Origin of the sequence: Butyricimonas faecihominis (assembly GCF_033096445.1) — a bacterium.
Classification (GTDB): Bacteria; Bacteroidota; Bacteroidia; order Bacteroidales; family Marinifilaceae; genus Butyricimonas; species Butyricimonas faecihominis.
This window is the reverse complement of record NZ_AP028155.1, coordinates 4,808,551-4,851,806: the sequence shown is the minus strand read 5'-3', so window position 1 is coordinate 4,851,806 and position 43,256 is coordinate 4,808,551. Positions and strand designations below refer to the sequence as shown.

Sequence of the window (43,256 nt, the reverse complement as noted above, 5' to 3'; positions counted from 1 at the left end):
GATTCTTGCTTACGTTTTAGATATCAATTCTTTAGACATACAATCATGAAAATCAACACCTTAATCCCAAATCAATCTATTTCCAAGCGTTCCTTTTTTGCAACAAATTCTTAACATAAACGTAACTTTCTAATTAACCTACCCTAGGGATAAAGCTTTAGCACCTAAGGGGAAAAAATGAACTACGCTATATTTTTTTGATTCTTAAGCCTTGTCTTTTATGTTAACAAAATTCAGACTTCAAAAGTCATTATTTAGAATAATTCTAATTTTCAAATAAAGTCAATTTTAACAATATAAGCATCATTATAACGCTTTATAACATCATCTAATTTCTTCTGGGCAGGTTTCAATTTCTTGTAGCTATCAATGATGTAAAGATATTTATCCTTATACTTAATCTCCTTCAATCCATGATTTTGCACATACAATTCAGAATTAACATCCAATCGTTCTGAAGACTCGAAAATCACCACGCCATATTCTTCAAGAGCATTTTTTCCTGAAGAAAAATCAATCAGAGAAAGATTTATAAAGCGTTTCGGATTATACCTGAACTCAACTAATAAACGATTCAAATTTTCACTCACTTGATTCAAATTATAATAGAGATCATTATCATTTAAAAGAGCCCCTATCGTTCCCTCTCCTCTATTTATTTTATTCATTATCGAATCGGTTGTAGCCAAAATATAATCCAAGCTCATTAATGTCTGGTGTAAACTTGCCTGCCGTAAAGAATCGCTTATCGCGGATACATTACCCAAAATAGTAGAAATCTCTTCGTTATTATTTCTCAAATTACCCGTGATGCTATTTACATCCTGCAAGATAGAACTGATTCTCGCAGACTCCCCTTGTATTAAGGTATCCAAATTTCCCGAGGCTCCCTCCAAATTACGTAATGTTCGATCAATACTTCCGAAACTATTACTTAGATTCTTTTTTGTTTCCTCATTAAACAACCCTTGAACAATTAACATCACGGAATCCAACGATCCCAGCAAACGCTCGGCCTTCTGTTTCAATGGCAACATTTGCTGGCTCACCTGTTCCATAAGTCCACGCTCCACTTGGGACCGCAGGGTGTCTCCACTTACCGCAGTCACGTGAGAATCTCCCGGCACTAGAGCAACAACTTTTGAACCCATTAAATCAGCACTCTGAATCATGGCCAACGTGTTTGATGGCAGCTCCAACCCTTTATCCACCGAGAACTTCACGAGTACCCGATCGAACCGTTCTCCCGTAAATTGAATCGAAATTACTTGTCCTACCTGATATCCTCGGTAAATAACGCCACTAGACACTTTCAACCCTTCTACACTATCATACACGCCGTAAAATGTACTTTTGGATTCAAACAAGGACGAACCTTTCAAGAAATTTATTCCCCAAATCAAGATAAAAACCGCAGCCAACGCAGTCAGGGCTAATTTCGCTTCTCTTCTTATTTTCATTTTCATGAGTATTATTTTATTTCTTCATTTATTTTTTCCGTTCTAACTTTCTTGCCTCTGCCACGGTAATTTGTTTTCCCTTATAGACAGCAATAACAAAGCAATCCTTTACAGTTTTCCGAACTTCTTGTTGAAACTCTAACGCTTTCTCGTAACTCGAAGTTTTCTTCACGTAATACCGGTAACGGTCTGTTCCCTTCAGCACCTCCACCTTATCTTTCAGTTTCAGATACCGAAGATCTTTTATTTGTGTCTTGGAAGAGGCAACTTGTATAGCATAAAACAAATCATTCTTACCAGAAGTCGTAATATTCTTCTCTACGTCTTTCTTTTCTACCGTGGAAGTTTTCTGGTTTTGCTTTTGCACCTGCGGAGTCTGTTTTGATATCACTTTTTGTTCATCCTGTCCACCGGTCAACACGACACTGTTACGTTCCACGTTATTCTTATAGGCCTGAAAAGCCGTAAATATAGCCCGGGCAATATTCGTTTGTCCCGATTCAGACGTTAAAATCTTTTGATCACTCGGATTCGAAATAAAACCGGTCTCAATCAGAACAGCCGGCATCCCCACGTCCATCAACACGATAAATCCCGCTTGCCTTACTTCCCGATCCGGCATACGAGTTCTCGCGATTAACTCCTTTTGTATAGGTGCGGCAAATTCCATACTATTCTTCAAATGACTATTTTTCAAAAAATTAAACATGATATATGACTCTGCCTTTTTCGGATCAAAACCATCATATTTCACAGAATAATCCTCTTCGTAATGAATAGCCTCGTTCTCTTTCATGGCAACCTGAAAACTGGCCTCCGACTTATGCAACCCCAGCACGTATGTTTCCACGCCTCTCACGCTTGATTTAGAAAACTTATTCACATGAATGGATATAAACAATTGCGCTTTGGCCTTATTCGCAATCCGTCCCCGTTCTCTCAAATCCACGGCAACATCTTTTGTTCTCGTGTACACGACTTTCAAATCAGGATAGGCACTCTTCACCATTTTCCCCAATTTCAGAGCGATGGCCAACGTTATATCTTTTTCTCTCAGCTTTCCACTGATAGCTCCCGGATCTTTTCCTCCATGTCCGGCATCAATACAAATACAATTAATTTTACCCAAAGCCTCTTGTGCCATCAAAGAATTTGAACCTTCTAATAAAAAGATTACCAACAAGAAACATATGAACCTACACTGATTTATCATGTATTTAAAACTTTTTAAAAAGAATCATGAGCATTAACAACCATTATTTCTTACATTTGCAAAGCAAAAATGCAATATGCGTGATGCAATAATTAGTCACAAAAATAATTATAAAATTGCAAGTTAGATTATATACAGGGCTTTTTATTAAGAAATGTATCATTTTAACAATGATCGCCCTGCCCATAATACTCTCATCGAATGGCTTGGCGTCCGAGATTATTTTCGGACAAAATCTCTTTATCACAGCCATTGACACAACGGGACAACCCGGTGATAGCATTCGTATCGTTTATGATTCTGCAGGAATCCCGATTGATACTATTCGCAATGACTCCGCTCAATCCAAACCTCTATTTGATGACCTTGTTAAATACGACGCGGACGATTCGGTCAGATTTTCAATACAAGAGAAAAAAGTATATCTATACGGAAATGGTTTCGTGAAATACCTTACGACAGAGTTAAGAGCCGATTACATCGAACTCGACATGGATAAAAAACTTGCCATGGCAACCGGAGTACCCGATTCTGTCGGGAAATTAAAAGGGACACCTAAATTTAAAGACGGTGGTCAGGAATTTGAAAGTACTGAATTACATTATAATTTTGACACGAAAAAGGGTTACGTAACCGAGATTATCACCCAGGAAGGAGAAGGTTATATTCAAGGAAAAACAACCAAAAAGATGAGTGACTCCGTCTATTGCGTGAAACACGGTATGTACACAACCTGCGACGAACACGACCATCCTCACTTTGGGCTAAACATGAGCAAGGCGAAGATGATCAAAGACAAAAAGATATTCGTCGGTTTCACCAATTTGGAACTGGAAGGAATTCCTTTACCGATCTTTATTCCTTTCGGCTTTTTCCCGATCACAAAAAAAGCCACGTCGGGAATTATCATGCCCACTTACGGAGAGGAACGAATGAGAGGATTTAACTTGAGGGGTGGTGGGTACTATATTTATATCAATGACTATATTGATATGAATATCACCGGGGATATTTACACCAACGGTTCTTGGGGGTTACAATACGCAACCCAATACCGTAAAAGATACAAATTTAACGGTAATCTGAACTTCACGATCAGTAAAAACTATGTCAGTGAAAAGGGGTTACCTGATTATCAGGAATCATCAGACTGGTCTGTACGCTGGACCCACACGCAAGATGGAAAAGCAAACCCGTACAGTTCATTCTCTGCTTCCGTGGATATGTCATCCGCCAATAACAACTACTATAATGCCAACACGGTGGACGGGATTGCCAACCAAAGAAAGCAATCCAGTATTTCGTGGAGTAAAAAATGGCCGGAAAGCCCGTTCAGTTTGAGTGGTTCGTTCAATCATAGCCAGAATAGCCGGGACACCTCTATTGCTATAACATTACCGAATTTGAGTCTCCGAATGACACAAATCTATCCTTTCCGTAAAAAAGGGAAAAGCGGTGAAATGAAATGGTATGATAATATTGGTGTATCTTATTCTGCCGAATTAAGAAATAGTATCCAAACCAAAGAAGACAAGTTGTTCAAATCTTCTTTTGAAAGAGACTGGAGTAATGGATTTAAACACAATATCCCGATCAGTTTACAATTTAAGATTGCCAAGGACGTGACCTTCACTCCCTCTTTAAATTACAACGGGTACTTGAACCTCAAAACCATTGAAAAAATATGGATTCCGGACACGAGTGCTAACGGTGGGCAATTTATCACACGGGATGTCCCCGGATTGAACTACTCTCACGATTATTCAGCCAGCGGATCAATCGGGTATACCCCAACCATATATGGTATGTTCATGTTCAAACCGGGATGTAAAGTCGTCGCCATCCGACACATGATACGTCCCTCCATATCGGCATCCTATACCCCCGCCATCAAACCCTTGGGTAACTACAAAAAGAGCTACTTCGATGGAGAGAAAGAGGTAGAATATGACATTCACGAAGGTTTAACCTATCGTCCGAACACTACAGGCGGCAAACAATCCGGGAGTATTAGTTTCAGTTTGGATAACAATGTCGAAATGAAAGTCCGAAATGACAAAGATACAACCGGAGACGAAGAGTTCAAAAAAGTAAAGCTTTTGGAGAGTTTCAGACTTTCAACATCTTATAATCCTTTCGCCGACAGTATGAACTTTTCAAATATCTCCATAAGCGCACGTACCAAAATATTGAATAACAAAGTAGATTTGAATTTCAGTGGTACTATTGACCCTTACGCGATAGATACAAATAATGTAAGATATAATAAATATCACGGAAAACTAGGGCGTTTAACCAATGCAACGATCTCTACCAATTTTAGTTTTTCCGCAGATAACGGACAAAATAAAGAAAAAAAGAATGACCTAGTAGGCGGATTCTATGATGACTACGTCGACTTTGACGTACCTTGGAATATCAGCATTAGTTACAACCTTACTTATTCCAAACCTAGCCCTTACAAAAGTCCGACAATCTCTCAGATCATCAACTTTTCGGGTGACCTCTCGTTAACCCCTAAATGGAAACTCACGTTCCAATCGGGATATGACATTAAAAACAAAGAAGTAACTTCAACCAGCTTTAGTGTCACGAGAGACTTGCATTGTTGGGAAATGACATTCAACTGTATGCCGTTTGGACAGCACCAGTCTTACAACTTTGAAATTCACGTCCGATCCTCTTTATTGAGGGATTTGAAGTTGACCAAACGAGATTCTTGGTATGATCGAAGACTTTAATCAAATAAATAAACGAAATAAAGCAGACACTTGTCTGCTTTATTTCGTTTATACCAAGTAAGATTTCTATTTTCGTTGTCTCACCGCCTCATACACAAGGATTGCGGCAGCAGCAGAAACATTCAGAGATTCTATTTTCCCATACTGGGGAATTTTAATTTGTTGATCAGCCAATACTAACAACTCTTCATCAATACCAGTATCCTCCGCTCCCATAATAATCATACATCCCTCTTTCATATCCACTTCGGTATAAAATTTATCCGCTTTCTCCGTGGCTGCAAATAAAGTTAACCCTCTTCGTTTCAATTCTTTTATCGTCTTTTTGAGATTCTTCTCCCGACAAACAGGCAAATGGTATAAAGCCCCGGCAGATGTTTTAATCGCATCAGAAGATATTTTTGCAGAATTCTTATTCGGAATTAAAATGGCACTCACCCCGGCACACTCTGCCGTACGGGCAATTCCACCCAGATTTCGGACATCAGTAATCCGATCCAAGATAAGTATTAATGGCATTTCCCCTTCCGCCACCACAGCATCCACGACCGTGTTTATATCTTGGTAAGGAATTGGAGAAACCTCTGCCAAAACTCCTTGATGATTTTTCCCGGCAAACGGTTTAAACACCTCTTCGGGTACGTACTGGAACTGAATCTGACGTTCACGCACCAGCGAAAATAATTGTTGGAACAACTCCCCCTTTATTCCCTGACGGAACATCACCTTGTCAATTTCCTTCTCATCCTGTATAGCCTCCATCACGGCCCGAATTCCGAAAATACACTCTTGCTTAAACTTTGCCATCTTATTCGTTATTATTAATTTCTAGCTTTCAATTCTTCCAAATGCCCGTTCTCCTCTTCCCATTCTTCCATACAGACTTCCAAGCGTTTTTTCATCTCGTCATAAGTTTTTAATAACTCATCATTAATCACGCCTTCTGCCATTTTTCCCTCTGCCTCCCCTATCTTTTGTTCCAAATCAGCAATTTCCACTTCTAACTTCTCGATCTTCACTTCTGACTTTTTGATCTCTTTATTCCATTGTTTCCGTTCCTCAAAAGCAATTTTATTTTCAGAAACAATCTCCTCTTCCGCGACATCTTCCTGTTGCAATTTTCGAGGGTGCATCTGTTCATATTCCCGGAAACATTCCAGTTTCTTAGCCTCTAGGAAATGCGCAACACCCCCTAGGTATTCCTTTATCCCCTTGTTGGCGAATTCATACACCTTATCTGCCAACCCAAGCAAAAAATCCCTGTCATGGGAAACGACAATCACGGTACCTTCGAACTTCTTCAACGCATCTTTCAATATATCTTTCGTACGCATATCCAGATGATTCGTCGGCTCATCCAAGATTAACACGTTATAAGGTTCTAATAACAAACGTACCATTGCCAAGCGGGTACGCTCTCCCCCGGAAAGTACCTTCACCTTCTTGTCGACATCCTCACCGGAAAACAGAAAAGCCCCTAATATATCCCGGATTTTCTTCCGGATTTCACCTACTGCCACTTGATCTACCGTATCCAGAACACTCAACGAAGGGTCAAGCAAATCAGCTTGATTCTGCGCAAAATACCCGATATTCACGTTATGCCCGATCTTCAGGTTTCCCTCATAGGGAATCTGATCCATAATCATCTTCACCAAAGTTGTTTTACCTTCTCCATTCCTTCCGACAAAAGCAACTTTCTCTCCTCTCAGCACATCAAGATTCACTTCATGCAGTACCACATGATCACCATACGCTTTACTCAAATCCCGCCCACTCACGACAATATCCCCCGAACGTACTGCCGGTTGAAATCGCACATTGATTCGTGCAGAATCTTCCTGTTCAATCTCGATTCGTTCTATTTTTTCCAGTTGTTTGATCCGGGATTGTACCTGTACCGCTTTCGTCGCCTTATAACGGAAACGCTCGATAAAATCCTCCGTATCCTTAATCTGCTTTTGCTGGTTCTCGTAAGCACGTTGCTGTTGTTCGATACGTTCCTTACGTAATTCAGTAAAACGTGTATACGATACCTTATAATCATATATCTTTCCCAGTGAGATCTCTACCGTCCGGGTCGTAATATTATCCAAAAATGCACGGTCATGTGAAACAAGAACCACAGCCCCGGGATAACCTTGCAAGAATGACTCCAACCAAGATATAGACTCTATATCCAAATGATTTGTCGGCTCGTCCAATAAAAAAACATCGGGACGTGCCAATAATATTTTAGCCAACTCGATCCGCATACGCCATCCCCCACTAAATTCCTCGCACCGCCGTTCCAAATCTTCTTGCCGAAATCCCAATCCTTTTAACACGACCTCAACTTCACCATCCATATTATCCGCCCCTCGCATATGCAACATCTCGGTCTTCACGTTCAATTTATCAATCAGCGCCATGTAACTATCCGACTCGTAGTCTGTACGCTCGCCCAATTCCCGATGCAAACGCTCCAATTCTGCCTGTAAATCCAGCACATCATTAAACGCTGTTTCCGCCTCTTTCCGTACGGTCTTACCTTCTGCATACACTTTCGTCTGTGGCAAATACCCGATTTTCAATCCGGAAGGAACAGATACACTTCCCTCGGAAGGCTCTTGTACCCCGGCCAATATCTTCAATAATGTAGACTTTCCGGCCCCGTTACGCCCAGTCAGACCAATCCGATCTCTTTTGTTCACCAGAAAAGAGATAGAGTCAAGCAACGCGTAATCTCCAAATAAAACACTTACATTATTAATTGAAATCATATATCATCATGCAAAATAAAACCTTCTATATTTTAACGAGTGCAAATATACGAAACTTATAGACACGGGCAAACGAGTTTACCCGTGTGTTACAAGTTACAAGTTCACCAATTACAGGTTGTAAATTCAAAATTTGCACATAAAAATAACCTGCAACCCGATGAAATCATATAAAAAATGACAAATATCTTGTTTTATCCATCAAATATTTTTTATATTTGGGAAATTTAGAAAGAATACTAACTACATAAAAGAATAAAATATGCCCAAAGGAGTATTTAAACTACCAAACATTACCAATGAACCCATCAAAAGTTATGCACCGGGTTCTCCGGAAAGAAAAGAATTGAAGTCACAAATCAATCAATTGCGTTCTATCGTTGCCGATGTTCCAATGATCATTGACGGGAAAGAAGTTCGCACGGGGAAACTGGTAGATATTCGTCCACCACATGATCATCATCATCTGCTCGGACATTATCACCAAGGGGATGCCAGCCACGTGCAAATGGCAATTGATGCTGCATTAAAAGCTAAACCGGCTTGGGAAAAAATGAGCTGGGAAAGTCGGGCTGCCATTTTCTTAAAAGCGGCTGATCTTTTAGCCGGACCTTATCGTCAACGGATGAATGCCGTGACCATGTTAGGACAATCCAAAAATGCTTTCCAGGCAGAAATCGATTGTGTGGCAGAATTAGCTGACTTCTTCCGTTTCAACGTAAAAAATATGTACGAAATATACCATATGCAACCGAATTCCGCTCCGGGGATCTGGAATCGTACTGTATGGCGTCCTTTGGAAGGATTTGTTTTCGCCCTTACTCCATTCAACTTTACCTCTATCGCGGGTAACTTACCGGGAGCCCCGGCATTAATGGGTAATGTTTGCGTTTGGAAACCATCCAAGACTGCCGTTTACTCGGCACATCTGATTATGGAAATTCTAAAAGAAGCCGGATTACCTGACGGTGTTATCAACTTGGTTTACTGTTCAGGCCCGACGGCTGCCGATGTTATTTTCTCTCATAAAGATTTTGCAGGTATACATTTCACGGGATCAACTCAAGTATTCAATGATATTTGGGCTACTATCGTGAAAAATATTGATAAATACAGAAGTTATCCGAGAATTGTTGGGGAAACCGGAGGCAAGGACTATATTTTCGCCGACCCGACAGCATGTCCTAAAGAAGTGGCAACAGCTATCGTACGCGGGGCGTTCGAGTATCAAGGACAAAAATGTTCTGCCGCCTCACGCGCTTACATTCCTGCCAATATCTGGCCCGAAGTAGAAAACTACGTGCAAAAGGACATGGCTAGCATAAAAGTTGGTGGAGTTGAAGATTTCACGAACTTTGTAAACGCCGTTATTGACGAGGCATCTTTCGTTAAATTGTCTAACGCAATTGATGCTGCAAACAAATCGGAAGATGCAGAAGTGATTATCGGCGGGCATTACGATATGAGTGCTGGATATTTTATCCAACCGACCATTATCCAAGCTTTCAAACCGGATTACATTACCATGCGGGAAGAATTATTCGGTCCGATCTTAACCGTTTACGTTTATGATCCGGAAAAAGTAGATGAAACATTAGATATTCTGGACAAATCATCGGCATACGCTCTTACCGGAGCTATTTTCTCTAAAAATCGTGCCAACATCGAGGAAATGACAGAGCGTTTAACTCACACGGCCGGTAATTTCTACATCAACGATAAACCAACAGGAGCTGTTGTTGATCAACAACCTTTCGGTGGTGGTCGTGCATCCGGTACTAATGATAAAGCAGGAACGATCTTTAATCTACTACGCTGGGTTTCTCCACAAGCCATTAAAGAAACGTTTGTTCCGGCAACGAACTATATGTATCCTAATTTCTTGGAAGAATAGAACTTTTAATTCTCCATACAAGCTGAACGTCATGTACGTTCAGCTTTTTCTTTTTAGAAAAGCTGATACTTCCGGTTTACGGCATAAAAAGTTTCTCGAGAAACATGATAAATTCGGCAAACTGCCGACACGGACATCCCCTCTTCAAGCAAATGGCTAATCTCTTCCCGGTTATCCAGCAACACGTTTTGCTTTCCTTTTCCCGGCGGACGTCCCAAACGTACTCCTTCCGACTTCCGGTGAGCCAAAGCCTCTTTAGTCCTCATCGAAATGAGATTATGCTCAATTTCTGCCACCAAGGCAAAAGCAAAAGCTAAAACTTTACTATTAATGCTATTGTCAAAAGCATAACCATCTTTCGTGCTATATACCGTTATATTCATTTCAAGACAACGATGAAGAATTGACATTATGTCTAGCAATGTTCGACTTAATCGGGATAATTCCGTAACGATTAATACATCTCCCCTTTTCAAACTTTTCAACAATCGCCCTAATTTCCGGTCATGCTCCTTCTTTTTGCCACTTACCACTTCCGTCACCCAACGATTTACGGTCAAGTTTTTCCGTGCAGCAAATTTTTCAATTTCTTCTTTTTGATTCTCAAGATGTTGTTTCCCTGTGCTTACCCTTAAATATGCTATTGTCATAACCCTTCCGTTTTACAAAATAAATTAAAACAAAGACATTAATAGTCATTTTATAAAAAATACTAGACCTACAAATATAAACAAACAAATCACACAGGTGTCAAGTAAAACGTTCATTAAAGTTGACACTGCTTTTTACATGAAAGATTAGATTTTTTTATATACCTTTTCTTTCGTGTAAGGGTCTTGTTAGTAATATTTTTGCAAGAATTCATCATGTTTCTCCTAAAATTTGGTATATTTGTCTAGTAAAATGAACGTTTAGTCTGACAAATAGTTTTAAACAAGGCGTTAAATCATATGAAAATCGAATTCACATTCAGGATGTAGGATTATATAACAAATTGATTATGAACAAAAGAGAACTCACTAAAAAAGTAGCAGAAAGAAGTGGACACACCCAAGCAACTTCTGCATTAATCATTAACACATTTATCAGTTGTATACTGGAATCTCTTGAAGCAGGTGAAAAAGTTACGATTCAAGACTTCGGAACTTTAGCTGTAAAGCAACAAAAAACAAGAGAAAGATTCAATTTGATCACCAAAAAAGTGGAAAAATATTCCTCTTACGATTACATCAAGTTTATAACCAGTAAATCGTTAAAGAACAAACAAAAAGCAAGAAGTTTAGCAACAAAAGAATAGAGATACATAAGTATCTCTATTCTTTTTATAATTAGCTTTGTATCATTAAATGATTACGATGTGTTCTTGATCAGTTAATTTCTCACAATAGTGACACTTCAACACGATAGGAGAACTCCCGACAACATCAAATTTTGTACGAACATTCTGGTTGTTGGTAATACATTTCGGGTTCACGCATTTAGCAATTCCCTCCACGTGCTCTGGCACCATAACCGCTTTTTTCTCCGCAACTTCGAAATCTTTTATAATATTGATTTTTGCCGTCGGAGCAACCAAAGCCAACTTGTTTATCTCATCATCTTTCAAGAATTTATCCCAAATCTTGATAATCCCTTTTTTACCCAGCTTGCTACTAATTAAATTGTAACCAAAAGTTACCGTATTCTCCAAATTCTGGATTCCCAACACGTTAATCACGTCAAATAATTTCTCTGCAGGAATATGATCTATTACCGTTCCGTTCTCCACGGCACTAACCTGTAATTCTTTCTTTGCTGCCATATCTCTTTATTCTTTAATTACCATTTTAAATCTAATGCTTTGAAAATAATTGCCTGACGAGTGTATACCCCGTTCAAAGCCTGCTGGAAGTAATATGCTTTCTTGTTATCGTCCACATCTTCACTGATCTCATTCACGCGAGGTAGTGGGTGAAGAATCTTCATGTTATCCTTTGTCCCTGCCAGCATGGAGTTTTTCAAGATATATACATTCTTCACTTTCTCGTACTCCAACGGATCTGCAAAACGCTCCCGTTGTACGCGTGTCATATAAAGGATGTCCGCATCATTGATCACATCATCCAACTCGGTATGCTCGTAATAAGGAATATGCAATTCGTCCAAGAACAACTTGTAAGCTTTCGGCATCTCCAATTCTTTCGGGGAAATAAAGTGGAACGTCGGGTTAAAATGGCTCATCGCCTGTAATAAAGAATGGACTGTTCTTCCGTATTTCAAGTCCCCGACCATGAAAATATTCAGATTTTCAAGGGTCCCCTGCGTTTTATAGATAGAATACAAATCCAACATGGTTTGAGTCGGGTGTTGATTGGCACCATCTCCCGCATTAATTACCGGCACATCAGCAACCTCACTGGCAAAACGGGCTGCCCCCTCCAAAGGATGACGCATCACAATCAAGTCGCAGTAGTTATCCACCATCTTGGTCGTATCTTTCAATGATTCCCCTTTTGTCGTACTAGAGGATGAAGCATCGGAAAATCCGACAATACGACCTCCCATTCTACTAATAGCTGTTTCGAAACTCAATCGCGTACGAGTAGATGGCTCGAAAAACAGGGAAGCAACCACCTTACCCTCTAATAAATTACGATTTGGGTTTTTCTCAAATTCAGAAGCTATTTTCAATACTTCCAAAATGTCCTCTTTCGAGTAGTCGGTAATGGATACTAAGCTACGTTTATTCATAATTCTATATATTAAAAATGTTTATGTTCGTTCATACTCTCCCATATAAAAAAAAACCAACAATGTCAACTAACGACAATGTTGGTTTTCTGTATCTTGTTAAAACAACGATTATGTCTCTGCCTAAACTGCAGGCATAAAAACAATCTTCGCCGAATATTTTGATGTTCTATCTTCATATCGGAATACAAAATTATGCATAATTTCCATCCGAACAAAACGATTTTCCAATTTATTTTCCAAAATAGTTCGCACGAAAACAAGAATTCCTGCAAACGAACCAGTTACAAGAAAAAAAATTCACCCCAAAAATTCCATATATAAACTACAACCGGGAAGCGATCTGGTCGACTATATCTTTAGCAACCTCCACCTTTGTTTTCAACTCATAGACAGTCTTATCTCCCGCTTTATCCAGAATTGTCACCTTATTCGTATCTACGCTAAAGCCCGCTCCCTTATCATTCAAACTATTCAAGACGATCATATCCAAATTCTTTCGCTGCATCTTAGAAAGAGCATTTATCTCTTCATCATTCGTTTCCAAGGCAAACCCGATTAATAATTGCGACGCAGTTTTTATTCTTCCTAATTCAGCAGCAATATCTTTTGTCGGCAGTAATTCCAGCAACAGATCATCCTTACCCCGTTTAATTTTGTGATCGGCTTTTTCCTTCGGGGTAAAATCAGCCACAGCAGCACTCAAAACCGCAACATCACTGTTGACAAACTCTTTTGACGTTACTTCGTACATCTGAGCTGCAGACTCCACATCTACCCGACGAATCGCCGGATGACACGTTTTCAAGTTTACAGGACCACACACAAGCACTACTTCTGCTCCCCGTCCAGCAAGTTCCTCCGCAATAGCCAAGCCCATTTTCCCGGATGAATAATTCCCGATGAAACGTACGGGATCTATTTTTTCATAAGTAGGTCCCGCTGTTACTACCACCTTCTTACCTTTAAAATCTGCTTGTCGGGCAAAATAATCCGTGATAAAGGAAACAATCTTTTCCGGTTCTTCCATCCGTCCTTTCCCAATCAAGCCACTAGCCAGCTCCCCACTTTCCGGTTCGATAATAATATTACCAAAAGATTGCAACACCTTCAAATTTCGTTGCGTTGCCGGATGTTTATACATATCCAAATCCATTGCCGGAGCCACCATCACCGGACACTTGGCAGACAAATAAGTTGTCAACAATAGATTATCTGCAATACCTCCCGCCATCTTTCCGATCGTGTTCGCTGAGGCCGGAGCAATCAAATACAAATCAGCCCACAATCCCAGATCGACATGTGAGTTCCAATCTCCATTTTCCGGATTATAAAAATCAACCATAATCGGACTCTTGGAAAGAGTTGCCATCGTCAAGGGGGTAATAAATTCCTTTGCCAAAGGGGTCATAACCACTTTCACGCTCGCCCCTTCTTTCACAAGCAGACGAGTTAATGTTGCGGCCTTGTATGCGGCAATACTGCCTGTCACTCCCAATATAATATGTTTTCCTTTTAACATCACTTATTTATAACGTTATAAATTCACGCTCCTCGAACTCAAATATCAAGGAAAGAGAACTTGCTTGGCAAATTTAAAACAAAAAACCTGAAAGTATAGCACTCTCAGGTATATTCTTTTCCTTAAAGACAGGGACTATTCCTCGTCTGCATTATTTGCATCACCTTTCTCTTTCGAGGAAACACGGAAATAAATATCCCCGTCCTCAAATTCCTGGGTAGCAATCAACACGGGTTTCGGCAAACGCTCGTAATACTTGGAAATCTCGATCTGTTCCCGATTTTCAAATATCTCTTCCAAATTATCCGCATAAGAGGCAAACTCTTGAAGTTTCCTACTTAACTCCTCTTTCATTTCAACCGAAATCTGATTAGCCCTTTTACCGATCACGGCTACTGCCTCGTAGATGTTATCCGCTTTACTGGCCAATGATGCCGGATTCCGGGTAATAGTATTATTCGGCGCTTTAACTTTCTTAAAATCTACCATGGTTAATTTGAATATTATTGTTTTATCTGGTTATTCTTCTTCATCAACATCATACGGTTTCAAGAACTCGTTGATGATTTCATATTTTCGAGCCATTTCCTTGGCATAACGACTTTCCGGGTATTCATCAAGGAAATAATAATACTCCTCTTTAGCCGCATTATAACGTTCGTATTGTTTATCTTCAACACTATTTACAGCCATCTCGTACTTGGAATTGAACAACATATACATGATTTCTTCCCGATATTTAGATCCCGGGTAATCCTTTAAACAATTCTCAAGACTCACCACGGCTGATTTATATTTTTCTCTCAAATAGTAATTTCTTGCGCTCAAGTAATCCTTGTAAGACAACTTGTCCCTCATCTCATCCATGTATTCATGAATTTGTTCTTTACGAGAACTGTTCGGGTAACGGCTCAAATAAAGTTGAAAACTTTCCATTGCTTTCTCTGTCACGGTCTGATCCAATCTCGCTTTCGGAGAAGCCAAGAAATTACAATACCCGATCATGTATAAACATTCTTCCACGTAGGAACTTTCTGGATATATTGAAACAAACTGCTTGAACAATTCTGCCGCAACTTCGTAATCTTTTTGGTTATAACTACAGAAAGCCCGGTAATAAGCCACACTCTGAGCCTTGGATGTTCCCTGGAAAACCATCCGAATCCCATCAAACAAATTGGAAGCTTTCGTGTAATCTCCATTATTATAATACTCCACCGCTTTCTTATACATGGCCTGAGAATCACCACTTTTCAAGAGTTTCTGATACTCACTACATGAACTCATCAAAATTATCACAAGCAGAAATCCTATAAAATTCTTCATCATAAAGTGCCTTTTTTGCATCACGCAAAGATAAATTATAAATATCAATCCACAAAATAATTTACAACTTATGATTGACTATTTATGATCAAAGCAAGATAAAAACTAAAAACAAAAAGAGGCAAGTATCTATAACCTGCCACTTGTAACTTGTACTACAGTCTGTTTTTCTACAACCACATAAAAACGGACTAAGTATTTAAACGTATTTCCACTCCCGAAACCGCAACTTTTCAAAAGAACTTATTTGGAATACATTTTTTTAGTTACCTTTGTTTCCACATTGTAAATAATAAGATTAAGAATTTCAAAATATTTATCGAAGTGGACATTTTTGAAAGAGTAAGACAACAGAAGGGAAACATTGGTCAATATGCCAAACAAGCTCATGGCTATTTCTCTTTCCCGAAATTAGAGGGCGAAATTGGTCCCCGCATGAAATTCCGCGGTAAGGAAGTTTTAAACTGGAGTTTAAATAATTATATCGGTCTTGCAAACGACCCGGAAGTACGTAAAGCTGACGCCGAGGCTGCTGCAAAATACGGTATGGCTTACCCGATGGGGGCGCGTATGATGAGTGGGCAAACTTCTCGTCACGAGTACTTGGAATCTCAATTGGCAGAATTTGTGGGAAAACCGGACGCTTTCTTATTAAACTTCGGTTACCAGGGAATGGTTTCTATCATTGATGCCATGACCAGCCGTCACGATTGTATCGTGTACGATGCTGAAGACCATGCTTGTATCATGGACGGTCTTCGTTTGTCTCCGGCAAAAAGATATGTGTACCAGCATAATGACATGGAAAGCTTGCGTAAACAACTGGAAAGAGCAACCAAATGGGTGGAAAACACCGGTGGTGGTATTTTGGTGATTACGGAAGGTTTATTCGGTATGGCAGGTGACCTTGGTAAATTGGACGAGATTGTAGCTTTAAAGAAAGACTTCAATTTCCGTTTACTCGTGGATGACGCTCACGGATTCGGAACCATGGGACCCCACGGAGCCGGAACAGGAGATCATTTCGGTGTAATGGACGGTATCGACCTTTACTTTGCAACTTTTGCTAAAGCAATGGCAGGTATCGGTGCATTCATCGCTTGTGATGAAGATATTTGTATGTATTTGAGATATAACATGCGTTCTCAGACCTTCGCAAAATCACTCCCGATGCCTATGGTTGAAGGTGCGATCAAACGCTTGGAGCTATTGAGAACCAAACCGGAATTGCGTGAGAAATTATGGACGATCGTAAGAGCTCTCCAAGCCGGATTGAAAGCTGACGGATTGAATATTGGAAGAACCAATTCTCCGGTTACTCCTGTCTATTTGTCCGGTAGTGTGGCTGAAGGAACACAGGTTGCCATGGATTTAAGAGAGAACTATAACTTGTTCTGTTCTATCGTGGTTTATCCGGTTATCCCGAAAGGCCAATTATTACTCCGCTTGATCCCGACGGCTATGCACACCTTGGAAGACGTGGAATACACGGTAAAAGCATTCAAGAATGTTGCCCAAAAGTTAGCTAACGGAGAATACAACAAAGACGTAGTTGTTGATGCAAACGCTCTTTAGTATTTACTAAGAAACTCATAAAAAACATACCTATCAGCCCCGAAAATCACATTTTGAACTTTCGGGGCTGGTTATTAAAGAAATGCTTCACCATTCCCTGTATCACACTCTTCTTGTTTCAGTACAACCCGAAGACCTAAAGCATTCTTTTTTTTAATTCTCATCTTCTGTACTTGATACCCCTCCTTGAAGAACCAAAGCCACCGACGTCTCTTCAAACAGAACTCGAATGTTCCTCCATCTATTGTAGTACACTCTGGAAAATTTTTCCCTTTTCGTTTACGATAAATCACAACTCCCGATAAAGGTTCTCCATTCTCATCCTCGACACAACCTTCAACTCGAAACCAACCTTGGGGTACCAAAATATTATCCCCTTTAGCGAAAGTTGTCATCATTCCTGCTATGAATGAATGTTTCGTACTATTAAAATAACCATTTACCCCCACCTCATCCAGTGCAAAAATCCCCTGACTCAACACAACCATTAGGTTGGACGCTCCCCCCCTTGGAACCCAGACTTCTTTGCTTTCATACCCGATAAACGAGACCCGTAACGGTAACACACCAGATACTCCCAAAGAGAAATACCCGTCTTGATTACTACACGTTCCCATTGTCATTCCCTTTTCCACGATATGTGCATTCGCCAATGGATTTCCCACACTATCCACCACTCTTCCTCGTACAAGAATCTCTCCCACACCTAAACAGACCGTATCCTGTTCAACAGCCACTTCCTCCCCCATAGTATATGCCGCAGTAGGAACTCCCATCAAGCCTATCGATATTCCCATCAACGAAACAACCTTTCCTGCCAAACGCCTGTGTTCCAAAGCCTGTGTCAGATAACGAACTTCTGCCTCACACTTGGGACAAGTTCCCAAACAATCGCCTTTATACTGGCACTCTGAAACAACATACTCGATATCATTCGCCCGGGCAACTTGCTTGCGAATCTCTTTCAGTATTTTACAAGTTTGTTTCCCTTGCATCATAACACTAATTCATCTTATACGTGAAAAGATCAAAATACTTTATCCCCATCATCTCCAATTGCCTGCAACTTTTCCCCCGGTCTTTATCGGTATTATAACCGGGAATAAGAGGTACACGCACAAGCATATCCTCCCCTCGGCCTCGTTCCACCAACAAACGAAGATTGCAAACAACGGCCTCGTTATCTCTACCCGTATATTGCTTATAAATATCCGGGTTCATATCCTTGATATCAATAATAAAACGATCGACAACCGGGAGTAATCGCTCAACATACTCCTGCCCCACGTTCAAAGATGTCTCCACTGTCAGCAACCATTCTTTCCCACAAAGTTCCCGGAATTTCCCAATAAATTCACTCTGCAAACACGGTTCCCCTCCCCCGAAAGTCACCCCACCTCCGGTAGCCAAAAAATAAAGCTCGTCCACCTTAACCTCCTCGTACAATGTCCTGCAATCATATCGTTTCCAGTACCTCCCATTGTTCAACGATTGTGGATTCAAGCAATACCTACAATGCAACGGACAACCATGAAACGCCACCAACGTAGAAACCCCTTGCCCGTCTGTTTGTAAGCGATGACGAGCTATTCCTATAACTTTTGGAGAAACTTCCACGCACCTCATCTTCAAGGTTATATTTTCACATCCACGTACCCGCTAAACATCAATTCCCGGTCTCCCCTTTCCTGCAAAGTTTTTGCCAAGCATCCCATCGTTCTCTCCACCTTCCCCTCAAACAACGTCCTTCCTTGATAAGTAACCTTTACCGGCTTATCCATATCCACCATCTTATCATTCAGATAAACTCTTAATTTCGGATAATCACTCTTCACGATTTTCACTTCATTCCCGGCAAGTTCTGCCACCACGGTCATTCCCGGACGAGCATCTGCCGGATTTACTCCCAACCAGTACATGGACGGACGAACCACCTCTTCCTGACGCCAGACAATCTCTTTCGGCAAAGCATTTCTTTTATATTTAGCCATCCACGCGATCGCTACCGTATCTGCCCGATCCATCCAATGACCCTTGCCTTTCACAATATGCGTTTCGTGTATATACCCTTCCGGCTCCACTTGCTGTAAAGAATCCAACACGTTCCCTTTCGCTACCGCCAACTTATTCCGGTCGTATGCCCCGTCATTTTCTCCCATCCAGATCATAAAAGGAACGTGACGCAAATTCACCTGCGAAGCTTCTCCCGGATGCCCGGCCATCATCGAGGCTGCCGCCCAGCGATCGGCCATACGGGGGGCCATTCTCCACACACCATCTCCACCGGCAGAATACCCCAACAGATATACCTTATCCGGATTCACACCCATCTCCACGATAGCCGTTTGAATCAACGCCTCGAAGAACTCGTCCAATCCCGGTTTAAACCACATGTTCCAATCATCCCAAGGCGCCCTCGGGGCTACATAAACTCCTTCCGCCGGCTCGTACAAACGAATCTGATTCTGCCATTGCTGGGTGTTTAATGCCTCCGGAGCATTACCCCCTCCATGCATGGATATGTACAGGCTACGCCCATCCGCCGGTTTTTCACCAAATACCCGGTAATCAAACTTCATCTGTAACCCCTCCCGGTTAAAAGTTTTCAATCCCCAAGAACGATGATATTTCTCTTTAATCTCTTTTTCCCATGCCTCAACCAGTACAATCCCGGCATCACGGGCCCCTGTTGCAGTCAATTTTTTCTCAACAAACCCCTGTCCCGCCACACTTTCCAACTTATTCTTTTCCAAATAGTTTTTCAACTTTCCCACGTTTTGAGCAAAGGCTCTACCAGCAATTAATGTCACTAAAAATAAAGCCAACCCGAATTTTATCATTTTCATACAATAACGCTTATATACATTTTTTCTATTGCAAGTTTACCATTAATTTCAAAAAAAACAAAAAACAGCAACATCCATGTAACACTATGCTAGCTAAGAACAAACACGACTATCGCAAAACCCGGTATTTCAACAAATGCGTCCCGTCACTCCCGGCGAACAAATAAAATCCTGCATTTCCCTTATCCCCGAAAGTGATCGAAAACGGGGAATTTCCACGTATAGGAAAACCTTTGGAAACATCTTTCATATCCAACAAGAAAAGACGTTCCCCTTTACCATCCATAACTCCAATTCTCGAATCCCGAGCCGAGAAACGATAAACATACGGGAAACTCAGCTCGGCATTTTCCCAGCATTTCTCCAACAGCAATTTACCTTGAACATCATACACGCAAAGCATATCTTTCCGGGAATAAACAAACTCATCCTGCCCGTCACCATTAATATCTTCCACGTTGAGTATTCCACCACCGACCATTTTCTCTCCCTTGACTCGCTCGACACGGCCCCGGAAATCAACCAATACGATCTCCCCGTTAACATCCGAGAAAGCGATCTTCATCTGACCGTTCTGCCTCGTCAGGTACAAAGGCGTATTACCGGATAAATTCAACAGGGTAGACACCTTCACCCGTTCTTTTCCCTTACGATCCAAAATATACAATCGATACTGGTCTGCATACACGAGATAATCCTTTCCATCCACCCGGAAATGATAGATTTTAGATACAATATCATTGTCACTCTTTGGCACATCCCAACCTTTCACGAAATTACCCGACAACTCGTACAAATACACGTGATGATCCACCCCGGGAGCAAACACCCGATAATTCTTGTTATTCTCGTAATCAGCCACCGAGATACCCTGTTTGCAAGGAGACTTGAACGCCAGTGGGAATCGAGGTAAATAATTACCATTCCGGTCAATCAAATAAAGATGGCTTGGTGTAGAAAATAAATATTGTAACTTCCCGTTTTTAAACATATCTACTTGATAAACCTCACTATTGATCCTCCCCTCGATCGGCAATTTCCACAAGATACGTCCCACGTCATTAATCAAGTAAATCGTGTTTCCCTCGTCCTGCACGAAAAGTTCACGTTCTCCCGTGTTATGATTCACCACGATTGCCGGTTTCATACTCATTCTGGCATCCAATCGTGTCTGCCACATGATCTGAGCCTGTTTCTGCTCCACCTCTTCTGTACTTAAAAACAACGTGTGATACAGCATATCACCCTCACACACCCATTGTAACCCGAGAGAAGAAAATACCTCCATTCCCTCTTTATTTCGCTCTAACAACTCACGCAAAGTCCCTTTAGTCACCTGTTCGTAATAAGGTAACATCGAAACCATCTCGGACAAATACATCCAGTTAAACTTCGAGGACAATTTCGTTCTCAACTTCTGGTACCATTCCTGATCTCTCACGCTCAAACGACGCATGTAATCACTCGCAAACGCTTGAAGACCTTTTTCAGAAGAAGCAAACACCACGTAATTATCCTCCACCAACACATAATTCGTTGCTATTCCTCCCAATACGTATCCCCACATCACTCCGGCAAAATCGGGAACAGGCATCTTGAAGTAACTCACTTTTTTATCTTTATCCAAGGCAAATGAACGATATAACGAAATTTCAGAAGTCCCGGACTTCGAGGCATACGTTTTCAACATCTTTTCCAGTAATCCTCTAGCTAGACTCCCGGCTTTCACGTGAACCACCACGATCCCTTCCTCCTGTTTCCGGCTCGCATCATAAGAAAGCGTCCCTTTTCCCCATTCACCTTTCAACAAAGCCTGCCACTCTTCATCCAATTTATCCCCGAAAAGACGGGCAAACTCCTGTTTTCTTTTCCGAACATTCTCGATCTGTCCCGCCCCATAACGATAAGTCTCAAGAGATGCCAGATAATTCTTCACGTCATTCAAAGCCAGAATGCTAACACTTTTCACGTCGGCAGGCATAACGGCATCCAGTTTGGAATCCTGAGGAAATTGTCCCTTAAACGCAACGGGGAAAGCGGCTTTCAACCCGTCATAATGCACAAAACCGTTAAAACTGATGCCACTCGGTTTTATTTCACCATCTAACGCTCCCCACTTGAACCACTTGGCAATATTCGTCTGTTTAGCAATAAAATCCTTCTGCAATAACAAAGGAAGTAGATCGGAAAAACAAGTCGTGTTCAAGAACACGTTTAGACCGGCCCCCGCGGAGAAATAACGATTCACGTTTTTAAAACGGGGCGCCCCGTCTTTCTCATCTTCACCGGGATTACTCAACTGGTTCACGGCATCCTCCACGTATAGCTCGGAATTAGAAACCAGCACCATACCACCGACAACAGCGTAACACACCTCATCCTTTCCCCGACTTGCCAAGTATATCTTCTGGTTATTATATTTTCGCTCTTTCACCTGCACCCCGGCAAACATTTTCTGCAAAAAAGCATGTACATCCCCTCTGGAAAACAAACCACTCCGGTTTAACACGTACAAAAACCGAATCGATTGTTTTCCCTCCACCCGAATCGCCATCACGTAGGAAGAAGTATCTACCTGAGACGCCTGTTTCAACGTATCCACCACCCGACACAACATACTTTCCCGGAACGTCTTGATCTCCCGGTCAAAAGCAATAGCAATTTTCGATGACAAATTTACGTTCGCATTCACATTAACCACAACAGCTGAATTATAGGGAATAAACGATTCCTTCGGAACATCAACCTCCCGTTCCCGCTCGTTCACCCACCATAGCGCAAATCCTATTCCTCCGAGAAGGACAACTCCAAAAACGATTAATGCAATTTTCTTCACCACGTTCTAATTTTAGATTTTAAATTTTAGATTGAAGATTAGAGATCATTCGATTAAAAGAAACGCTCGCCTCGTGCGGCTGGAATCTAAAATCTAGAATCATCAATTCTAAAATTGATAAGCTTTTTTTCATTGGAACAAATTTAGTAAAATCGAGCCTTTTTCCTACTTTTGTAAAAAGGAAAATCGCATGAAAAAAATATATACGCTGCCGGAATTGGAAAACATGCTGACTTGTCAGGGAGAAGAAGAAAACCGGCTTTACTCGGAATCGAAAAGAATAAAGAACGAAACCATCGGTAACAACGTCTACCTCCGGGGATTAATTGAAATCTCCAATATCTGTACCAAAGATTGTTTTTATTGCGGCATCCGGAAATCCAACACGGAAACAGCCCGATATGCACTTTCGGACAAGGAGATTCTTGATGCCGCCGACTTCGCCTACACGCATCATTTCGGCTCCATCGTATTACAGGGTGGCGAACGTTCCGATAAAGCATTTGTAGATCGAATTACCCGTTTATTGCAAGAAATCAAAAAGAACAGTAACAACGAGCTAGGCGTCACCCTTTCGCTGGGAGAACAAACGGAAGACTCTTACAAGCGCTGGAAAGATGCCGGAGCACATCGTTATTTGTTGCGCATCGAAACATCCAATCCCGAATTATACGCCAAGATTCACCCGAACAACCCGCTCCATTCTCACGCTACCCGGTTGAGGTGCTTGGAAAGCCTGCAACGCTGCGGGTATCAGACAGGAACCGGCGTGATGATCGGGTTGCCCTTTCAAACAATCACCGACCTAGCAAATGACTTACTGTTCCTACAATCCATGGACATCGACATGGTAGGTATGGGGCCTTACCTAGAACACCATGCCACCCCCTTGTACGAGTACCGTCACCTACTCCTTTCCCTTCAAGAAAGACTGCGTCTGTCCATTCACATGGTCGCCGCCCTCCGGATTCTCATGCCGGACATTAACATCGCTGCCACCACGGCCCTCCAGGCCATTGAACCTGCCGGGAGAGAAAAAGCACTGGAAATCGGGGCAAACGTGGTGATGCCAAACATCACTCCCACAACGAACCGCACCCTTTATAAACTTTACGAGAATAAACCGGGGACCCACGAGGGTGCCGCAGAATCCATGCGCAAACTGGAAGAAAGTATCCTGAAAAGCGGCTGTAAAGTAGCCTACGGGGTCTGGGGGGACTCCCGGCATTTCCAATCAAGAACGGAAAATTAAAATCAAAAATCCGAACCGGGTAATCAATGAATCACCAGATTTTTAAAAGGAGCGAAAGCGGCTAAAATAACCAGCGCCCCCAAAATCGTGATGACTAACCCGGAAACCCGGTTAATCGTGATTAACACGCGTAACCGGAACTTCTTACGAAAGATATTTACCAAAGTCGAGAGCGTGTACCACCACACGCCACCGCCTAACAACACCCCGATCACCACCAACAACTCACCCAGCATAGAAGAAGATTCCCCGAAAACGGACATTCCGGCAAAAACAGCCATAAAAACGACCACCGTGATCGGATTGGAAACTGTCAAGAAAAACAATGAAAGATAATCTCCCAACAACCCGGTCTTACTCACCCGGCCTTGACGTCGTTGACGGATCTGGCGAATCGGGTTATCAAAATAGATTTTTAACCCTATACACAGAAGAAAAATCCCACCGATAATTTGTAATAATAGCTCATGAGTCTGCACGGTATTTATCACGTACCCCAACCCGAATGCCGCCACCGAAGCGTAAAAAAAATCCGCAGAGGCAGCTCCCATTCCGGCAATAAAACCTGATAGCGCACCCTTATGCAAGGTTTTCTGGATAATTAATACACCCATCGGACCTAATGGTATTGACACCATTAAACCAACCAACATTCCCTTGAAAAGATACAAAATATCGTACATGCTATTCTATCGGAAATTTACAGTTCCACACTATCCGAGGAAAATCGACTCAATATCGTGTCATCATTTATCTCTTTTGACAACGACTCGATCGTCTTCATCGGCACGTCAAAAATATCTAAAATAAGTAAACCATCCAAGCACATATTAAACTTAGGATCGATATTAAAACCGATAATCTTGGCATTCAACGAAATATATTTCTTCAGTAAGACCGGTAACTTATCGCTCGATGGCTCGATATCCCCGATCATCTTGTCCAGCACGGATATATCCTTTTGGGCAGCATCCAACATTACCTGTACCCCGGGTTCTTCCGAATGTACTTGATACTTGGAACGAGGGATCACGTATTTCGCCAGTTCATGACTATAATGATTTTCCTGAATAAAACGCATAATCAGCTCTTTCGATACTTCCGTATACTTTCCGCTGATGGTCACCGGGCCGATCAGATAACGATACTCCGGATTCTTCAATAAGAAATAAAGAATACCTTTCCACAACATGAACAAGGGAAGCGGTTTACGCTGGTACTCCTCCGTAATAAAAGAACGTCCCAGCTCGATCGACTCGTACAACACGGGTAACATCTCTTTCCGCATCTTAAACAACGAATTGATATAAAATCCCTTCATCCCGTAACGGTCAATAATCTCCTTTCCTTTCCCCACGCGATAAGCCCCGACAATTTTTTCCTCTTCCCGGTCCCAAATAAACAGGTGATAGTAATAAAGATCATATTCATCCAGGTCAATACTACGATTCGTACCTTCACCCACCGCACGGAAAGTAACTTCCCGCAAACGCCCGATCTCGTTCAACACGTTCGGAATCTTCACGGAAGGAGAACAATATATATCGTAATTTTTCATGTTAAACAACAAGTAATCTTCAGCGATACCCTCGATTTCTTTCTTCAATACCGCACTCTCTGTCTCTGCTGCAACCGGTTCTGCTTTAGGCATTGCTTTTTGTGATTTAATAAAAAACTTCTTTACTTCTAACGCAGATCCCAACAAATAGGTTTTCGCCCGCAAAAATTTGCCATACTGGGCTATATCGTGGAAAGTATTCTGAGTTTCCACGCTGATCGGATTCCCAATTCTTAACTTCACCACCCGGTTTTTCTTATTCAATAACTCGGAAGGCAATTTAATCGTTTTCAATACCGGGTGAATCATTCCCAGCAAATAAAACAACAAACTGTTAGACCCTTTAAAATAAATCGGGATGACCGGCACTTTCGCCATCTTCACCAGCTTCAACACCGAAGAATCCCACTCCTTATCTTCCACGTGATTCGAATCAGCCTGATAAGAAGAAACCTCCCCGGCAGGGAATATCCCCAAAGGTTTTCCGTCAATGACATGACGTATTGCCTCTTTAATCACTCGCATATTCGAATCCTTCTTGCTCTCCTCCGGGTCCAACCCCAAGATATAATCCTGTAACGGAACTATTTTTTTCAAAAGGAAATTAGACATGATCTTGTAATCCGGACGCAACTTACACAGCAAACGCACCAGCACGATACCATCCAATCCCCCGAACGGGTGATTGGAAACCGTGATAAAAGTACCCTCTTTGGGAATCTTCTCCAAATCTTCCTTGCTCACGTCGATCGTCACCCCCAGAGCCTCGATCAAACTATCCAAAAGAACTTCCGGATCGTCATCATTCACCTTCACGTTCAACTTATCCAGTTTATGCAACCGCAAAATATACATCACCAACTTGGATACCAGACTTTCCCGAAACCGGTTCAACCCATGAGAGCCAAGCAAAAAATCATTCGTATCAATTAATTTCATCTATATCCTTATTAAATGTTCCATCCCTAGAACACCACAATATCTTTCACAACATGATCCCCGACCCGGTCATTCAAGGCTTTTATTAGTCCCTCTTTCACCATCAGAATCTCGTTCTTTACCACAGAAGAAGTGAAACTCACGAACACTTTCCCCTCTGAAATCCGTAAACTTTTCGTCCGGGAAGCAATCATTCCCCCCACGACATCCGGCCAAACCTGACACACCTCCCTCTCTTTGAACTGACGGGATAACCCCATCTGCTCCAAGTAAAGATTTACCAGTTCATCCATTGTCAATGTCTTACCCTGCTTCAAAATATTCCTATTTATTATGATTTTACAATTAAATTCGTTCTACAAAAATACGATTTTCTGAACAACCCCAACTATTTTAGATTTTAAATTTTAGATCCCACTAAATTTAGTGATTTATGATTTACGATTAAGTGATTCTTTCTCACCTACTAGCACGCTTTAATCATGGAATCATAATAAATTACAAATTCATCACTTCTCCTCCTTCGACATGAAATATCTTGTATTCCATGACATGTTGTTGCAAAATTTCGTCAATATGTTCACGATTGGTATCTGTAACAAAAACCTGACCAAAGTCCGTGCTTGAAACAATTTGAATGATTTGGCTTACCCGGTCAGCATCCAGCTTATCAAAAATATCATCCAACAGTAACAATGGCTTCACCCCCTTCTGTTTCACCAAGTAAGCAAACTGTGCCAACTTCAACGCTGTCAGGAAACTCTTCTTCTGCCCTTGGGAACCCAACTTTTTCACGGGATACCCTTCTAGGCTCAAGTTTAAATCATCCCGATGCACACCCACTGTCGTATAAGTCAATATCCGGTCCCGCTCGAAACTACCACGCAATGAAGTCGGGAAATCATCATTCTTTATAGTCGTCGAATATTCCAACATAACCTTTTCCCTTCCCAACGAAACCCGGTCGTAATACACCTGAAACATCCCCTCCAACTCGGACACAAAAGCCCTACGCCGTTCAAGAATGACACGCCCGCTGTCCGCAAGTTGTTCGTCCCACACGGACAACATATCCGCATCAATGGATCGACCTGCGTATTCCTTCAAAAAACTGTTTCGCTGCATCAACACCCGGTTATAGCGGATCAACAATTGCAGGTACTCCTTATCACACTGGCTGATCACCCCGTCAATAAAACGCCTTCTCTCCTCACTGGCACCATCAATCAACACCACGTCCGCGGGTGAAATAATAACTAATGGTAACAACCCGATATGATCAGAAAGCCGGGTATAAGCCTTTTTATTCTTTTTAAAAATCTTCTTCTGCCCCCGTTTCACCCCGCAGTACACGTCAATCTCCTCCTCCCCGTAATCATATTGCCCTTCAATCACGAAAAAAGCCTCCCCGTGACGTATATTCTGCGCATCGGGCAAGTTAAAATAGCTTTTACACATCGACAACTGGTACACGGCATCCAGAATATTGGTCTTCCCCACACCGTTATTCCCGATAAAACAATTAAACCGGGGACTACACGTGACACTCGCCTCGGCGATATTCTTATAGTTGACAATATTCAAGTTCTTTAAAATCATTCACTTCAACTGTTAGTGGTTACAAGCAACAAGTTCCAACGCAGACGTGAAACAGATGACCAAAAGTAAGGAAAAGAAGGATATAATCCGCCAGACAGATAATTTTTTGCATAAAATTTCGTGGAGCCCCTTTTGGTATCAAAAAAAAAATTAATTTTGCACGTTGACAAGCGATACGTCTAGGAATAAGAAAAGTAAATAACAAAAAACATATAAACATGTCAAAAGAGAAACAGAAACGTGCGGATGGCTTTGAACAAATTGAAGAAGCCACGATTTCGACCGAACAATTTATCGAGAAAAATCAAAAATTATTGGTAAGAGGTGTACTCGTTATTATCATCGTGGTAGGTGCAATCTTGGGATATTACAGATTCTACAAAGCCCCGATGGAACAAGAAGCGCTGAAACAAATGTTTGTTGCCGAGAATCTTTTTGAAAAAGATTCCTTCAATATGGCTCTTAACGGTGATGGAAACGCTCCCGGTTTTTTGGAGATCATTGACAAATACAGCTCTACTCCCAGCGGAAACTTAGCTAACTATTACGCGGGAATCTGCTATTTACACTTGGGAGACAACCAAAATGCCATCAAACACTTGGAAAAATTTTCTTCTGATGATGTAATTTTCTCCAGTATGGTAACGGCAAATTTGGGTGACGCTTATATGCAGTTAGGCGATTTCAAAAAAGCTTCCAGCTATTATCAAAAAGCAACTACCGGAACGACCAATATGGCTACAACCCCGGTGATCATGATGAAAGCCGGACTTGCTTTCGAAAAAGCAAACGACTACAAAAGTGCGTTGAACATGTACGAAAGATTGGAAAAAGAATTCCCCGCTTCATACGAAGCCCGTGACATCGAAAAGTACATCACTCGTGCCAAATTGAACATGAAATAAGAATTCTGAATTACTGATATAAAGCTATCCTATGAAGGATAGCTTTTTTTATGTCCATTTCTTATTTCCCAACCGATTTTCCGCTTTCCCATATTTCAAGTAACTCGCATATATATTACTGGTAAGTTGCACCGGTGTCTCGTTAATATATCAATCAAACATCAGTAAAAACACGACAAAGAATCAACTGTAAACATCGATAACCTTTCGTTAACCTTTCGTTGACCTATCGTTAACCTCTTACCGAAACTATAGTGAGACTATAGCGAAAGTACGGAGCATCACAGGAACATTTCCGACAAACTTTCAGGTAAAAAAATAACCCCGCCTCAACGAGACGGGGTCACCATTATATGGTCTTAATTACTTTTCGAACAATTTGCCGAAATCGTCCATGGATATTTCTTGTTCTTCCAGTTTCACGCCCTCCTTAATAACACTGAAAATCTTATTTTCCAATGCACGGTCGTAAAGACTGGCACGTTGTTTCTCATTCTCAAGCAAACGAACGGCAAAACCATCCAATTGCTCGTCAGATAAACCGTACAATCCGTATTGTTGTAATTGAGCAGCGGCAACTTCACGCCCAACAGCCTTCATGTCTTCGTCTTCAACTTTTATGCTATTTTCCTTGATCATATCCCCCTTGATCAACTGCCATTTGAATTCATCCCGGTAAGAATCGAAATCTTTATCGACAGCCTCTTGGGTCAATTCTTTATTGGTAGCCAACATCCAGCGTTTCAAGAATGTCTCCGGAAGAACCACATCCTCGTTTTTCTTCAACATCTTGTCACGAGCGTCTACCGTCAAACGGTACTCGCTATGAGCTTTGAACTGTTTAGCCAAGTCTTCTTTCACGCGGGCACGGAACCCCTCAACGCTCTTCACATTACCTTCCCCGTAAACTTTATCAAATAAAGCCTGATTTACTTCTGCCTCAACGTAACGTTTGATCTCGCTGATGATAAAACAGAAATCAGAAGTAATATGCTCGGCTTCTTCCTTGCTTACTTGTAACAAAGCGGCATAATCCGTTTTATTCGGATAAGCTTTTGACGGATTGAAAATCACCTCGTTTCCAGCCTGCTTACCGGTAAAGATTTTCACCTGCTCTTCATCCTTCATGTGTTCAACAGATAAAGAGGCATCCTCAACATGAATTCCACCTTCTTTCGGTTTTCCATCTTCTCCCAACTCGATCAACTCACCCTTCACGTATTCTGATCCCTCAATCGTGTCAACCGGGGTCAATTCGCCATTACTCTTGCAGATGCTTTCAATCTGTTTGTCTATCATTTCATCATCCACCTTGATGATGTAATAAGGAACTTTCTCTCTTTTGCTTAACTTCACGTTCATCGCGGGAGACAAAGCAATATCATAAACGAACTCGAAACTTTCCTCGTCCAGATTCAACTCTTTCTGTTCCGTCTCACTCGGAAGTGGTTCACCCAAGATATTCAAATCGTTCTCTTGGATATAATTAGACAAACTCTCTCCGATCAACTTGTTGATCTCCTCAATCAAAACGGCTTTACCGTACATTTTCTTGATAATCCCGAAAGGGGTCTTTCCTTTCCGGAAACCATCAATCACCGCTCTCTTCTGGTAATCTTTCAACGCGTCGCTCACGCGAGTTGCGTAATCATCCTTATCCAATTGAATCTTAATGGTTGCATTAAGATCGTCGATTTGGTTCTTTGTTACATTCATACTTCTCTATGATAATACAATAATTGATAAAACAAACAAAAAGGCCACCTCATTGTAAGGCGGCCATCTCTTCAAGTGCGGGCGAAGGGACTCGAACCCCCACGCCTTGCGGCACTAGATCCTAAGTCTAGTGCGTCTACCAGTTTCGCCACGCCCGCTTGCTATTTTGACGGTGCAAATATATTGCTTTTTCGTGAAAAGCAAAACGATTTGACCGTTTTTTTATTTTTTCCTGCGTAATTCAAAGTTTTTTCCCAGATAAACCCTTCTAACTTCCGGATCATTAGCCAAATCCTCCGCAGAGCCGGATTGTAAAATCCGCCCGTCATACAACAAATAAGCCCGATCGGTGATACATAATGTCTCCTGCACGTTGTGATCCGTGATCAAAATCCCGATATTTTTCTCCTTCAACTTGATCACGATACTCTGGATATCCTCCACGGCAATCGGGTCCACACCGGCAAAAGGTTCGTCCAACAGGATAAACTTCGGGGCAATCGACAAAGCCCGCGCAATCTCCGTACGCCGACGCTCACCTCCCGATAATTGAATTCCCTTGCTCTTGCGAATATGCTGTAAACCGAACTCATCCAACATCTCCTCCAAGCGGTGACGCTGGTAATCCTTCGGTAAATTACTCATCTCCAAAACGGCCTTAATATTATCCTCCACACTCAACTGCCGGAACACGGAAGCTTCCTGGGCAAGATACCCCACTCCAAGCTGGGCTCGACGATACACGGGTTCCGTCGTGATCTCCGTGTCATCCAAGAAAATACGTCCCCCATTCGGTTTAATCAATCCCACTATCATATAAAATGACGTGGTCTTTCCTGCCCCGTTCGGTCCCAATAACCCGACGATCTCCCCTTGTTCCACGTTCACGGAAACTCCTTTTACCACCGTACGGCTCTTGTATTTTTTTACTAAGTCCTCAGCTCTTAATTTCATATCTTACTATTTTACCGCGCTAAGATAGTCTTTTACAATTGAAAATTGAAAATTGAAAATTGAAAAATATCAGAAATTTAGATGTAACGAGAAATTGATAGCGAAATTATCCACATCCTGCCCCGAACGATCCCCGCGATGCGTTAACCGCCAGATAGCATCCACCCGGATAAAACGAAAAATATTCTCAATACCGACTCCAGCTTCTATATAAGGTTTCGACACGGAAGACATCCCCTCCGGGAACCGGAAAATAGCATCCGTGTTAGGCAGACTACCGTTATTCTTATCCGACAACGTACCCCACAAAGCCTTCACGGTTGCCACCTCTCGCCATTTCAGCCGTTTCATCAACGGAATCTTGCTCAAGAAAAATCCTTTAAAATGATGCTCCCAGAACACGGCTCCCCATAGATCGGATGCGAACTCGTAGAAATTCATACAAGAGAAAGCGTAAGGATCATAAAAATAGGTGGCATTCCCCTCGTGTAACTTCAACAACGGATAAGGAACCTTGTTAAATATCTTTCCCCCGGATAACATAATATCACTGTACCCTAACGGGGCAATATTAAAATCATGTTTCACGGACAATTCCAGACGGTAATACTCGTAATCCCCGTTCAATATATCTTTCAACCCTGCTACCAAATCAATTCCTACGATCGGGAAATCCGACCCCATGGAAACTTTATCAAAGGTCTGCCGCACGACAATCTCATTTCTGGACAAACGCGTTCCTAAACGGAACTGAGTGGTATGAATCTGATCCACGACCTCCCCGTTCGGGCGGACAAAATCAACGTATTTAGTGGGGAACATCTGGCGGTATTCCAAGGCAAAAGAATTCGAAAATCCCTGCCACCACTCTTTCTCGTAATGCACGTCAAATGAATTAATCAACGTCAACTTTTCATTATTTCCCCTAGAAAAGATGGAACTTAATATATTACCCGTGGTAAAGGCATTTTCGCTCGCCCCTAACTGCAACACGTCATGTTTCCCGCTAAAAGTCAACTTAGAAGTCGGTTGATTATTAAAGATATACTCGACAGTCCCGCCTCCTTTAAACTCCCCGTCTTTCGTACTGTACGCCCCATACCCGGAAAGTCGCACGTGTTTACTGAAATCACTCGTGGTCTTCACCCCCAGTTGAAAACGACACCCCTCCAGCTTGTTAAAACTGACCAACTTATAATAAGGTCCGAAACCAATATATTTCGTGTTATAATATCCCAACAGAGCTGTTTGGATAATATCGTATATATTTTTATATAGCGGGACATTCTTAATCGAGTCCACCATATTATATATATTCTGCTCTTTTTCACTTAACTCGTAAGGACGCACCGATTGCCAGTAATTTTCATCACTTTGAAGTACATCCTTATTAATAATCACATCATTATCCAACTTCTGTATCTCGGTAGGAATATCCTCATTTATCCGCACATTAGAGTAGTCTATCTGACGATGTCCCATAAACGAGATTAACTTGGACGAATCCTTCATCTGCACGGTAAAATCGGCCAATATCTTGTCCTGTTTTAAAAACCAGGTGGAATCGTTTATCAACTCGTTCGTGTTCTCGATAGCCAAATCCCGAATCCAATTCACATTCAACCCTTTCGCCATTCTCAACCGGGCAGATTCCAACGCCCATGTCGTCGAGTCAATATTTACCTCCCCGTCAAATACCGGGGTTGACTTTCCTTTAGGGTGAAAACGGATCTTGTATATCTTTCGCCCCTCCTTCTGAACACTATCCACCAGAAAATACTTGTAATACATCAACCCGTGTTCGCTCAACGGGCTGGCGAAATTCACCTCGAATATATTAATGTAATTATCATACAAGTTGACATTCACATGTAGATGCCCCGTGAACTGGGCCAGACTGTAATCCTCCTCGATACCCGAAATCCGGCTCGCTTTCACGATCTCTCTTGATAATTTAGGAGAACGACGATAGTAATAATCCGCCGAAGCCTCGGAAATCATCACGGGTAAATAGGCCTTTCCCGTGATGGCCGAAGTGTCCATATACTGGAAAATAAATCCGAAATTTTTCTGTAACTTCTTATTTTTAAACTCCGGTTTCATGTTCGCAATATCCAGTTCCATCTTCGTATAAGTGGTATAACTGTACGATTCCTTCTCGGCCGGGTTATTTTTTTTCTTATTCTTTGAAATATTCCGCAAGATCGCGTGAGCCGGATTCTCTCCGGGTTTTACCTTCACCTCGTCCAAATGAGTCACGATCGGTACCAGTTTAAAATCAATCGTGTTGAAAGCTCCTTTCTTGACAGCCACGGTCTGGCGTTCATAAGAGACAAAAGATGCCATAATTTCGCTGACCTCCTCCCGTGTCTCAATATCATAATTCCCATCGAAATCAGTCGTGACCCCAATCGTGGTACCCACAAACACGATACTCACCAATGGCATCGGCTCCCCCGTTTCTGCATCCACTACTTTTCCTCGAACCTTCGTTGTCTGCGCCTCTGCAACAGACACCCACGCCAATAACAACAAGACAAAACACAACTTCAAATATTTCATTACAAAAAAATTTACGATTTCAGATTCACGATTTCAGATCAGGAACAACCATTCAAGATGAAGATAATACCTCATTATAAATCATCAATCACAAATCATACATTAAACCACTCCTTCACGCAATATGTCGTGTATGTGAACCATTCCTTTGTAATGACGATCTTTATCAACAACAACCAGTTGAGTGATACTATTCTGTTCCATCATCCGGTAGGCATTATACGCCAGTTCGTCCTCCGATATTGTCTTGGGAGATTTTGACATGACATCCTTTGCCGTCAACCCGTCCACATCATCGTATTTCTCCATCATCCGCCGCAAGTCACCATCCGTGATAATTCCTTCCAAACGTTCTTCCCCATCCACGATAGCCACCGCTCCCAAACGTCCTTTCGACATGGCCAAGATCACGGGGCGGATTCCCGCTTCTCTCGTAATGCAAGGCCGATTCGTTCCATCGTAAACATCCGACACCCGCGTGTACAAACGCTTTCCTAAACTTCCGCCCGGATGGAATCTCGCAAAATCCCTACTTGAGAAACTGCGACACTCTACCAAACACATTGCTAATGCATCTCCCAGCACTAACTGTGCCGTAGTTGAATTTGTCGGAGCTAAATTTAAAGGACAAGCCTCTTTTTCCACTTTCGCTTTCAGCACATAAAGCGAGTTCTTAGCCAGAAAAGAGTCCGTATTTGACACCATTGCCACGATATTATTATTTCCGTTATTCCGTATCAACGGGATCAAAACTTTTATTTCCGGAGTGTTTCCACTCTTAGAAACACAAATTACCACATCCTCTTCCCGAATCATTCCCAAATCACCATGAATAGCATCCGCAGCGTGCATAAACACAGCCGGAGTTCCGGTGGAATTCATCGTTGCCACGATTTTTGTCGCGATAATTGCACTTTTTCCAATACCAGTGATAATCACCCGCCCCTTATTTTCATAAATTAATCTAACGACCGCCTCAAAATCATCATCGATGTAGTTTATCAAATTTTGAATAGCTACTGTCTCATCTTGAATCACTTTGCGCGCAACCGATTTTATATCTACCATGATTATCTAATTATAAATATTCATTCAAAAGTCGTCCTTAAAGCAAAAAAAGAAAAAAACTATTGCACTTATCATTTTTTGCTATAACTTTACTAGGGACAAAAGTATCATTTTTTATGATAGCTCAAAAACGAGTGATGATAGATTTATTATAGAAGATTTTGTTTGTAGAAACAAATTAAGTTATAAATTTGCGCACCCGTGTAAAAATGGGGTGTGTGAAAATAAAAAAAACAATGGGATTGCAAATAGATTTACATGCTAAATTAAAAGAGTATTTCGGCTTTGATAACTTCAAAGGGAACCAGGAGCAGATAATAAAGAACGTCCTCGCCGGAAACAACACGTTTGTACTGATGCCAACGGGGGGAGGAAAATCTTTGTGTTACCAGTTACCAGCCTTGATACTTGACGGAACAGCAATAGTGATATCACCACTAATTGCTTTAATGAAAAACCAGGTTGATGCTATGCGCTCATTCAGCGCATCGGAGGGAGTTGCCCACTTCATGAATTCGTCTCTTAGCAAAAATGATATTCTAAAGGTGAAAGAAGACGTGTTGAGTGGTAAAACAAAACTATTATATGTAGCCCCAGAGTCACTGACCAAAGAGAGTAATATTGAATTCTTACGGAAAGTACATATTTCCTTCTTTGCGGTGGACGAAGCACACTGTATATCCGAATGGGGACACGATTTCCGTACCGAATATCGCAAGATCAGACCGATCGTGGAGCAAATCGGAAAAGCGCCGATTATCGCTTTAACAGCAACCGCTACCCCGAAAGTCCAACACGATATTCAGAAAAACCTGGATATGCTGGATGCCCAAGTGTTCAAGTCTTCCTTTAACCGTTCCAACCTCTATTACGAGGTTCGTCCGAAGGTAGACCCGACAAAAGATATTATCAAATTCATTAAAAACAATGAAGGCAAATCAGGTATTATCTACTGTCTGAGCCGTAAAAAAGTGGAAGAACTCACGGAAGTCCTTTGCGTGAACGGAATCAAGGCTGCTTCCTACCACGCCGGGATGGATGCCTCGGCCCGTAGTGCCAATCAAGACAAATTCCTAATGGAAGAAGTCAATGTCATCGTGGCAACAATCGCTTTTGGTATGGGTATTGACAAACCGGACGTACGATTCGTCATCCATTATGATATTCCGAAAAGTCTTGAGGGATATTACCAGGAGACCGGAAGAGCCGGACGGGACGGAGGTGAAGGATATTGCTTGACATTTTACAGCTACAAAGACATCCAAAAACTGGAAAAGTTCATGCAGGGTAAACCGATTGCCGAACAGGAAATTGGGAAACAACTTCTCATGGAAACCGTTTCCTACGCAGAAACTTCTCTTTGCCGCAGAAAAGTACTGTTACACTACTTCGGTGAAAACTATGATGAAGAAAATTGCGGGGCCTGTGACAACTGCCTGTTCCCGAAGAAAGAATTCGAAGGAAAAGAATACTTGATCGATGCCTTAAATGCCATCCTTGAAGTAAAAGAGAAATTCAAGGTGGACCATATGGTAAATATTCTTCTCGGGGAAACCGATTCCATGATAAAATCGTATCATCATGATGAACTGGAATCTTTTGGTGTCGGTTCTGAAAAGAACGCACAGTTCTGGAACATGGTATTCAGACGCGCTTTAATTGCTAATTATATAGAAAAAGATATTGAACAATACGGGGTCATAAAATTAACTGAAAAGGGCCACGAATTTTTAAAAGAACCTAAAGACTTTATGCTGATGGAAGATCATAATTTTGAAGAATCAGAAGAGAAACTTCAGGAAAAAGGGGGAGTATCAGCACTCGACAACACTTTATTTGCCATCCTGAAAGATTTACGGAAAAAGATTGCCAAGAAGAACAATCTACCACCGTACGTGATTTTCCAAGATCCGTCCCTAGAGGATATGTGTACCAACTACCCGATCACGTTGGAAGAACTGGCCAACATTCAAGGTGTAGGCACAGGGAAAGCTCAAAAATACGGACAGGAATTCGTAGAGGTAATCAAACAATACGTTGAAGACAACGAGATCGAAAGAGCGCAAGACTTGGTGGTTAAAACTGTTGCCAACAAATCGAAATTCAAAGTATATATCATTCAAAATATTGACCGCCAAATTGATTTGGAAGACATTGCCTCTGCAGAAGGCCTTACCTTCGAAGAACTGATCAAAGAAATGGAAGCCATCGTTTTCTCCGGGACCAAACTTAACATTGATTACTACATCAACCAAATTCTGGATGAAGAACAACAACAAGAAATCATGGACTACTTCATGGAAGCCAAAAGCGACAATATTGGAGATGCCTATGATGAATTCGAAGGCGACTACTCTGAAGAAGATCTTCGTCTGATGCGACTGAAACTACACTCCAAACATGGAAATTAAATAAAAAGCGACCTAAGGTCGCTTTTTTTATTCCATCCGATCAATCATCACATCCGGCAAATGCTGTATAAACTGGAATAGCAAAGTTTCATCTCCAGTCTTATGGGTTCGAATAACCATCGTCACCCGGTAAGTAGTCATATCTCCCAACTTGGACGACTCGGTAGAGTAAGAACTGATCGTATGCTTTTTACGCTTTATCTCATCGGTAACCTCCTTGATCACCTCTTGACTTGTTGTCGTAAATATTAACAATACATTTCTCTGGCTAATCTTTTGGAAAATATATCCTAAACCTTCCAACCCCAACAAAGTCAACAACATCGCACTGATTCCCAGCCAATATTGTCCGGCTCCAACTGCAAGTCCAATGGCAGAAGTAGCCCATATCCCGGCAGCCGTGGTCAATCCTCTCACGAATAACTTCTGGATAATAATAGTCCCCGCCCCCAAAAAACCGATACCACTCACCACTTGAGCCGCAATACGACTCGGGTCAAGACCGATCCCCGTATTCCCAAGAATATCCCAAAAACCGTATTTTGACACGATCATAAAAAGCGCACTACCTAAGGCCACCAGAAAATGAGTCCTAAATCCCGCCTCCTTCGCCCGGTATTCACGATCCAAACCTATGATGGCCCCTAAAACTCCGGCCACTAACAACCTAAAGAAAAAATCCCATGTCATCATATCCGTATCTACTTTACTCTATTCTTATCTTCACACAAAGATAAACCAATCTACGCAAAATTGCGTATGAAAGATACAATACGATTGAAAAACTTCATTAACCCAACAACAAGACATGACATTGTTACTCGTAATTCTGTTTATTAGCGGCTACATTCTGATCGCCCTCGAACATCAGACCGGAATCAGTAAAAGTGCCATAGCACTCCTTCTAGGAATACTATTATGGACTTTCATCCCACATACTGACAATGAAATTATTAACCACCTCGGAGATACCGCCGAGATTTTATTTTACCTGCTCGGGGCCATGACAATCGTGGAATGGATTGACACCCACAACGGGTTCACCTTGATCACGAACCATATCACCACACGCAATAAACGAAAATCATTGTGGATCATTGCCTTGATTACTTTTATCATGTCTTCTGTACTCGACAACTTAACCACAGCCATTGTCATGATCATGTTACTTCGCCGCCTAGTTAACGAGCAACAAGAACGATGGATATTCGGAAGTATCGTTATTATTGCCGCAAACGCAGGTGGAGCATGGACCCCGATAGGAGACGTTACCACGATTATGCTTTGGATTAATGACAACATAACCTCTCTGAATGTTATCCACCACCTGTTCCTTCCAAGCCTGATTTCATTAATTATTCCATTGGTCATCATGACTTTCCGGTTACAAGGAGAAACACAGCCTCAACAAGCAACAAACACGAACACAACCTTAGCCATCAGTCGCAGAGAACAAATGACAATCCTAAGCGTCGGTATTGCCAGCCTCCTATTCGTTCCTGTTTTTAAAGAATTCACGAATCTCCCCCCATTCATGGGAATCATGCTAGCTTTAGGAGCCGTGTGGACATACACGGAAATTCTCTATAATCGAAAAAGAAACCTTTCCCCGGAAAAGATACACCGGATTCCATCCATACTTACAAAAGTTGATTACAGCACCCTCCTATTCTTCTTGGGAATCCTTATGGCTGTCGCTGCCTTACAAATAGCAGGCATACTTGACCAAATGTCCACGTTCTTAAATGACAAAATACACAACGTTTACCTAATAAACATGATCATAGGTTTTCTTTCCTCTGTGATCGATAATGTTCCACTTGTCGCTGCCGCCATGGGGATGTATCCCTTGACTCACACAAGCGGTGCCTTATCACCATACCTCATGAATTTCACGACGGATGGAACATTCTGGGAACTCCTTGCATATTGTTCGGGAATCGGTGGCAGCATCCTAATCATTGGTTCTGCAGCCGGAGTTGTCGTTATGGGCATGGAACGCATCAATTTCATGTGGTACATGAAACACATCACCTGGATTGCAATCCTCGGTTATCTGGCCGGAATCGGTGTATATTACCTACAATCTCTTGTATAAAGAAAAAAGACCGTCCTGCCCAAACAGCAAGACGGTCTTTCTATTTTATCGAAATATTCTTTACTCCATATAGCGAATAATCGTTTGTTCTCGATCCGGTCCCACAGATACAATCTTGATCGGAACCCCGGTCTCCTCTTCCAAGAATGCCAAATAATTATTGAACTCTTCCGGAAATTCATCCTCTGAAGTCATTTTTGTCATATCACATTTCCACCCCGGTAACTCGGTATAGATCGGTTTTACTCCTTCCGTAATGTCATACGGGAAATAATCAACCTCTTCTCCATTCACCTCGTAAGCAACACAAGCAGAAATCGTGTCAAAAGTATCCAGCACGTCACTCTTCATCATGATTAACTGGGTTACCCCATTAATCATGATAGCATATTTCAACGCCACCAAATCTACCCATCCACAACGACGTTTACGACCAGTTACGGCTCCAAACTCATGGCCCAACTCACAAAGTTTTTCTCCCGTTTCGTTTTCCAGTTCCGTTGGGAATGGTCCGCTACCTACGCGGGTACAATATGCTTTGAAGATGCCATAAACCTCCCCGATACGATGAGGAGCAACACCCAATCCCGTACAAGCCCCGGCACAAACCGTGTTGGACGAGGTTACAAAAGGATAAGAACCAAAATCTATATCCAGCATGGTTCCCTGAGCCCCTTCGGCCAAAATGGATTTTTCATCATCCAGCAATCGGTTAATCTCATGTTCACTATCCACCAACTCGAATTGTTTCAGATATTCGATTCCTTCCAACCACTCTTTCTCCGCTACCGCTAAATCGTAAGCAAAGTTTAAACTTTTCAATATCTGTTCGTGACGAGCCTTCGCCTTCGCATATTTTATATCGAAATCATGTAGAATATCACCTACACGAACACCGTTTCTACTAATTTTATCCGTGTATGTCGGTCCGATCCCTTTTCCGGTAGTCCCCACTTTAGCATCACCCTTGGCAGCCTCGTAAGCAGCATCAAGAAATCGATGGGTCGGCAGAATCAGATGTGCCTTTTTGGATATATGAAGTCTTTTTTTCAAATCATGACCAGACGCCGCCAATGCTTCTGCTTCCGCTTTAAACAAAGCAGGATCGATCACGACACCATTACCGATGATATTGACTTTATCTCCTTGAAAAATTCCGGATGGAATGGAACGAAGTACATATTTCTGACCTTCGAATTCAAGCGTGTGCCCTGCATTAGGCCCTCCTTGAAAACGAGCCACGACATCATAGTTCGGGGTTAACACGTCAACTACTTTTCCCTTACCTTCATCTCCCCACTGTAATCCCAACAATACATCTACTTTCATCTGATACTATATTTTTATGAAACAAACGTGCAAAATTAATATTTATTTCTTACCTGCCAACTTACAATTGCTGCAAATACCATAAATATAAAGCATATGATGATGAACGGTAAAATCATACTTTTCTTCCACGTGTTCGACGATTTCTTCCAACCGTGAATCAGCGAATTCCTCCACTTTCCCGCACACCTTGCATACAATATGTTCATGTTTCCGGTTATTGTATGCTCGTTCGAATTGAGCTATATTATTCCCGAACTGATGTTTGATCACCAGCTTACATTCCAACAACAAATCTATCGTATTGTACAATGTTGCACGACTAACCCTGTAATTTTTATTCTTCATAAATACGTACAAGGATTCTATATCAAAGTGCCCGGAATGAGAATAAATCTCATCTAAAATAGCGTATCTCTCTGGCGTCTTGCGATGCCCTTTCTGCTGCAGGTAAGTGGTAAAAATCTCTTTTACCGTCTCCTTTATTTTTTCCATTGAGTCCAAAGCTAATTCTATTTACAACATCGCTAAGTTACAATAATTATCCGAAGTTCTATCTTTATTTAGACAAAATTTAATTTAGACATCTAAATTCTCTACCCGAGAAACGTTCTCCACACCCTTCAGAGATGCGATCTTCATCATTAAATTATTCAAGTCGGCCGTGTTATGCACGTACAAATGGATCATCCCCTCGAAAATCCCATCCTTGGTTTCAAAATGCACCGTCCTCATGTTCACGTTACTCTCTTTTGATATAATCATCGTAATATCACTCACGATTCCGATGCTATCAATACCGTTTAATTTGATCACGGCAAGGAAAGACATGATCTTGTGACTGACCCATTTCACGGGAACAATTTTGTCCCCGTAACTGGACATCAATCGGATTGCCTCCGGGCATTTCCGTTTATGCACAGTAATCTTATCCCCATCAATCTTCATGCCAACAACATCGTCACCCGGGATAGGGTTACAGCACGGAGCAATGATAAAATCAGAAGCATCATCGATAATATCATTAATTACTTTCCCCTTTTCTTCTTCTTTCTCTTTATCCGGCACGGGCTTATCCTTGTCGCTCTTGAAGAACTGGAGTTTCCAATACTTGACAAATTTATTTTCTGACTTCTTCTTTAAGGCTTTACGCACCTCCTCTATGTCCAAATGTCCTTTAGCAAGACTCACGTATAGATCATCTTTATGCTGCAACTTCAAATGTAATAAAGCCTTATTCAGATTTTCCGCCCCGAAAGGCAATTTCATATCTTCCAGCAATTTTTCAAACATGGTAGTTCCGATACGAATTTGCTCTTTTTTCTCTCTCCGGAAAACCATAAGTATATTATTCCGAGCCTTAGCAGTAACGATAAAATCAAGCCAATCACTCTGTGGCTTCTGTTTATCGCTGGTCAGCACCTCAACCTGGTCGCCACTCTGTAACCGATGACTCATCGGGACCAGTTTGTGATTCACCTTACCGCCTATACATGAATTCCCGATCTCCGTGTGAATATCATAAGCAAAGTCCAAAACAGAAGCTCCTTTCGGAAGTGTTCTCATCTCCCCCTTCGGGGTAAACACCCGGATCTCCTTGGCAAAAAGATTAAGTTTAAATTCATCTAAAAATTCCAACGCATCAGTTCCCGGCTGCTCCAACATCTCCTTGATACCCGCCAACCACTTGTCCACCTCGTTACTCGCTTCGGCATTATCCCCCTTGTATTTCCAGTGTGCAGCCAATCCCTTCTCGGCGATCTCATCCATTCGACGAGAACGAATCTGTACCTCTATCCACTTTCCTCCAGGCCCCATGACGGTAAGATGTAACGCCTCGTAACCATTAGCCTTCGGAACACTTACCCAATCCCGAATTCTCTCCGGCTTCGGACTATACATATCAGTAATCAACGAGTAAATATTCCAACATTGCCATTTCTCCGGTTGATTATCCTTC

General features: G+C 41.7%; 34 protein-coding genes and 1 tRNA gene (1 of these 35 running past the window's edge). 8 read left to right on the top strand and 27 right to left on the bottom strand.

Annotated elements, in window-relative coordinates:
- Window positions 1-272: 272 nt before the first annotated feature.
- Both R8806_RS20055 and R8806_RS20050 read right to left on the bottom strand, forming a co-directional pair.
- Complete coding sequence (locus R8806_RS20055) at window positions 273-1,460, bottom strand: MlaD family protein (protein ID WP_124317950.1); 1,188 nt, start codon at window positions 1,458-1,460, stop codon at window positions 273-275.
- A gap of 28 nt (window positions 1,461-1,488) precedes the next feature.
- Complete coding sequence (locus tag R8806_RS20050; protein WP_229783025.1) at window positions 1,489-2,604, bottom strand: N-acetylmuramoyl-L-alanine amidase family protein; 1,116 nt, start codon at window positions 2,602-2,604, stop codon at window positions 1,489-1,491.
- A 239-nt stretch (window positions 2,605-2,843) separates the two neighbouring features.
- On the opposite strand from R8806_RS20050, the gene R8806_RS20045 reads away from it, so the two are divergent.
- Complete coding sequence (locus tag R8806_RS20045; RefSeq protein WP_124317219.1) at window positions 2,844-5,414, top strand: putative LPS assembly protein LptD; 2,571 nt, start codon at window positions 2,844-2,846, stop codon at window positions 5,412-5,414.
- A 66-nt stretch (window positions 5,415-5,480) separates the two neighbouring features.
- Here R8806_RS20045 and rlmB read toward each other — a convergent pair whose 3' ends face one another.
- Both rlmB and R8806_RS20035 read right to left on the bottom strand, forming a co-directional pair.
- Window positions 5,481-6,221, bottom strand: coding sequence for a 23S rRNA (guanosine(2251)-2'-O)-methyltransferase RlmB (gene rlmB / locus R8806_RS20040; RefSeq protein ID WP_124317220.1), 741 nt, complete (start codon window positions 6,219-6,221; stop codon window positions 5,481-5,483).
- Window positions 6,222-6,235: 14 nt separating this feature from the next.
- Window positions 6,236-8,176: an ABC-F family ATP-binding cassette domain-containing protein gene (locus R8806_RS20035; RefSeq protein WP_124317221.1), complete on the bottom strand. Its 1,941-nt coding sequence runs from the start codon at window positions 8,174-8,176 to the stop codon at window positions 6,236-6,238.
- A 262-nt stretch (window positions 8,177-8,438) separates the two neighbouring features.
- Here R8806_RS20035 and pruA point away from each other — a divergent pair, with 262 nt between their 5' ends.
- Window positions 8,439-10,070 carry an L-glutamate gamma-semialdehyde dehydrogenase gene (gene pruA / locus R8806_RS20030; RefSeq protein ID WP_124317222.1) on the top strand — a complete coding sequence of 544 codons (1,632 nt, stop codon included), beginning with the start codon at window positions 8,439-8,441 and terminating at the stop codon, window positions 10,068-10,070.
- Between the two features lie 53 nt (window positions 10,071-10,123).
- Here pruA and R8806_RS20025 read toward each other — a convergent pair whose 3' ends face one another.
- Window positions 10,124-10,720, bottom strand: a complete 597-nt coding sequence (locus R8806_RS20025; RefSeq protein ID WP_124317223.1) for a recombinase family protein — start codon at window positions 10,718-10,720, stop codon at window positions 10,124-10,126.
- 350 nt (window positions 10,721-11,070) lie between these two features.
- Here R8806_RS20025 and R8806_RS20020 point away from each other — a divergent pair, with 350 nt between their 5' ends.
- A complete protein-coding gene (locus R8806_RS20020; protein WP_124317224.1) occupies window positions 11,071-11,367 on the top strand; it encodes an HU family DNA-binding protein in 297 nt (98 codons plus the stop codon).
- A gap of 45 nt (window positions 11,368-11,412) precedes the next feature.
- On the opposite strand, the gene pyrI is transcribed toward R8806_RS20020, so the two are convergent.
- The 5 genes from pyrI to R8806_RS19995 all read right to left on the bottom strand — a co-directional run bounded on the left by pyrI (window position 11,413) and on the right by R8806_RS19995 (window position 15,651).
- Window positions 11,413-11,871: an aspartate carbamoyltransferase regulatory subunit gene (gene pyrI, locus R8806_RS20015; RefSeq protein WP_124317225.1), complete on the bottom strand. Its 459-nt coding sequence runs from the start codon at window positions 11,869-11,871 to the stop codon at window positions 11,413-11,415.
- Between the two features lie 17 nt (window positions 11,872-11,888).
- The gene (pyrB, locus tag R8806_RS20010) at window positions 11,889-12,800 is read right to left on the bottom strand and encodes an aspartate carbamoyltransferase (protein ID WP_124317226.1); all 912 of its coding nucleotides are present in this window, start codon (window positions 12,798-12,800) and stop codon (window positions 11,889-11,891) included.
- A gap of 325 nt (window positions 12,801-13,125) precedes the next feature.
- Window positions 13,126-14,325, bottom strand: coding sequence for a bifunctional phosphopantothenoylcysteine decarboxylase/phosphopantothenate--cysteine ligase CoaBC (gene coaBC / locus R8806_RS20005; protein WP_124318253.1), 1,200 nt, complete (start codon window positions 14,323-14,325; stop codon window positions 13,126-13,128).
- A 132-nt stretch (window positions 14,326-14,457) separates the two neighbouring features.
- Window positions 14,458-14,811 carry a DNA-directed RNA polymerase subunit omega gene (locus tag R8806_RS20000; RefSeq protein ID WP_027203087.1) on the bottom strand — a complete coding sequence of 118 codons (354 nt, stop codon included), beginning with the start codon at window positions 14,809-14,811 and terminating at the stop codon, window positions 14,458-14,460.
- Between the two features lie 30 nt (window positions 14,812-14,841).
- Complete coding sequence (locus R8806_RS19995) at window positions 14,842-15,651, bottom strand: outer membrane protein assembly factor BamD (RefSeq protein ID WP_087421734.1); 810 nt, start codon at window positions 15,649-15,651, stop codon at window positions 14,842-14,844.
- 321 nt (window positions 15,652-15,972) lie between these two features.
- On the opposite strand from R8806_RS19995, the gene R8806_RS19990 reads away from it, so the two are divergent.
- Window positions 15,973-17,223, top strand: a complete 1,251-nt coding sequence (locus tag R8806_RS19990; protein WP_118304889.1) for an aminotransferase class I/II-fold pyridoxal phosphate-dependent enzyme — start codon at window positions 15,973-15,975, stop codon at window positions 17,221-17,223.
- Window positions 17,224-17,297: 74 nt separating this feature from the next.
- Here the strand turns inward: R8806_RS19990 and R8806_RS19985 are convergent, their stop codons facing one another.
- The 4 genes from R8806_RS19985 to R8806_RS19970 all read right to left on the bottom strand — a co-directional run bounded on the left by R8806_RS19985 (window position 17,298) and on the right by R8806_RS19970 (window position 22,905).
- Entirely contained in the window at window positions 17,298-18,221 is a 924-nt protein-coding gene (locus tag R8806_RS19985) for a carboxypeptidase-like regulatory domain-containing protein (RefSeq protein ID WP_124316817.1), read from the bottom strand.
- A gap of 4 nt (window positions 18,222-18,225) precedes the next feature.
- Window positions 18,226-18,849 carry a radical SAM protein gene (locus tag R8806_RS19980; protein ID WP_124316816.1) on the bottom strand — a complete coding sequence of 208 codons (624 nt, stop codon included), beginning with the start codon at window positions 18,847-18,849 and terminating at the stop codon, window positions 18,226-18,228.
- A gap of 8 nt (window positions 18,850-18,857) precedes the next feature.
- Window positions 18,858-20,069, bottom strand: coding sequence for an alpha/beta hydrolase family protein (locus R8806_RS19975; RefSeq protein WP_183312883.1), 1,212 nt, complete (start codon window positions 20,067-20,069; stop codon window positions 18,858-18,860).
- A gap of 109 nt (window positions 20,070-20,178) precedes the next feature.
- Window positions 20,179-22,905, bottom strand: a complete 2,727-nt coding sequence (locus R8806_RS19970) for a WD40 repeat domain-containing protein (RefSeq protein ID WP_124316815.1) — start codon at window positions 22,903-22,905, stop codon at window positions 20,179-20,181.
- A gap of 190 nt (window positions 22,906-23,095) precedes the next feature.
- Here R8806_RS19970 and hydE point away from each other — a divergent pair, with 190 nt between their 5' ends.
- Window positions 23,096-24,157 carry a [FeFe] hydrogenase H-cluster radical SAM maturase HydE gene (gene hydE / locus R8806_RS19965; RefSeq protein WP_124316814.1) on the top strand — a complete coding sequence of 354 codons (1,062 nt, stop codon included), beginning with the start codon at window positions 23,096-23,098 and terminating at the stop codon, window positions 24,155-24,157.
- A gap of 23 nt (window positions 24,158-24,180) precedes the next feature.
- Here hydE and R8806_RS19960 read toward each other — a convergent pair whose 3' ends face one another.
- The 4 genes from R8806_RS19960 to recF form a co-directional block, all read right to left on the bottom strand.
- Window positions 24,181-24,840 (bottom strand): LysE family translocator, encoded by a 660-nt coding sequence (locus R8806_RS19960; RefSeq protein WP_087421729.1) that lies wholly within the window; start codon window positions 24,838-24,840, stop codon window positions 24,181-24,183.
- A 17-nt stretch (window positions 24,841-24,857) separates the two neighbouring features.
- Entirely contained in the window at window positions 24,858-26,654 is a 1,797-nt protein-coding gene (locus tag R8806_RS19955) for a lysophospholipid acyltransferase family protein (protein WP_124316813.1), read from the bottom strand.
- 26 nt (window positions 26,655-26,680) lie between these two features.
- Window positions 26,681-26,971 carry a DUF721 domain-containing protein gene (locus tag R8806_RS19950; protein ID WP_229128248.1) on the bottom strand — a complete coding sequence of 97 codons (291 nt, stop codon included), beginning with the start codon at window positions 26,969-26,971 and terminating at the stop codon, window positions 26,681-26,683.
- 181 nt (window positions 26,972-27,152) lie between these two features.
- Window positions 27,153-28,253: a DNA replication/repair protein RecF gene (gene recF / locus R8806_RS19945; protein WP_124316812.1), complete on the bottom strand. Its 1,101-nt coding sequence runs from the start codon at window positions 28,251-28,253 to the stop codon at window positions 27,153-27,155.
- Between the two features lie 218 nt (window positions 28,254-28,471).
- On the opposite strand from recF, the gene R8806_RS19940 reads away from it, so the two are divergent.
- Complete coding sequence (locus tag R8806_RS19940; RefSeq protein ID WP_087421725.1) at window positions 28,472-29,158, top strand: tetratricopeptide repeat protein; 687 nt, start codon at window positions 28,472-28,474, stop codon at window positions 29,156-29,158.
- 363 nt (window positions 29,159-29,521) lie between these two features.
- Here the strand turns inward: R8806_RS19940 and tig are convergent, their stop codons facing one another.
- From tig to R8806_RS19915, 5 genes are all read right to left on the bottom strand, one after another.
- Window positions 29,522-30,874: a trigger factor gene (gene tig, locus R8806_RS19935; RefSeq protein WP_124316590.1), complete on the bottom strand. Its 1,353-nt coding sequence runs from the start codon at window positions 30,872-30,874 to the stop codon at window positions 29,522-29,524.
- Window positions 30,875-30,950: 76 nt separating this feature from the next.
- Window positions 30,951-31,032 (bottom strand) — tRNA-Leu (locus tag R8806_RS19930).
- Window positions 31,033-31,096: 64 nt separating this feature from the next.
- Window positions 31,097-31,828, bottom strand: coding sequence for an LPS export ABC transporter ATP-binding protein (gene lptB, locus R8806_RS19925; RefSeq protein ID WP_087421723.1), 732 nt, complete (start codon window positions 31,826-31,828; stop codon window positions 31,097-31,099).
- Window positions 31,829-31,897: 69 nt separating this feature from the next.
- Window positions 31,898-34,390 carry a DUF5686 and carboxypeptidase-like regulatory domain-containing protein gene (locus R8806_RS19920; RefSeq protein ID WP_124316589.1) on the bottom strand — a complete coding sequence of 831 codons (2,493 nt, stop codon included), beginning with the start codon at window positions 34,388-34,390 and terminating at the stop codon, window positions 31,898-31,900.
- A 102-nt stretch (window positions 34,391-34,492) separates the two neighbouring features.
- Window positions 34,493-35,458, bottom strand: a complete 966-nt coding sequence (locus R8806_RS19915; RefSeq protein WP_087421721.1) for a KpsF/GutQ family sugar-phosphate isomerase — start codon at window positions 35,456-35,458, stop codon at window positions 34,493-34,495.
- A 236-nt stretch (window positions 35,459-35,694) separates the two neighbouring features.
- Here R8806_RS19915 and recQ point away from each other — a divergent pair, with 236 nt between their 5' ends.
- Complete coding sequence (gene recQ / locus R8806_RS19910) at window positions 35,695-37,869, top strand: DNA helicase RecQ (protein WP_124316591.1); 2,175 nt, start codon at window positions 35,695-35,697, stop codon at window positions 37,867-37,869.
- A gap of 27 nt (window positions 37,870-37,896) precedes the next feature.
- Here recQ and R8806_RS19905 read toward each other — a convergent pair whose 3' ends face one another.
- Window positions 37,897-38,559 (bottom strand): MgtC/SapB family protein, encoded by a 663-nt coding sequence (locus R8806_RS19905; protein ID WP_164719616.1) that lies wholly within the window; start codon window positions 38,557-38,559, stop codon window positions 37,897-37,899.
- 118 nt (window positions 38,560-38,677) lie between these two features.
- Between R8806_RS19905 and nhaD the strand changes: the two genes are divergently transcribed.
- The gene (gene nhaD, locus R8806_RS19900) at window positions 38,678-39,967 is read left to right on the top strand and encodes a sodium:proton antiporter NhaD (protein ID WP_124316587.1); all 1,290 of its coding nucleotides are present in this window, start codon (window positions 38,678-38,680) and stop codon (window positions 39,965-39,967) included.
- Between the two features lie 60 nt (window positions 39,968-40,027).
- Here the strand turns inward: nhaD and R8806_RS19895 are convergent, their stop codons facing one another.
- From R8806_RS19895 to R8806_RS19885, 3 genes are all read right to left on the bottom strand, one after another.
- On the bottom strand, window positions 40,028-41,296 hold the full coding sequence (locus R8806_RS19895) for an adenylosuccinate synthase (protein ID WP_124316586.1): 1,269 nt from the start codon (window positions 41,294-41,296) through the stop codon (window positions 40,028-40,030).
- Window positions 41,297-41,338: 42 nt separating this feature from the next.
- On the bottom strand, window positions 41,339-41,791 hold the full coding sequence (locus R8806_RS19890) for a Fur family transcriptional regulator (protein ID WP_087421717.1): 453 nt from the start codon (window positions 41,789-41,791) through the stop codon (window positions 41,339-41,341).
- Window positions 41,792-41,875: 84 nt separating this feature from the next.
- Window positions 41,876-43,256, bottom strand: partial view of a RelA/SpoT family protein gene (locus tag R8806_RS19885; protein WP_087421716.1) — the 3' portion only. Its footprint extends 827 nt past the window's final position; the window shows 1,381 of its 2,208 coding nt (coding positions 828-2,208); the start codon falls outside the window, past its right edge; its stop codon occupies window positions 41,876-41,878.

Bases quoted from the DNA above. Each gene is read 5' to 3' on its own strand.
- R8806_RS20055 (WP_124317950.1), bottom strand. From the start codon at position 1,460: ATGAAAATAAGAAGAGAAGCGAAATTAGCCCTGACTGCGTTGGCTGCG.
- R8806_RS20050 (WP_229783025.1), bottom strand. From the start codon at position 2,604: ATGGCACAAGAGGCTTTGGGTAAAATTAATTGTATTTGTATTGATGCC.
- R8806_RS20045 (WP_124317219.1), top strand. From the start codon at position 2,844: ATGATCGCCCTGCCCATAATACTCTCATCGAATGGCTTGGCGTCCGAG.
- rlmB (WP_124317220.1), bottom strand. From the start codon at position 6,221: ATGGCAAAGTTTAAGCAAGAGTGTATTTTCGGAATTCGGGCCGTGATG.
- R8806_RS20035 (WP_124317221.1), bottom strand. From the start codon at position 8,176: ATGATTTCAATTAATAATGTAAGTGTTTTATTTGGAGATTACGCGTTG.
- pruA (WP_124317222.1), top strand. From the start codon at position 8,439: ATGCCCAAAGGAGTATTTAAACTACCAAACATTACCAATGAACCCATC.
- R8806_RS20025 (WP_124317223.1), bottom strand. From the start codon at position 10,720: ATGACAATAGCATATTTAAGGGTAAGCACAGGGAAACAACATCTTGAG.
- R8806_RS20020 (WP_124317224.1), top strand. From the start codon at position 11,071: ATGAACAAAAGAGAACTCACTAAAAAAGTAGCAGAAAGAAGTGGACAC.
- pyrI (WP_124317225.1), bottom strand. From the start codon at position 11,871: ATGGCAGCAAAGAAAGAATTACAGGTTAGTGCCGTGGAGAACGGAACG.
- pyrB (WP_124317226.1), bottom strand. From the start codon at position 12,800: ATGAATAAACGTAGCTTAGTATCCATTACCGACTACTCGAAAGAGGAC.
- R8806_RS20000 (WP_027203087.1), bottom strand. From the start codon at position 14,811: ATGGTAGATTTTAAGAAAGTTAAAGCGCCGAATAATACTATTACCCGG.
- R8806_RS19995 (WP_087421734.1), bottom strand. From the start codon at position 15,651: ATGATGAAGAATTTTATAGGATTTCTGCTTGTGATAATTTTGATGAGT.
- R8806_RS19985 (WP_124316817.1), bottom strand. From the start codon at position 18,221: ATGATGCAAGGGAAACAAACTTGTAAAATACTGAAAGAGATTCGCAAG.
- R8806_RS19980 (WP_124316816.1), bottom strand. From the start codon at position 18,849: ATGAGGTGCGTGGAAGTTTCTCCAAAAGTTATAGGAATAGCTCGTCAT.
- R8806_RS19975 (WP_183312883.1), bottom strand. From the start codon at position 20,069: ATGAAAATGATAAAATTCGGGTTGGCTTTATTTTTAGTGACATTAATT.
- hydE (WP_124316814.1), top strand. From the start codon at position 23,096: ATGAAAAAAATATATACGCTGCCGGAATTGGAAAACATGCTGACTTGT.
- R8806_RS19960 (WP_087421729.1), bottom strand. From the start codon at position 24,840: ATGTACGATATTTTGTATCTTTTCAAGGGAATGTTGGTTGGTTTAATG.
- R8806_RS19955 (WP_124316813.1), bottom strand. From the start codon at position 26,654: ATGAAATTAATTGATACGAATGATTTTTTGCTTGGCTCTCATGGGTTG.
- recF (WP_124316812.1), bottom strand. From the start codon at position 28,253: ATGATTTTAAAGAACTTGAATATTGTCAACTATAAGAATATCGCCGAG.
- R8806_RS19940 (WP_087421725.1), top strand. From the start codon at position 28,472: ATGTCAAAAGAGAAACAGAAACGTGCGGATGGCTTTGAACAAATTGAA.
- tig (WP_124316590.1), bottom strand. From the start codon at position 30,874: ATGAATGTAACAAAGAACCAAATCGACGATCTTAATGCAACCATTAAG.
- lptB (WP_087421723.1), bottom strand. From the start codon at position 31,828: ATGAAATTAAGAGCTGAGGACTTAGTAAAAAAATACAAGAGCCGTACG.
- R8806_RS19920 (WP_124316589.1), bottom strand. From the start codon at position 34,390: ATGAAATATTTGAAGTTGTGTTTTGTCTTGTTGTTATTGGCGTGGGTG.
- R8806_RS19915 (WP_087421721.1), bottom strand. From the start codon at position 35,458: ATGGTAGATATAAAATCGGTTGCGCGCAAAGTGATTCAAGATGAGACA.
- recQ (WP_124316591.1), top strand. From the start codon at position 35,695: ATGGGATTGCAAATAGATTTACATGCTAAATTAAAAGAGTATTTCGGC.
- R8806_RS19905 (WP_164719616.1), bottom strand. From the start codon at position 38,559: ATGACATGGGATTTTTTCTTTAGGTTGTTAGTGGCCGGAGTTTTAGGG.
- nhaD (WP_124316587.1), top strand. From the start codon at position 38,678: ATGACATTGTTACTCGTAATTCTGTTTATTAGCGGCTACATTCTGATC.
- R8806_RS19895 (WP_124316586.1), bottom strand. From the start codon at position 41,296: ATGAAAGTAGATGTATTGTTGGGATTACAGTGGGGAGATGAAGGTAAG.
- R8806_RS19890 (WP_087421717.1), bottom strand. From the start codon at position 41,791: ATGGAAAAAATAAAGGAGACGGTAAAAGAGATTTTTACCACTTACCTG.